Source organism: Vibrio sabulosilitoris, from assembly GCF_055391395.1.
Genome location: NZ_AP029600.1, coordinates 57,672 through 115,342, shown reverse-complemented (window position 1 = coordinate 115,342; position 57,671 = coordinate 57,672). Strand labels below are relative to the sequence as shown.

The 57,671-nt window shown below is 48.2% G+C and carries 51 protein-coding genes (1 of these 51 only partly in view); 28 read left to right on the top strand and 23 right to left on the bottom strand.

Annotated elements, in window-relative coordinates; genetic code table 11:
• The first annotated feature begins 52 nt into the window (after positions 1-52).
• Positions 53-1,543: a sodium/proline symporter PutP gene (gene putP / locus ACZ5R2_RS16485; protein ID WP_464903490.1), complete on the top strand. Its 1,491-nt coding sequence runs from the start codon at positions 53-55 to the stop codon at positions 1,541-1,543.
• Positions 1,544-1,773: 230 nt separating this feature from the next.
• Positions 1,774-1,941 carry a hypothetical protein gene (locus ACZ5R2_RS16480; protein ID WP_464903491.1) on the top strand — a complete coding sequence of 56 codons (168 nt, stop codon included), beginning with the start codon at positions 1,774-1,776 and terminating at the stop codon, positions 1,939-1,941.
• An 82-nt stretch (positions 1,942-2,023) separates the two neighbouring features.
• Here the strand turns inward: ACZ5R2_RS16480 and ACZ5R2_RS16475 are convergent, their stop codons facing one another.
• A complete protein-coding gene (locus ACZ5R2_RS16475; RefSeq protein WP_464903682.1) occupies positions 2,024-2,728 on the bottom strand; it encodes a DUF445 family protein in 705 nt (234 codons plus the stop codon).
• Between the two features lie 264 nt (positions 2,729-2,992).
• Between ACZ5R2_RS16475 and ACZ5R2_RS16470 the strand changes: the two genes are divergently transcribed.
• Entirely contained in the window at positions 2,993-4,246 is a 1,254-nt protein-coding gene (locus ACZ5R2_RS16470) for a tetratricopeptide repeat protein (RefSeq protein ID WP_464903492.1), read from the top strand.
• 19 nt (positions 4,247-4,265) lie between these two features.
• Here the strand turns inward: ACZ5R2_RS16470 and ACZ5R2_RS16465 are convergent, their stop codons facing one another.
• From ACZ5R2_RS16465 to ACZ5R2_RS16435, 7 genes are all read right to left on the bottom strand, one after another.
• Positions 4,266-5,180, bottom strand: coding sequence for an alpha/beta hydrolase (locus ACZ5R2_RS16465; protein WP_464903493.1), 915 nt, complete (start codon positions 5,178-5,180; stop codon positions 4,266-4,268).
• A 358-nt stretch (positions 5,181-5,538) separates the two neighbouring features.
• A complete protein-coding gene (locus tag ACZ5R2_RS16460; RefSeq protein WP_464903494.1) occupies positions 5,539-6,090 on the bottom strand; it encodes a DUF1349 domain-containing protein in 552 nt (183 codons plus the stop codon).
• A gap of 22 nt (positions 6,091-6,112) precedes the next feature.
• A complete protein-coding gene (locus tag ACZ5R2_RS16455; RefSeq protein WP_464903495.1) occupies positions 6,113-7,141 on the bottom strand; it encodes a B12-binding domain-containing radical SAM protein in 1,029 nt (342 codons plus the stop codon).
• Positions 7,142-7,299: 158 nt separating this feature from the next.
• Positions 7,300-8,382, bottom strand: coding sequence for an L-dopachrome tautomerase-related protein (locus ACZ5R2_RS16450; protein WP_464903496.1), 1,083 nt, complete (start codon positions 8,380-8,382; stop codon positions 7,300-7,302).
• A gap of 41 nt (positions 8,383-8,423) precedes the next feature.
• A complete protein-coding gene (locus tag ACZ5R2_RS16445) occupies positions 8,424-8,714 on the bottom strand; it encodes a putative quinol monooxygenase (protein WP_464903497.1) in 291 nt (96 codons plus the stop codon).
• A 580-nt stretch (positions 8,715-9,294) separates the two neighbouring features.
• Positions 9,295-10,056, bottom strand: a complete 762-nt coding sequence (locus ACZ5R2_RS16440) for a fumarylacetoacetate hydrolase family protein (protein ID WP_464903498.1) — start codon at positions 10,054-10,056, stop codon at positions 9,295-9,297.
• Between the two features lie 173 nt (positions 10,057-10,229).
• Positions 10,230-10,787 (bottom strand): YceB family lipoprotein, encoded by a 558-nt coding sequence (locus ACZ5R2_RS16435; RefSeq protein WP_464903499.1) that lies wholly within the window; start codon positions 10,785-10,787, stop codon positions 10,230-10,232.
• Between the two features lie 496 nt (positions 10,788-11,283).
• On the opposite strand from ACZ5R2_RS16435, the gene ACZ5R2_RS16430 reads away from it, so the two are divergent.
• Entirely contained in the window at positions 11,284-12,927 is a 1,644-nt protein-coding gene (locus ACZ5R2_RS16430) for an RCC1 domain-containing protein (RefSeq protein WP_464903500.1), read from the top strand.
• Positions 12,928-13,280: 353 nt separating this feature from the next.
• Complete coding sequence (locus tag ACZ5R2_RS16425) at positions 13,281-14,276, top strand: transposase (protein ID WP_464903501.1); 996 nt, start codon at positions 13,281-13,283, stop codon at positions 14,274-14,276.
• Between the two features lie 324 nt (positions 14,277-14,600).
• Here ACZ5R2_RS16425 and ACZ5R2_RS16420 read toward each other — a convergent pair whose 3' ends face one another.
• The 7 genes from ACZ5R2_RS16420 to ACZ5R2_RS16390 form a co-directional block, all read right to left on the bottom strand.
• On the bottom strand, positions 14,601-15,047 hold the full coding sequence (locus tag ACZ5R2_RS16420) for a copper chaperone PCu(A)C (RefSeq protein WP_464903502.1): 447 nt from the start codon (positions 15,045-15,047) through the stop codon (positions 14,601-14,603).
• A gap of 11 nt (positions 15,048-15,058) precedes the next feature.
• Positions 15,059-15,631 (bottom strand): SCO family protein, encoded by a 573-nt coding sequence (locus ACZ5R2_RS16415; protein WP_464903503.1) that lies wholly within the window; start codon positions 15,629-15,631, stop codon positions 15,059-15,061.
• Complete coding sequence (locus ACZ5R2_RS16410; protein WP_464903504.1) at positions 15,628-16,041, bottom strand: hypothetical protein; 414 nt, start codon at positions 16,039-16,041, stop codon at positions 15,628-15,630. Before ACZ5R2_RS16410 ends, ACZ5R2_RS16415 begins: the two co-directional genes overlap by 4 nt.
• A 12-nt stretch (positions 16,042-16,053) precedes the next feature.
• Positions 16,054-16,968 (bottom strand): polyprenyl-phosphate transporter, encoded by a 915-nt coding sequence (locus ACZ5R2_RS16405; RefSeq protein WP_464903505.1) that lies wholly within the window; start codon positions 16,966-16,968, stop codon positions 16,054-16,056.
• Between the two features lie 123 nt (positions 16,969-17,091).
• Entirely contained in the window at positions 17,092-17,799 is a 708-nt protein-coding gene (locus tag ACZ5R2_RS16400; protein WP_464903506.1) for a PilZ domain-containing protein, read from the bottom strand.
• Between the two features lie 270 nt (positions 17,800-18,069).
• A complete protein-coding gene (locus ACZ5R2_RS16395; protein ID WP_464903507.1) occupies positions 18,070-19,200 on the bottom strand; it encodes an HlyD family secretion protein in 1,131 nt (376 codons plus the stop codon).
• A 2-nt stretch (positions 19,201-19,202) separates the two neighbouring features.
• Positions 19,203-19,583, bottom strand: a complete 381-nt coding sequence (locus ACZ5R2_RS16390; RefSeq protein WP_464903508.1) for a DUF3302 domain-containing protein — start codon at positions 19,581-19,583, stop codon at positions 19,203-19,205.
• Positions 19,584-19,858: 275 nt separating this feature from the next.
• On the opposite strand from ACZ5R2_RS16390, the gene ACZ5R2_RS16385 reads away from it, so the two are divergent.
• From ACZ5R2_RS16385 to ACZ5R2_RS16370, 4 genes are read left to right on the top strand one after another with little or no spacing between them, the layout of a single operon-like run.
• Positions 19,859-20,812, top strand: a complete 954-nt coding sequence (locus tag ACZ5R2_RS16385) for a YbgA family protein (RefSeq protein WP_464903509.1) — start codon at positions 19,859-19,861, stop codon at positions 20,810-20,812.
• Positions 20,802-21,605: a MerR family transcriptional regulator gene (locus ACZ5R2_RS16380; protein WP_464903510.1), complete on the top strand. Its 804-nt coding sequence runs from the start codon at positions 20,802-20,804 to the stop codon at positions 21,603-21,605. The genes ACZ5R2_RS16385 and ACZ5R2_RS16380 overlap by 11 nt, the downstream gene beginning before the upstream one ends.
• A 10-nt stretch (positions 21,606-21,615) precedes the next feature.
• Positions 21,616-23,025 (top strand): deoxyribodipyrimidine photo-lyase, encoded by a 1,410-nt coding sequence (gene phrB, locus ACZ5R2_RS16375; protein WP_464903511.1) that lies wholly within the window; start codon positions 21,616-21,618, stop codon positions 23,023-23,025.
• Positions 23,022-23,924 (top strand): L,D-transpeptidase family protein, encoded by a 903-nt coding sequence (locus ACZ5R2_RS16370; protein WP_464903512.1) that lies wholly within the window; start codon positions 23,022-23,024, stop codon positions 23,922-23,924. The genes phrB and ACZ5R2_RS16370 overlap by 4 nt, the downstream gene beginning before the upstream one ends.
• Positions 23,925-24,023: 99 nt before the next feature.
• Here ACZ5R2_RS16370 and ACZ5R2_RS16365 read toward each other — a convergent pair whose 3' ends face one another.
• The gene (locus tag ACZ5R2_RS16365) at positions 24,024-24,284 is read right to left on the bottom strand and encodes an Lpp/OprI family alanine-zipper lipoprotein (RefSeq protein WP_438456777.1); all 261 of its coding nucleotides are present in this window, start codon (positions 24,282-24,284) and stop codon (positions 24,024-24,026) included.
• Positions 24,285-24,670: 386 nt separating this feature from the next.
• Here ACZ5R2_RS16365 and ACZ5R2_RS16360 point away from each other — a divergent pair, with 386 nt between their 5' ends.
• From ACZ5R2_RS16360 to ACZ5R2_RS16335, 6 genes are all read left to right on the top strand, one after another.
• Positions 24,671-26,005, top strand: a complete 1,335-nt coding sequence (locus ACZ5R2_RS16360; RefSeq protein ID WP_464903513.1) for a DEAD/DEAH box helicase — start codon at positions 24,671-24,673, stop codon at positions 26,003-26,005.
• Positions 26,006-26,601: 596 nt separating this feature from the next.
• On the top strand, positions 26,602-27,423 hold the full coding sequence (locus ACZ5R2_RS16355; RefSeq protein ID WP_464903514.1) for a phosphate ABC transporter substrate-binding protein: 822 nt from the start codon (positions 26,602-26,604) through the stop codon (positions 27,421-27,423).
• A 100-nt stretch (positions 27,424-27,523) separates the two neighbouring features.
• Positions 27,524-28,456 carry a phosphate ABC transporter permease subunit PstC gene (gene pstC, locus ACZ5R2_RS16350; protein ID WP_464903515.1) on the top strand — a complete coding sequence of 311 codons (933 nt, stop codon included), beginning with the start codon at positions 27,524-27,526 and terminating at the stop codon, positions 28,454-28,456.
• Between the two features lie 5 nt (positions 28,457-28,461).
• Positions 28,462-29,325 (top strand): phosphate ABC transporter permease PstA, encoded by an 864-nt coding sequence (gene pstA, locus ACZ5R2_RS16345; protein ID WP_464903516.1) that lies wholly within the window; start codon positions 28,462-28,464, stop codon positions 29,323-29,325.
• Between the two features lie 65 nt (positions 29,326-29,390).
• The gene (gene pstB, locus ACZ5R2_RS16340) at positions 29,391-30,140 is read left to right on the top strand and encodes a phosphate ABC transporter ATP-binding protein PstB (RefSeq protein ID WP_438456782.1); all 750 of its coding nucleotides are present in this window, start codon (positions 29,391-29,393) and stop codon (positions 30,138-30,140) included.
• A 204-nt stretch (positions 30,141-30,344) separates the two neighbouring features.
• Positions 30,345-31,382: an IS110 family RNA-guided transposase gene (locus ACZ5R2_RS16335; protein ID WP_464900814.1), complete on the top strand. Its 1,038-nt coding sequence runs from the start codon at positions 30,345-30,347 to the stop codon at positions 31,380-31,382.
• A 750-nt stretch (positions 31,383-32,132) separates the two neighbouring features.
• Here the strand turns inward: ACZ5R2_RS16335 and ACZ5R2_RS16330 are convergent.
• On the bottom strand, positions 32,133-33,503 hold the full coding sequence (locus ACZ5R2_RS16330) for a YjiH family protein (protein ID WP_464903517.1): 1,371 nt from the start codon (positions 33,501-33,503) through the stop codon (positions 32,133-32,135).
• Between the two features lie 243 nt (positions 33,504-33,746).
• Here ACZ5R2_RS16330 and ACZ5R2_RS16325 point away from each other — a divergent pair, with 243 nt between their 5' ends.
• The 4 genes from ACZ5R2_RS16325 (at position 33,747) to ACZ5R2_RS16310 (ending at position 37,721) form a co-directional block, all read left to right on the top strand.
• The gene (locus ACZ5R2_RS16325) at positions 33,747-34,367 is read left to right on the top strand and encodes a hypothetical protein (RefSeq protein WP_464919460.1); all 621 of its coding nucleotides are present in this window, start codon (positions 33,747-33,749) and stop codon (positions 34,365-34,367) included.
• A gap of 155 nt (positions 34,368-34,522) precedes the next feature.
• Complete coding sequence (locus ACZ5R2_RS16320) at positions 34,523-35,827, top strand: peptidoglycan DD-metalloendopeptidase family protein (protein ID WP_464903519.1); 1,305 nt, start codon at positions 34,523-34,525, stop codon at positions 35,825-35,827.
• 298 nt (positions 35,828-36,125) lie between these two features.
• Positions 36,126-36,689 (top strand): hypothetical protein, encoded by a 564-nt coding sequence (locus tag ACZ5R2_RS16315; RefSeq protein ID WP_464903520.1) that lies wholly within the window; start codon positions 36,126-36,128, stop codon positions 36,687-36,689.
• Between the two features lie 123 nt (positions 36,690-36,812).
• Positions 36,813-37,721 (top strand): aldo/keto reductase, encoded by a 909-nt coding sequence (locus ACZ5R2_RS16310; RefSeq protein WP_464903521.1) that lies wholly within the window; start codon positions 36,813-36,815, stop codon positions 37,719-37,721.
• A gap of 58 nt (positions 37,722-37,779) precedes the next feature.
• On the opposite strand, the gene ACZ5R2_RS16305 is transcribed toward ACZ5R2_RS16310, so the two are convergent.
• Complete coding sequence (locus ACZ5R2_RS16305; RefSeq protein WP_464903522.1) at positions 37,780-39,312, bottom strand: DUF3612 domain-containing protein; 1,533 nt, start codon at positions 39,310-39,312, stop codon at positions 37,780-37,782.
• Between the two features lie 162 nt (positions 39,313-39,474).
• Here ACZ5R2_RS16305 and ACZ5R2_RS16300 point away from each other — a divergent pair, with 162 nt between their 5' ends.
• Positions 39,475-40,047 (top strand): aldolase/citrate lyase/malate synthase family protein, encoded by a 573-nt coding sequence (locus tag ACZ5R2_RS16300; protein ID WP_464903523.1) that lies wholly within the window; start codon positions 39,475-39,477, stop codon positions 40,045-40,047.
• Between the two features lie 187 nt (positions 40,048-40,234).
• On the opposite strand, the gene malK is transcribed toward ACZ5R2_RS16300, so the two are convergent.
• The gene (gene malK / locus ACZ5R2_RS16295; protein WP_438457578.1) at positions 40,235-41,368 is read right to left on the bottom strand and encodes a maltose/maltodextrin ABC transporter ATP-binding protein MalK; all 1,134 of its coding nucleotides are present in this window, start codon (positions 41,366-41,368) and stop codon (positions 40,235-40,237) included.
• Between the two features lie 820 nt (positions 41,369-42,188).
• Here malK and malE point away from each other — a divergent pair.
• From malE to ACZ5R2_RS16275, 4 genes are all read left to right on the top strand, one after another.
• Complete coding sequence (gene malE / locus ACZ5R2_RS16290) at positions 42,189-43,370, top strand: maltose/maltodextrin ABC transporter substrate-binding protein MalE (protein WP_464903524.1); 1,182 nt, start codon at positions 42,189-42,191, stop codon at positions 43,368-43,370.
• A gap of 80 nt (positions 43,371-43,450) precedes the next feature.
• Positions 43,451-45,025 carry a maltose ABC transporter permease MalF gene (malF, locus tag ACZ5R2_RS16285; protein ID WP_464903525.1) on the top strand — a complete coding sequence of 525 codons (1,575 nt, stop codon included), beginning with the start codon at positions 43,451-43,453 and terminating at the stop codon, positions 45,023-45,025.
• A gap of 11 nt (positions 45,026-45,036) precedes the next feature.
• Positions 45,037-45,927: a maltose ABC transporter permease MalG gene (malG, locus tag ACZ5R2_RS16280; protein ID WP_464903526.1), complete on the top strand. Its 891-nt coding sequence runs from the start codon at positions 45,037-45,039 to the stop codon at positions 45,925-45,927.
• Between the two features lie 498 nt (positions 45,928-46,425).
• Complete coding sequence (locus ACZ5R2_RS16275) at positions 46,426-47,424, top strand: LacI family DNA-binding transcriptional regulator (RefSeq protein WP_464903527.1); 999 nt, start codon at positions 46,426-46,428, stop codon at positions 47,422-47,424.
• A gap of 6 nt (positions 47,425-47,430) precedes the next feature.
• Here the strand turns inward: ACZ5R2_RS16275 and ACZ5R2_RS16270 are convergent, their stop codons facing one another.
• Together ACZ5R2_RS16270 and ACZ5R2_RS16265 are read right to left on the bottom strand one after the other, a co-directional pair.
• Complete coding sequence (locus tag ACZ5R2_RS16270) at positions 47,431-48,897, bottom strand: glycoside hydrolase family 32 protein (protein WP_464903528.1); 1,467 nt, start codon at positions 48,895-48,897, stop codon at positions 47,431-47,433.
• 56 nt (positions 48,898-48,953) lie between these two features.
• Positions 48,954-50,219, bottom strand: coding sequence for an oligosaccharide MFS transporter (locus ACZ5R2_RS16265; RefSeq protein ID WP_464903529.1), 1,266 nt, complete (start codon positions 50,217-50,219; stop codon positions 48,954-48,956).
• A 434-nt stretch (positions 50,220-50,653) separates the two neighbouring features.
• Between ACZ5R2_RS16265 and ACZ5R2_RS16260 the strand changes: the two genes are divergently transcribed.
• Together ACZ5R2_RS16260 and ACZ5R2_RS16255 are read left to right on the top strand one after the other, a co-directional pair.
• Positions 50,654-51,634: a LacI family DNA-binding transcriptional regulator gene (locus ACZ5R2_RS16260; RefSeq protein ID WP_464903530.1), complete on the top strand. Its 981-nt coding sequence runs from the start codon at positions 50,654-50,656 to the stop codon at positions 51,632-51,634.
• Between the two features lie 129 nt (positions 51,635-51,763).
• Positions 51,764-53,398, top strand: coding sequence for a glycoside hydrolase family 32 protein (locus ACZ5R2_RS16255; RefSeq protein WP_464903531.1), 1,635 nt, complete (start codon positions 51,764-51,766; stop codon positions 53,396-53,398).
• A gap of 244 nt (positions 53,399-53,642) precedes the next feature.
• On the opposite strand, the gene ACZ5R2_RS16250 is transcribed toward ACZ5R2_RS16255, so the two are convergent.
• Together ACZ5R2_RS16250 and ACZ5R2_RS16245 are read right to left on the bottom strand one after the other, a co-directional pair.
• Positions 53,643-54,770, bottom strand: coding sequence for a linear amide C-N hydrolase (locus tag ACZ5R2_RS16250; RefSeq protein ID WP_464903532.1), 1,128 nt, complete (start codon positions 54,768-54,770; stop codon positions 53,643-53,645).
• 230 nt (positions 54,771-55,000) lie between these two features.
• Complete coding sequence (locus ACZ5R2_RS16245) at positions 55,001-55,918, bottom strand: aminoimidazole riboside kinase (RefSeq protein ID WP_464903533.1); 918 nt, start codon at positions 55,916-55,918, stop codon at positions 55,001-55,003.
• A 273-nt stretch (positions 55,919-56,191) separates the two neighbouring features.
• Between ACZ5R2_RS16245 and ACZ5R2_RS16240 the strand changes: the two genes are divergently transcribed.
• Complete coding sequence (locus tag ACZ5R2_RS16240) at positions 56,192-57,193, top strand: LacI family DNA-binding transcriptional regulator (RefSeq protein ID WP_464903534.1); 1,002 nt, start codon at positions 56,192-56,194, stop codon at positions 57,191-57,193.
• A 2-nt stretch (positions 57,194-57,195) separates the two neighbouring features.
• Positions 57,196-57,671 carry the 5' portion of a GntR family transcriptional regulator gene (locus ACZ5R2_RS16235; protein ID WP_464903535.1) on the top strand. It continues 250 nt past the right edge of the window, so the window shows 476 of its 726 coding nt (coding positions 1-476); it begins with the start codon at positions 57,196-57,198; the stop codon falls past the right edge of the window.

The window sequence follows — 57,671 nt, the reverse complement described above, 5'->3', positions numbered from 1 at the left end:
TAGCAATCGTATAGCTGCATTGCGCGGGGTTATGCATCACAAGGAGAGACAAATGGTAGGAAGTTGGGCGGTAACCACGACGTTTGTGGCGTACCTCGTTGTTATGTTGGGCATTGGTGCAGTGGCGTATATGCGCACCAAAAATTCGACCGATTACTTTCTGGGCGGACGCTCACTTGGGCCTTGGCCTGCAGCCCTTTCGGCAGGTGCATCGGATATGAGTGGCTGGTTGCTACTTGGTTTGCCAGGCTATGCCTATGCGGCGGGATTAGAGGCGACTTGGCTTGCTGGCGGTTTATTAATCGGAACCTGGGCAAACTGGCTGATCTGCGCCAAACGACTGCGCACCTACAGTATTGCCACCGATTCGCTCACGATTCCTGAATACCTATCGCGACGTTTTCTCGATAATAGCAAGATGATCCAGACCATATCGGCGTTCTTTATTTTGTTGTTCTTCCTTTTCTACACCAGTTCTGGCTTGGTTGCTGGCGGTAAGCTGTTTGAGACAGTATTTGGGCTTGATTACACCTGGGCTGTGGTCATCGGTACCGTTTGTGTCGTGTCCTACACCTTGTTTGGTGGTTTTCTTGCGGTGTCATGGACGGATTTGATCCAAGGGCTTTTGATGGCGGCTGCTTTGATGATCGTACCGGTGGTTGCGCTTGACGGTGGTCTTGGTCAGCTTGGCTCTGAGTTAAATTCTATCAACCCTGAACTACTGACGCTGTGGCGCGGTGTGGACGGCTCGCCACTATCGATGATTGCAATAGTATCGTTGGCAGCATGGGGGTTGGGTTATTTTGGTCAGCCACATATTTTGGCGCGTTTTAAGGCAACGCGCAGTAACAAAGACCTAACCACAGCCCGTCGTATTGCGGTGATTTGGACTGGTATTTCAATGGCGGGAGCACTGCTGGTGGGCTTTGTTGGCTTAGTTTATGTCACTAACAACAGCTCGGTAACGCTTGATGACAGTGAGAAGGTGTTCATGCTGCTTGTGAACGCCATTTTCCATCCGGTTATCGCCGGGATCTTGCTGGCGGCTATTCTAGCAGCGATCATGAGTACTGCAGACTCGCAGTTGTTGGTTTCATCATCGGCGATGGCAGAGGACATCTATAAGCAATGGATTAATCCTTCGGCAAGCTCAGAGCAGATTGTGATGATTGGCCGAGCGGCGGTGGTTGGGATCTCAGTATGTGCCTTGCTGCTGGCTCTGACACCTGATAGCACAGTCCTTGGGTTAGTGTCTTATGCGTGGGCTGGCTTTGGTGCTGCGTTCGGCCCAGTCATGATCCTTAGCCTGTATTGGTCGCGAATGAACCGTCAAGGTGCTCTGGCTGGTATTGTGGTTGGCGGCGCAACGGTTGTGATCTGGAAACAGCTGTCAGGTGGTTGGTTTGACTTATATGAAATCGTACCGGGAATGCTATTTGCCGCTATAGCGATTATTTTTGTGAGTTTGCTAACATCGAAGCCAAGTGAAACCGTACTCTCGCAGCACGTAAAATTTACAAAACTCTTACGTGATATCGATTAAGCTCTAACTGTTAGTTGATTAAAATGAGATTTCCGGATTATTTTCTGAATCTGTATCACGAAATGACAAATATGCAGTTATTGAGTGGAACTTTATTAAGCAGAATAATGTCCATGAGATATTACTAACCCGACATTGTTTTGAGGATGAAAACCATGCCAAATGCCTACTGCACCTGTTGTCGTAAAATGACTGCTCACAAAGTGGTGATGCGAAGTTCGGAACAGGATTTGAGCAAAATTGCTCTTTGTGCTCGTTTTGTGCAGGCGGTGTTCACTGGTGACCATTATATGAAAATGGAGCAAGTGTCCTCTTGTCGAGTGTGTAACAACGAGTTCAATCCCGCGCTGGTTTCCAGTGCGACCACGACCAGTGCCAACGGCCTGTCACACGCCTAACTGCGCAGGTAAGTCTCAAAAAAAGCGATGCTATGGACAGCATCGCTTTTTTCGTTTTTTGGCTCCAGGTTTGGCTGTTTGGTTAGATAAATGTCGCAGACAGTAAGCCAATCAAACCACCGAATACGCCGCCCCACACAACAAGCCAGCCAAGGTGTTCTTTGATCATCCGTTGTACCAGCTCTTTAACGAGTTGGGGGGTTAATTCATCCAAGCGCTGGCTAATAATTCGTTCAATGTTGCTCTTAATGTCATCGAGCATCGCTTTCGATTCAAGTTGCTCTTTGATGGCTGACTTGATCGTGTCGCTTTGACCAATCTCTGCTACCGATTGCCTCATACGCTCAACAAACGGCTGTTTTAAGGGTTGCAAGGCTTCAGTGCCACCAAACATGGCTAGCATCCCACCAAAGGAAGACTGCTCAATCACGTTGACTAAACTGTCAAAGGTGGGGTTAAAGTCAATTTTTTCGATGATCGGCGCCAAATCGATGGCCGTGGCACTGTTCATTTCGTCGTTTAAGAAGCGATCGATGTTCTCATCAGTAAAGAACTGCTCCATCATCATGGAGTGGATGGCGGCTTTAAACTGTTCAAATCGCGCAGGAATGACGCCCGAGCCATACAGCCCAGGAACTTTTTCAAACAACATATGAATCGCCAGCGAGTTGGTGATTGCACCAGAAAAAGCAAACACGCCAGCAATCAGCAGCCAGTTGCTCTGGGACAGGTAGCCGAACACAATTAAGCTTATGGTCACCACATTGGTAAGTAGGTTCTTATTCATCATCGTTTAGTGAAATTCAGTCAGTCTAGGGCCGAATTGTAAAAGATATTTCTAAGTAATCTCAAGGCGCAGTTTTAGCCTCAACCCAGCTTAAGATGAACTTGCGGTGTAGAAGTCGACAATTGGTGCAGAAAAGACGTGATTTAGGTCTTGGATTGCAATAAGGTGTGGTGAGGAAGAATTGAACGATTGTGAAGCCTTAAGGTTGCGCAATCAAGTGTCGTTAAGGAAAGGGCGACGCGTGGGTGTGAGTTGAGAGAAACGATGGGTTTTATTGCTGCTGCAGTAGGGTTGGCAGGCATTACGCTGATATCAGTGTTTTTGTGGTTGCTGTCTTTATCAATACGAAAAAAACGATTGGAGTTTGAAAAGCGCGAGCAGGATCGCTTGTATCGTCGTGCTTTGGCGCGTGCGCGTGAGCAGGAACATCAAGAACGCCTTGAGAAAGCCGAATCGGGTCATGTGCCGACCATCTTATTTCTCGCCAAAGAAGCAGAGCGTCGCAACACGCGATCGGCCCTGTATTGGTACGAGAAAGCAGCGGAACTCGACAATATTTATGGTATGCAGGGCATCATCAAGATCAGTCATTTGCATATTGAAGACCTCGTCTTGCGCGAAAAGGCCAAGTTTTGGGGTAAGTGTGCTCAAGCGGTTGGTGGTAATCTTGTCGCGAAATATGAGACGGGACTGGCGTTGATCTATGGTCAAGGTGTCGTGAAGGATGTCGATAAGGGGCTTGAGCATATTATTTCTGCGGGCGAGCGCGAGCATATTGAGTCGGCGTTGTTCCTCGGTCAATGGTATCAGTCGAAAGATAACCCATCGCCCAATTACAAAAAATCACTGCACTGGAATAAGGTCGCGGCCAGTCTGGGTGACAGCCAAGGTATGATTCGATTGGGTCACAACTACCGACATGGCATCGGTGTCGAAGCGGACTATCTTCAGAGTAGCTATTGGTATGAACGCGCAGCAGAGCAAGGAAGCCCCGAGGGTATGTCACGCGCCGGTGAGATTTGGATTGAGCGTAAGCCCAATGGTAACGCTATCGCTTATACTTGGCTGTTCATGGCGGCGCATTTTGGTTGGCAAGCGGCGCGACCATTACGTGATAAGGTTGCCAACAATATTGGTGTCGATTCAGTGGTGGGATTGCAATCACTGGCCAAGCCGCTGATCCGTAAAATTACCGATGGTAAAGTGGCACGCCATAGCCTGATCAAGGCATTCAATCGCATTTATAAACGCAAGGTGCCATTGCCAAGTAATGCTCAAACCGATGCGGTCGAGTCAGGACAGGTTGAGGGGCATCCGGTGGGGGTAATGCAACAGGCGGCTGGCCAGGCTGATAATGACTCAATGTTGATGAGCCACTCGTCATCCAGTGAGGCTAACTCGAACGACAGCACTAGCTCGAGCGAGGGTAATCGTTACCAAATTGACTCCGATGCCGATACTGGCGTTGGGTTCGACTACAGCCAGACACAGATGGATCTCTCTTTTACCAAGTCATAGCCCGTTTTTTGATTAACTTCTAGAGCGTTTGAGTGTCGCTGCCCGAGAGCGCGCTCTTGAGCCACTGATTACAAATCTCAACCCATTGGTCGACATTTTCCAGCGGCAACATGTGCCCAGCATTCTCGACCTCAATGTAGTCAAAGGGCTGCGCAGCTTGGTTTATTAGCTCGCGGATATAACTAGGTCTGACAATCGTATCCAAGTCCCCCACCACCACGACGGCAGGAATGTCAAGCGGTGTCGTGTATGCGCCGCTGGGCTGATTGTAGACGCTATCTAGGGTTCGAACCGTATACTCCCATACCATGAGGTCATCTTGCAGAGCAAACCGGCCCATTGGGTAGCTATCAAGCAGCGATTGCAAATCAATAAAGGTGCGAAAGTTGACTTTAGCGTTTGGCATCCACATTGCGGTAATCGAGAGGTTTGCCCAGCCGACTGAGTGGAACAGGTCCGGCGCCAACTCAGACATCAAAAGGGTATGACAAAATAGCGCGCGGATACGTTTGTCAGCCTCACACAGCGCCAGGGCTAAGCGTGAGCCGATTGAGCAGCCCAATACGGCGATGGCACTGTTATAACGCTGCTCGAGATAATCCACCACCTGCTGTAAATCACCCACCACCTCTGCGACGGAATAGTCACCTCGCTCCCCCCCGGAATAACCATGCCCTCGTAAATCAACACTAACGACGTTAAAGCCTCGTTGGGCAAGCTTAGCCAAGGATTCTGTATACAGCTCACTGTAAGTGCCAATCCCTGGAATAAACACAACACACGGCGCGCTAGGCGCAGAATGGTAGAGCTCAGCGTGAAGGGGCAGGGAGCCAAGTTGAAGCAACTCTCGTTGTGCCAGGTAAGGCGTGAGCCCTAACTCAGCGTATACCCTTTCTCTTGGAGAGAGGGGCTGGGCATGATTTGGGGTGGACATAACGTCATGATCCTCGGCCCTTGGTGATTAGGCAAAATAGGTGAATTGAAACTCCATTGTACTGAGCAACACTGTTCTAGGTATAGTCAGTCTAACCAATCTCACAGAAGTTGCACAAACTATACGTGTGGGGCGTCCATGAAGCGAGACGAGGAGGATTAAACACATATGCAGTTGTCTTAGGGAAGAAACTGCGCTTTGCGAGTTTGTCAGCCATCGGAACAAAACTCACTATCGATGCAAGTTAACCTGTGAGTCATGGATGATCGTACTTGTTGAGACCCCTATGCCTAGGGACTTATTGCAAGGGTTTAATCGCCACTTTCCTGGTAGCAAAAAACGGACACCCCATTGGTGCCTAGTAGGTAAAATCTGAGAAATGTGCCACGTTATCCGCGCGGCCTGAGCCGCCAAAAGTATAGTGCATCACGCCTTGGGGCTTACCTGCTAAGCTCTGGGTTTCCCCTAGAGTTTGCCAGTCTGCCTGCTGTTCATGATTTAAAGTAGCGAAGTGCACGCTGACTTCATTCCCTTGCTTGGCAATACTTAATCTAACCGCCGATTCATGAAAGTCGGTAAAGGCCTGGATGGAAGGTTGGCCTGCAGCCTCGACGACAAACACCAAAGACAGCCGGCCGTTAAACATTTCTTTGCTTATCTTAATGTAGTTGTTGTCATCCCAGTACAGCGCGAGCCTAGCCTGCTCGTAAGGGCGCTGAGGGGTGAGCATGACGGTGACTTGCGCCTTGATGTCATTCTCTTTTACGGGCAGCAGAAACAGGTTATTGACCGGTGCATTACCATAACCCCAGATATTGCCTTGTGAGACTTGTACGCTCAGCGTTTGCTCATCAAGTTGCCAGTGGGCAGCCTGCTCATTAAGTAGCTGCCAATGCATGAGATCGATCATGATTAGTGGTTCCTCAAAAGCCTTAGATCATTCGTTGACGCAGTTGATAGAACACCTGCTCTAGCTGCAGAGTATTTTGGTTGGCAAGTTTGGTCAGCTCACGCTCAATAGCGTCAACATAGAGTTGGTTGCTCATATCATCGAGCTTGCCATAATAGTGAATCCGTCGGCCCAAGATAAAGTTGTGCTGCTCACTTGGCGGCATTGACAAGAAGCGCTCAGTGGTCGCTAAAAAGCGGCCCTTATCTTGTGGTAGCTGGCCGTTTAACTCGGTTAACAGGTTAATCGAGTGGTAGTTGCCATAGTGGCTGTCGATACCGTTTAGCTGGCTAATCAGCGCTTGTTGCTCGGCGACCATTTCAACCTCGCTTAGTGGCGTAAACGTGCCTTGCTGAACCATCTCATCGAGCTCGGTACCGGGCTTAACGGCTAGTGTCAGCACCCGGATTTCCTCAGGGTTGATCTGGTTAAGTAGCGCTGCGGTTTCACTGACATGCTGCTCAGACAGCTCCTTGCCACCCAGCCCCATAATAATAAAGGTCATCATCTTCATACCGGCCTGCTTGGCGTAATCGGCTGATTTGAGGATCGATTTAGGAGTGATGCCCTTTTTCATCTTTTTGAGCACCTCAATTGCGCCAGACTCCATGCCACAGTAAAGCATGTTTAGGCCTGCATCGCAGATGGCCTTCATCTCTTCGGGCGACTTTTTGCTCATGGTTTGGGCACGGCCGTAAGAGCTGATCTGGGTAAGCTCGGGAAAGGCTTGTTTTAGAGTACGTAGCACCTCCAGCAGATCGGCGGTGTCCATGGCAAATGAGTCACCATCTTGCAAAAAGCAGTGGGTGAACACGCGGTCTTTGTAAAAGGCTTTAGCCGCCCAGATATCGCTCACGATATCCTCAACCGGGCGAATCGAGAAGTCCATTCCCTCAAACAAGGTGCAGAAGCTGCATTTATTCCATGGACAGCCTTGGGTGGTGCGGATCAGCAAGCTGTCGGCTTCTGAAGGTGGGCGAATCGGTCCTTGTTGAAACTGAAGCTGGTTCATAGCAGTACCTGTGGTGGAATTAAATAAAAAACTTTTGCCTAGCTGTCTGAGCTTTAGGCGTGGGCAGGGCAGAATAGTGATCTTTTTAAGCGCCTCTAGCCGATCAATGGTTGTGACGAGCGTCTGGCTCGCCGCGACCATTGGGCTTGGTAAAGGGACTAGTCAATCTTGATGCGTAGTACATGGAAGGGCTTGCTGGCACCTTCGTCGCCCTGATTAAGCGCTGGATTCAAGTGCAGCGAATTTTGGGTAATGTACAGATAGCCACCTTGGATAGAAAAGCCATCAGCCCACGACAGCAGCTTGTCGTCTTGAGCAATGACTTTGTAGCCATCACTGTTGGCCATGCCAAGTGCGTTCTTTTCAACGTCGCCGACATAGATATCGCCCTTATCAGAGATGATCATGCCGTCGCTAGGGCGCTTTTCACTATAGAACTCAATGCTGTCAGCCAGTGCGGGATCTGCCATAGTCGAATCGGCCAGTGCTTGAGCTGGAATACGGTAGATAGCGCTGCCATTGACGGTGCCAAAATACACCCACTGATTCGCGGCGTCGATGGTGATCGGGTTAAGGCCCAGGTACAGCGCGTCTGAACTGCCATCGTCGCGTTTAGCAGCCATTAGAGAGCCATCGATCTCCACATCATGAAACGGCGAGAGCAATGCAGTGTGTGATTGCAGTACTCGGCGTGCGTTGCCGGTCTCCAGATCCACCACAACAAAGGCTGGCGCGGGCTCGCCAAACAGGTTGCCCAGACTGGTGTCGGCGATATACATCTGGTTACGCTTAGTATCTAAGGCAAAATCTTGTAAAAACGAGTTAGCCACCATCACATCGGCACTGATCTCAAGGCGCTTGTGCAGTTTCTCGTTAACACTATCCCAAGCGATGATTTGTGCAGGCGCACCCTCACCGCCCATATCGAGGATCCACACTACACCATCATCGGTGCTGTCGATACCAATTACCGACGACAAGCCAACCTCTCCTAATTCCGGGCCGCTGGCCCATTCTTGGCTAGGATAAGGGCGAGTTGAACCATCTTGCAGTAGCTCCACCACTCGGTATTCCGGCCCATCTAGTGGTTGCATCGATAGGAAGGTGCGTCCCTGTTCGGTCACAGTCAGGTTACCGGGACGCGTGCCGTTTAGCTCTGCCACAACTTCGAGGTCGGCTGCCAACACGTTGCTGGCTACTAGTGCGCTAGTCAGCGCTAGTAGGGTTTTGAACTTGTTCATGGTGATCCTCTCTTGTTAATCTCTATTTAACCAAGATGTACTTAAGCAACCTGAGTCATTTCGTTTAGGGTAAAGACGTCCACTGCGCCTTCGGTAGCCGCCATGTAGTCGGCCAAGTGCTGGTTAGCCATGTGGGTTTGCCACAGCTCGCGTGAGGTCCAGTTCTCGTAGAACATAAAGTGAGCAGGGTTCTCGTTGTCTTGATGTAGGTCGTAGTTAATGCAACCTTCTTCGGCGCGGGTGATATCAATAAGCTTGAGTAGCTCCGCTTTAACTAGTTCAATTTGGTCGGCCTTAGCAATGATGTTGGCAACGATAGTAAGCTTTGACATGTTGTGTTCCTCTTTTGGTACGTTTGCTTATGCGTTGGCTCGCTGATGCAAGCCGTTTAAGTTGAGGTAATTGTAGCCAGCAATTATCTATGCTTGAACAGGGTTAAATTCCAATTACTATCAATTTATTTTTGATAAAAGTTATGAGGTATTGTGCTACGGGTCATGAATAGCAAGTCAGTTTTTGCTGTACTTCGTTGTTTTGACTGAATCTATGACTTTTAATGCCTGTTATATAAAGCAAATAGAGGTTTTAAAGGGAGAGCGGTCGTGGCTAACTAGACATTTGTTGCGCAGAGTTAAAGTCAGTTGATGATGGTCTGTTAGTCGACTAAATCTGGTAAGTCCGATGCGAAGATGGAGTGGTGAGTAGGTGTGTTGGATGCAGTGATTAGCTAAATGGACAAAGGCTCTTTCGTGGTTGCTTTCACCACGTAATTCTGTCGTACCTTAATTTCCAAGCAGCTTTGTTTTCAGACTTTACTGTTCGACGAAGCAGCAAGGCGATCTCGCTTCCCCCAAAAAGGGGAAAACAGCAGAAGGGGGGCTTCTGCTGTTGAACTTGATACGAGAGGTATGATTACTTCTCTTTAAATGTCACTTGGTACTCGCCAATGCCTTCGTAGCTGATCGTCGTCAGTTTATCGAACGCAACCTCAACGATACCGCAGTAAGAGCCAGTGATGATCGCTTCGCCTGCTTGGAAGTCCATACCACGACGAGTCATGTAGTTGATTAGCCAGTAGATTGGGTTTTGTGGCAGTGTATTAGGGTGCTGGCCATCGAAATCTTGTACTTGATCTTCTTGAGCCACGCTCACCTTGATGTTCGCTGCAGCAAAAGCTTTGTCACGTGCGATTTCAGGACCGATAAATAGGCCTTGGTTTACTAGGCAGTCAGCCAGTTTGTCATAGAACTCCGCACCACTATCATCTGCATAACGTGCCTGCATAAGCTCAAGAGCCATATGACAAGAGCCGATAGCAGCGTTGATTTCTTCTTCGCTGTAGCCAGCTGGGTTAGCTGGTAGTGTTTTGTTAAGCACAAAAGCAATCTCAGGCTCGATTTGCACTGCATTGTTGTCGGCGAACAACTCACAGGTTTCACCTTTCTGAACACTGCCAGCAAAAATTGGTGCAACGACAAACTTATCCTCAGCCAACGGCAGTAGACATTTCCAGCCACCCACTTTATCACTGTGTAGATCGATCATTGAAGATTGGATCTCGAGTGCATCTTCGATGGTGTTTGGGCGCTGCTCTTCGCTCAGGCGTGGTGCTTTGATGCCGGCAACGCGGCGACTTAGCAGCTCAGAGGCTGCCTGCTTAAATGTGCTAGTCATATTGTAATACCCTTTACTTGCTTAGCTGGATGATATCGAAAAGTTCTTAGTCTGAATAGATCAGCGAGTAAATGGTTTGCACTGGGTCAAAAATAGTTGAAATTGTTAGAGACATTTTGCCAATTTCTTAGGTAAGGCGGTTTCAATAGATAGGTTACAAGTGGTTATTTGTGTTAGTTAAACAGCTCGATAACTAGCTTGTTATTTTTGATCACTAGGTTGGGTCTGGCGGATTTGACTAGGGCCTCTTTGGTTGTCTTGCTATCTAGCTTGTACACGGGTTGGGTTGATAATGCCTGGCCGAGCATCGCGACTGCTGGCTTAAGCAGTGTTGCTATCTCTGGGGTGAGTCTTTGGCTTTTATCGTTAAAATGCTCAAGGCGTAGAGATTTTAAAAAGATCTCACCAGTGTCCTTGTCATATTCTGGCACGGCACTGAACTCGAGATCGAGGTCAAGGCTCATCCCCTGCAAACTGAGCATTTGAATATCCGCATTGGTATTGGCTGCAATCGATACCCGTTCGTCATCCACGCGGCCAATTTTGACCGCTAGATCATCAACAGAGACTTGGGCATACATTACATTAGCCACACCAAGTGATTGGTTGAAGTTTAAGTTGTCCTCAAGGTAGTCGGTCATCTCTTGCTCGCTAATACTGTAACTGGCACAGCTTGTCACAAGTAAGCAGCCCAATAATGCTAGCCAGTTTTTTCCAGTCACCTTGATCATACGCAGTCCTAAATTGATGGTTAAGGCTGTCCACTCGCGCAGACAAGCAGTTATTGAGTAAACCTTAGCTCATTGTAAGAATAGCAAGTCAGCGCCAAGCAAAAGTCTGTTTAATTTCCTAGGGTTGAGAAAAACACAGTTTCGGGGCACGGGTTATACTTCGTTGCGAGTTATGAGGAGTTTATCGCGCGCTTCAAATGTATCGTTTTCCTCTGGGCTATGTTTGTCCCAGAGTCTCACCTGTGTTGGAAAAAATAAAGTTTGTTTTTTAATGGTTAAATCAGTTAAGAAAGAATAGATATGCCAAGAGACTTCTGCCCCAAAAATAGCCTAAAGATTAGGTACAGTTGGATACTTCCGTTCCAGTTAGCACCAGCAACATTATAGTCACAGAGAGGCCAATTGAATCTGATTCCCCACCTTGATAAAATTCGCCGAAATTAAACCCATCGCTCCATTTCTAATCCTTAGGATTTGGAGCCTTAAAACCTTATCTATGAAAAAATTATTTTTGAGCACGTTAGTAGCGACGTTGATCACAGGATGTAATCAAGCTAGCGATAACTCAGATACGGATTCTGGAACTGGCATACCTCCTTTTGAACTGCCTAAGATAACGGCACTTTCGATTGATGGCGATTATAAAGTTGGTGAAGAGCTTAGCGCTCTAGTTGAGTGTGATTCCTGTGATTCTTACTCGGTCTCTTGGTACCTCGATGGCAAACTAAGAAGTATTAATCCAAGCTTTGAACTTAAAGCTACTGATATGTATAAGGCCGTCAACCTAGAAGTCGTGGGTGGCAATAGCGCAGGTCAAGATAGCGCTAGAGCTCTAGCATACCCTGAATGGGTGGCCAGCGTCAGTGGTTCTCGGAATGGTTTTATGGCACTAACCAACATGGGCAAGCTTGTTGTGTGGGGTAACTTTAGCAAAACTCTGCCAGAGGTCTTGTCTGAGGGAACTCACAGTGCATTTTCAATTATAGTTTCGCAAGCGGCTATTCATGGCGAAAATAAAGTTCTAGTGACATGGCCAAGCTATACGGTCGGGCCGACTGAGACCTTAACGGGTATCGAAGCTGTTTTTTCGACACGCAATGCGTTTGCGGCCTTAAGTGACAAAGGAAGGGTTTCGACGTGGGGTTCAGAGGTTACAGGTGGTGACAGTAGTGAGGTGGAGCATCTACTGCAAAATGGCGTTATTAATGTGTTCTCAAATGACAATGCCTTTGCAGCGCTTCGTGAGGAAGGAAGAGTCGTAACTTGGGGGTGGGATATTCTAGGAGGAGATAGCAGCGCTGTCGAAGAAGACCTTGGTAGTGGTGTAGAACATATCGTTGGTAATGAGTATGCCTTTGCTGCTATTAAACAGGATGGCAGAGTTGTGACTTGGGGGCACCCTGACTCTGGTGGTGATAGTGCCGATGTTTCCGCCGAATTGAGCAGAGATGTGCTATCCATCGTGCCTTCAAATGGCGCTTTCGCGGCCCTAAAACAGGACGGTAGCGTAGTAACATGGGGCAAGGAATACCTATGTATCGATGATCCTGATAATAGTGTCTCTTTTGATGAGGTGAAGCATTTGCTTTCGTCCGATGTAGTTGACACCCAATCGCATCTTATCAGTAATGCGTTTGCAGCTCTAAAAGATGATGGTCAAGTAATAACTTGGGGTTGTGCATACAGTGGTGGTAACAGCTCTAGCGTTGAAGAACATTTAGAAACAGGGGTCGTATCGATTGCTACTACTGCGCATACATTTGCCGCATTGAAGGATGACGGTAGTGTTGTCACGTGGGGGCTTGCTGATGCGGGTGGCGATAGCAGCTCTGTAGCCGATGAGCTTGGCTCAGGTGTAACTGAGATAGTTTCGTCAAGTCGTGCTTATGCCGCACTTAAGGCTGACGGAAGTGTGGTTACTTGGGGTGACAGTAAATTTGGTGGAGATAGCAGTCTAGTAGCCGAGCAGCTACAAAGCGATGTTATTGAGATCATCCCAGCTACTAAATCGTTTACCGCGATAAAGTCAGACAACAAAGTGGTGACATGGGGTGACGAAACTTATGGTGGAGACAGCAGTGAAGTGGCTGACCTTCTTAAGCCTAGCCTTAAAGTGATGGAAGCTTCTTTGACTCAATAGGCCTCTAAGTTATAAAGACAACGCCCTCGGCTACTTTTGTAACCAAGGGCGTTCTTGTATTTAGGAAATAAGAAATAACATATATAGCAACATATATAACAAGACACCCATATCATTGGTTATTATATAACAAGACACCCATATCATTGGTTATTATATAACAAGACACCCATATCATTGGTTATTATATAACAAGACACCCATATCATTTGTTATTATATAACAAGACACCCATATCATTTGTTATTATATAACAAGACACCCATAGATATATAACAAGACACCCATATCATTGGTGGATTGATCGATCCTCTCCTACACTGAAATAGTGCTCAACTATTAGGAGAATCACGATGCCCAAAGCTCGCTCTGAACAAGTTAGTCTAGATGATACGGCCTATTACCACTGTGTTTCACGCTGTGTGCGCAGGGCCTACTTGTGTGGTGTTGATGAGATTACTGGTAAGAGTTATGAACATCGGCGGGGTTGGGTTGAAGGGCGTTTGCTCAAGTTGGCACGTGTGTTCGCCATTGATGTTTGTTCGTATGCGGTGATGAGTAATCATACCCACGTGGTGCTGCATGTTAATCAGGTGACGGCTCTGGGCTGGAGTGCGCGTGAGGTCTTGGAGCGTTGGCATCAATTGCACAAAGGAACACTGCTAACAGCTCGCTATCTCAGTGGAGAGCAGCTCGATGAAACGTCATTGAAAGCGGTTATAGATATTGTTGAGGTGTATCGCCAGCGTCTGTATGACATTAGCTGGTTTATGCGTAACCTCAATGAGACCATAGCCCGTCAAGCCAATAGAGAAGAGGGGTGCACTGGACGATTTTGGGAAGGGCGCTTTAAGTCGCAAGCGCTACTTGACGAAGCTGCTTTAGTTGCCTGTATGGCTTATGTCGACTTAAACCCGGTCCGCGCCCAGATAGCGCCAACCCCTGAAGAATCCGATTATACAAGTATCAAGGCTAGGGTGGATACTCTCCAGGATTCTGACGGCTGCAACCCGCACCAACCTGAAGCCTTATTTCCTTTTGTTGGTGACCCTAGGCAGGAGATGCCAGAGGGGCTGCCGTTCCGACTTAAAGATTACCTATTACTGGTTGATTTCAGTGGTCGTGCCATACGTGAAGACAAGCGTGGGGCCATAGCTGAGTACCATCCGCCGATTTTGTCCAGACTAGGAATCGATGAAGCGATTTGGGAAACACTGATTGTTTCGCTTGAAAAAGAGTTCACCGGACCTATCGGTGGTGAAAAGTCTCTGCGTCAATATCAGCGACATCACGGCTTGCAGAGGATGAAAGGCGTTAGAGTCGCCAGGCGATGTTTTAAAGCGGCTTAACTTTACATTTATCAAGCTCGATTTTCCGCTGATGAGTGCAGTGGTGAAGAACTTTTTGTACGAGACTGCCCAATAACCAGAAATGCGCTTCTGATGATAGATTTTGTCTGATATTTGACTCTTTTTCTGTTCTGTATCCGGTATCACTGTTGATTCAATAGGACGGTAATCTTCTTTAGCTTTAATATGGATGTCTTAATAACTATATCCTGGGGGGGTGAGCGAGCTACAACTCGTTTAGATGAGCGAGGCGCTGTCCGCGCGCTCAAAACCGCCCTCGCTCTTCGAAGAGCTTTGCCCATCTCCGAACTTCGTCCCTCGATTTTAGTGGTGGTGCTTCATCGCTGGCAGGACTTTTTTGACGGGGGCAGTGAAGCTTTGATGGTGACCATCAGCGAAGGTGAACTCTAGGTTGATAGACTCACCTTCCACCAGCGGTTGTGAGAGGTCAAACAGCATAATGTGTAAGCCGCCGGGCTTTAAAGCAAGGTGCTGATTCGGCGGGATGACCAGCTGGTCGATTTGACGCATTTTCATCACATCTCCCTCGGTTTCAACGGTGTGTAGTTCAACACTGCCAGCTGCAGGTGTGGTTGCTGAAACAATTGTTACTGGCATGTCGGCGTGGTTGTGCAAATGGGCAAACACAGCGCTGGTGGTGATATTTGGTGGAGTGGCCCGCACGTAAGGCTCATTGATCATCAGCTCTGTCTCTGCATGCGCAGCAAGGGCGCAGATAGTCAAGCCGAACATCGTTATCAGTTTATGCATTAATCCTTTCCTCACTGTGTGATGGTTGTTTTTATCGCGGCCAGCACTGGTGCGGGTGACAGAGCATGAGGGACCTTAGTGAGGAGTTGGCCACGGGCATTAATCAGATAGAAGTAGGAGTTGTGATCTAGGGTGTACTCTAGCTCTGAGCCCTCAAGCTGTGATTTTTGGAAGATAACTCCGAACTGGTTGGCCAGCTTTTGTGTCGTGTCCAAGCTGCCGCTCAGCCCTTCTAATCTAGGGTGGAAGTATTGTGCGTATTGATGCGCAAGCGCAGCATCATCGCGATCAGGGTCAAGGGAGATGAAAATGGGGCGAAGTTGGTCGAGCTCGTGCTCTTCGAGTTGGTTAAGGGCTCCTGCCAGCATGGCAAGAGAAGTGGGGCAGACATCAGGGCAGCGAGTAAAGCCAAAGTAGACGATGCGAATTCTCGGGTCATCTGGGGAGAAGAGTTCAACGCTTTCGCTGCTTTTACCTGCAAGTTGATAAGCGTGTGACGTGGGCGTTGAGCTATGGTTTAACCAGAGCTGAGTGGTAATGCCAGCAACCAGCGCCACAGGGAGTATCCATATCCATTTTTTCATCGGGTCATCCTTATTCCAATCGCGATAGTGTCATTACCATCGGTAATTTCGCCTCGCCAAGTCATGGCGTGCGTTGAGCATACGGGCAAGACGATATCGGTCTGGTAGAGATTATTGTCAACCTTGACTAATTGGCCGCGTACCTCACCCATCTCCATCTCAATTCCACGCAATTTGATACTCAGTTCAGAAGCGTCACTGGGCCAAATCACGCTAAGTTTAGTCGCGGACAGAGGTTGCACCTTGTCTGAATCTAATACGACACGTTTGTCATCAAAGGTGCAAGCTCGTGTTGAAGCAAAGCAGGCGGGGGCTGTGGGTGTTGAATACCAAGCACTCACCGCTGGAATGAGATAAAAGCCCGCGATCGCGGTGAGTAAAAGGATAATGAGCGAAATCCCTGCTCGCATTACAACTCCTGTTTAGTGGTTATCGGCAACCTTCTCCAAAAGCAACACCAAGCCAATCGCGAAGAGGGCGGCAATGATTGCATAGGTCAATTGAGCCGGTTGATTGGCCACGGCCTCAAATGAAAGTGGAGAGAGGTTGATTTGCTCTAGTGGTACCTGCTCACCGCTAGAGTTTGTGCGCCAACTGATGGTTTCTTTCCAAGGCCATATCTTAGGCAGAGTCCCAATCATTAAGCCAGTAAGAAAGGTCAAAGTGAGGTCTCGGTAACGATTTAGCAGCCACGATAGAAGATGGGAGAAACACAGCAGTCCAGACACACAGCCGGCAAGAAAAAGGCCGAGTAGGGCAAAGTCGGCCCCTTTTACCGCCGCAAGGATCGGTGTGTACATACCGAGCAGCAACAGAATAAAGCTACCGGAGATACCAGGTAGGATCATGGCACAGATAGCGATGGTGCCGCAGAGGAAAAAGTTGAATGTGGTCGGTTCAAGATCCAGTGGCTTGAGGACGGTAATCAGGTAGGCAAAGCCAACGCCAATCAGTAGAAACGCCACCGCTTTGGCATCACGCTGCTTTACCTGATGGAGAATATGGTAAACGGAAACCAGGATCAGACCGAAAAAGAATGACCAAAGTGGGATTGGGTGAGTGACCATCAGCCAAGAGATCAGCTTAGCCAAGGTTGCAATACTGGTGAGTACCCCGGCAAACAGTGCCACCAAGAACGTCCCATTGATGCTTTGCCAGGCACCTTTAAGCCCTTGTTGTTTGAGCGTAGTCAGTAAGCTTGGATTGATACTACGAATACTGCCCAGCAGCTTATCGTAGATGCCAGTGATAAATGCGATGGTGCCGCCTGAAACGCCTGGGACGACATCGGCTGCACCCATTGCCATACCCTTAAAGAAAGTAATTAAATAATTCATATTGTTATAGTGAGAAAGATGATGGGCTTAGTATATACCTAACTGACCTTGAGATGCAGGCCTCGAGTGAATATACAGACTCATCTCGAGGCCAAATGCCAAGGGAAGACAAAATGATGTGCTTTATTCCTCAATCAATTCAGACAGACTGGCTTTTAGACTGGTGAGGATCAACCGAGCACTCGCTCGCCCTTTCTGATCAAACTCAAGGCCATAGCGGGCATCCGATTGTGAGTTGGATAGATTGCAGATACGACCATATAGAGGGGCGAGCTGACCATAGTCTTCTTGTGTCGCCAACAGTGAAATCTCGATCGTTTCGCCAATTTGAAAAGGTTGTGATTGAGGCTCGGTGACAAAACGACAGCCACCGATGGATAAGTCTTGCACCTCACACTGAGTTTTGAGGGTCTTAGATCGCGCCTCACCCTGTAGATTGAGTTGATAACGGGGCTCTTTGCGTGATTGTTTTACCACCATTTTGTTGCGTGGTTTGAGTGCGATATAGGCCAGTGGACGATCAACCACATACTTAATCTGAGCACGGAAATGAACCTCAGCACCTTCTCCTTGTGGCGAAAAAGTACGGCCATTGACCCAAAACTGCTCTTGGAAATAGGTTTTTAACTCCTCGACAGAGAGTTGCGGAGGTTCAATCAGGAGCGTGGTGTCTGAGTAGGTGCCGATCAATCGAGCACTGACACGAAATGTGGTCCCTACGGGCGTAGTCACATGCAGCGTTATCTCACAGCCATGCTCAAGTATGGCAAGGGCATCAGCACTGTCCAGTTTGATGATTTTATCGGCAGAGTGTTTGGTGATTAGCCCCATGCCGTTATCTCTTGGTCACATTCTTGTCGTTTAGATTCATCCATAAATCTCATTGGGGCCTAATGGCGAGGCTGTTACTGAATAATTACTCAAATTTATATTAAGTATGTTCCTGATTGCATAAAACAGGGAGGGAGCACTTTCGATGGTTGTTTAGTCGATAAATGTTAACTTGATCACATAGGTGGGACAGTTGACGCAAAGCGCCCGCCGAATTGGGGCGGGCAGACAACAAGGCGATGCAGTATTTAGACGTCTAATATGTGATAACTAGTGGTCCAAATAGAGGTAGTTTTGCCAACTTTTCATTCTAATCAATACTTTACGCATGACAGAAACATGGGTGAATTTATCTGAGTAGACCGCAACCTCGACGGCGGTTCCCAATGGCAGCGAAAAATCACTTAAATCGTCAGTGATTTTTAACGTCACCAATACCCGGCCACTGGTTTTTAGGGCACTGGTCTCAAGCAATCTTCCTTGCGCCTGCACTTGGCTTTCACCAATAGCAGGCAAGACCTGCACTACCTCGCCTTTGAATACTCGGCCAGGAATGGCGCGAAACAAAAACTCAGCCTCAAAGCCGGGCTTGAGACGCTGCAACGAGTTTTGTCGAAAGGCTGCGGTGTAGAGAATGTCCTCAGTATGTACAAAGGTCAGCACCGGTGCCAGTGGTAGCGGGACCGCCATAACACCAGGGCGGAGGATGACTTGAGTGGCATAGCCATCCGTTGGGGCAACGGCGATAGTTTGCTCAAGATCAAACTCTGCTTGCCTTAGCTCGGCAAGCAATGAGGCTACCTGGGTGTTTTCACCACCGATTTCTGAATCTAATGCCAACTGCGCTTGTTGTTGGTTGGCTTGCGCAACTTCAAGTGAGGCTTGAGCGGCTTTAAAGGCTTGGCGACGGGTATCGAGTTGTTGTTCAGTGAAAGCGCCCTTGTCGAAACCGCGTTGATAACGCTGAAACTCTCGCTGAGCTTTGTCGCGCTCGGCGAGTGCTTGTTCGACCGAGGCTTTGGTTTCAACCAGATTGGACTCGAGTACTAGTGCACCTTGGCTAGCCTCCTTAATTTGGGCCCTGACTCTGGCGACCTCTGCCTGATAAGGCTCTGGATCAATACGAAACAGCACATCACCCTGCCTCAAAGGCTGATTGGGCGTTACTGGCACCTCAATAACGCGGCCGCGCACACCTGACACCATAGGTGTCGTCGTAAAAGTTTGATTGCCAATTTGAGTAAACGGGTGATTGTAGTTCATCAGCAGGATCAAAGTGCCGACCAATATGACTCCGCCAAGCACCGCGGTTGGCACCGTCCATTTGTTGAGTGGGATATTGAATACTTTAAAGATTGCTATACACAGCGCCGCGTAGGTCATGATAAGCAGTAAATCCATGGTTACTCCTTGGCGTCAGGTGCTGATGGGAGAGGGGATGAGGATGTTGTCTGGCGCTTGAGTTGATCCACTTCGGCCTGTAGGCTCTCAATTCGGTCGATAAGGGTATCGACTCGATGATGAATATCGTGTTGCTCGGCCTCCAATTTGGCAAAGCCCCAACCACGCTCTTTGCGCCACAGCGTCGCCCAGATCCACAAAAACGGCCAGATAGCATGCAAAGTAAACAGGCTAACCCAACCAGCATAATGAATCGCATCTTGGTGGGGATGCTCACGCTCTTTAGCGATCTCATAAGGGATATCATGAATAACAATAATGCCGTAAAAAATCACCAAGGCGACAAAGACAAGTAACCCCAGCGCAAAATAATCAAGAAACATCCGTATTTCCAATTAATAGTGAGTTCGATTAAGTATTTGACAGGAAAGTGGTTATTTCAACGTAACCAAAAGTTATTTTTTAACGGTCAATCGACAATACTTTGATTCATAAAGTGGAGACTCCCAACGCGCCGTAAACTCCTCGCCTCTCGCAGGGCAACGCCCGATCTCGCCTCCCGCTTCTGTGTTTTTAGTTGTACAAGCAAAAAAACTGTACAAATAACAAATGACCAACAATACTTGTACAAAATGATAGCTTGTACATGAGGTGCAGCATGTTGGCGACAAAAGCAAAAGTGGGTATCAGTTCTTGTGTCCTTGGTGAAAAGGTAAGATTTGACTCTGGTCACAAAATCAGCAACTTTGTGACCAAAGAGCTATCCTCCTATCTCGAATTCATTTCGGTTTGTCCCGAAGTCGGCATTGGGCTCTCAGTACCAAGGCCTACGATCCGCCTGATTTCAAACGATGAGCGCATCGCCTTAGTGGAAACCAAAGACGAGACAAAAGACTACACCGACTTGATGATCGATTTCTCTAATGCTCAAGTTGACCGCCTCAACCAGGAGTCTTTGTGTGGTTATATCGTCTGCGCGAAATCCCCCACTTGCGGGATGGAGCGTGTCAAGGTGTATAAGAACAAACGTGCTGACAAAGAGGGCGTGGGTATGTACACCGAGATCTTGATGCGGAGAATGCCTTGGCTGCCAATAGAAGAAGACGGGCGCCTTAACGACCCAGTATTGCGCGAAAACTTTATCTCACGCATCTACAGCCTGCAGGATTTGTATCACTCAATGGGGGATGAGGTCACCCGTGGCAAGATCGTCGCTTTTCACTCGCGTTACAAACTGACGCTCATGGCGCACCACCCTGACTCCTATCGTTCGTTAGGGCAATTGGTGGCAAACATCAAAGACTACTCGACACAGGAGTTTTTCACCAAGTATCGACTGGAGTTTATGAATGCGATGAAAAACCGCGCCAGTCGCAAGAATAACACCAATGTTTTAATGCATATCCAGGGCTACTTCAAACGCAGTCTGGATAAACCGCAAAAAGCGGAGCTGGCCAAGGTCATTGATGACTACCGAACGGGGCTGCTGCCTCTTCTGGCGCCGCTGACGCTGATTAAGCATTATTTAAGTACCTACCCTGATGACTACCTTGCCAATCAGAAGTACCTAGAACCTTACCCACAGGAGTTACGGCTACGCTATGGCTTATGAAGAAAAAAAGGCTTTTGACGACAAAAAGTACGCCATAAGGGAGGTGTCAGAACTGACTGGCGTCAAGCCCGTCACTCTACGTGCCTGGCAGAGGCGCTACAGCCTGATCCAGCCAGAGCGAACAGAGAAAGGGCATCGCCTTTACACCGACCGCCATCTCGAGATCATAAGAGAAATTCAGGGCTGGCTGGCTAAAGGAGTGGCAATAGGTAAGGTTAAAGAACTGTTGGGTAATCCTGACATTGCACCTGATCCTAACCAGCCCCCTCAAGCTATTGAGCAGGTAGAAGCGGTGCTGTCTGCTCTTGCACAACTAAAAAGTGGCAAAGTTGACGCCATTATTACCTCGGTTTTTAAGGAATACCCCTTGCAACATGTTGAGAGCCTGTTGATCGAACCTGTGATGGAGGCATTGATTCGGGTCAAAGGCAGCAGTCGCACCCTGCAGCGTGCTCTGTTCCAGAGTGTGATGCTCAATCGTTTAAGCTCTATCATCGAGTCTGAAAACAAGGCCGCGCACCGCGGCCACACACTGGTGGTTAATCTGGACGTTGCGGGTAATACTTTTGCTTGGCTTTACTGCTTGAAGGTCGCTGAGCGAGGTCAGCGTGTGACCATGCTCGATGGCGTTGAGGATGTCACGGGACTTATCGATGTGAAATGGCCGTTTGATAGCGTTGCTCTGTTTTCAAACCGAGCGTTGACCGAGAACCTGAAAGATGGCGTACAACGTCTTAAGAGCCAATGGGGAGAGCAGCTACACTGCTCACCAATGATTGAACATTTGACATAGGAAAACTGGGATGCACTTAGTGTGGCTTCGGCGAGACTTGCGCGTAGACGACAATCCTGCGCTCTCCGGTGCTTTGGCAAGTGGTGAAGCCGTGATGGCGGTGTACGTTGCGACACCTGTGCAGTGGCAGCGACATGGCCTCTCTCATCGTCAAGCAGACTTGATTTGGCGCCGCCTGTTTGAACTGCAACAAGACTTAGCACAACTTAATGTGCCACTACTCTACGTTGAAGAAACGGATTTCCGAACCGCGGTGGCGCGCATCGCTTCATTGTGTCGCGCTCATGACGTGACTGGTGTCCATGCAAATCGCGAGTATGAGTTGAATGAGGTCGAGCGTGACCAAGCCCTCCAATCTGCCTTGCTTGAAGCCAATGTTGATGTGACCCTTTATCACGACCGCTGCCTAATGGTGCCAGGGAGCGTGATCAATAAACAAGGGCACTATTTCAAAGTCTTTACCCCGTTTAAAAAAGCCCTTCTATCGCAATGGCAGCCCGCGCAAATCGTCAAGAATAAACCGGCTAGCCATATTGCGGTGACCAAGGCTGACTGGCCCCTGCTCGACCGTCAAACTTCATCGTTTAGCTATCCACGTCAAGCCAGTGATGACTGGGGGGTGACTACCTCAGCAATCCGTGCGCGATTGCGTGAATTCTGTCAGCACAGGGTTGAGGATTATCACCAAGAGCGTGACTTTCCTTCTCTGGACTCTACCAGTCGCCTATCACCCTACCTAGCGATAGGCGCACTCTCAGTCAGGCAGTGCGTTGCTCGCATGGCTGTCAATGGGCAACACCAAGAGCAGGGGGGAGAGGTGTGGCTTAGCGAGCTTATCTGGCGAGATTTTTATCAACACCTAGTCTACTTCGAGCCACGTCTCTGCCAGCATCAAGACTTTATTGCTTGGGGAGCCAACGTCAAGTGGAGAGAGTCTGAGCAACACCTACTGGCATGGCAACTGGGGAGAACTGGCTACCCGATTGTCGATGCCGCGATGCGCCAGCTAAACCAAACGGGGTGGATGCATAATCGATTGAGGATGGTGGTGGCGAGCTTTTTAACCAAAGATTTGCATATTGATTGGCGCAAGGGCGAGCACTACTTTATGACGCAATTGATTGATGGTGATTTTGCTTCCAACAATGGCGGCTGGCAATGGTGTGCCTCCACCGGTTGCGATGGTCAGCCCTACTTTCGTATCTTTAACCCCACTAGCCAGGGAGAAAGATTTGACCCTGGGGGTGATTTTGTCTGTCACTGGATACCTGAGCTAAAACAAGTGCCTACACGATATGTCCACACACCTTGGCTGTGGAGTGGATTCGGTGGCCTTGATTATCCGTCGCCAATAGTTGATCACAAAGCAGAAAGAGAGATAACCTTAGCGGCGTATAAACAAGCAAAGGATGTCGAATGAAGCTACGTAACTGCTTGTCTCTGTGCTGGCTGGTCAGCACATCTGCGCTGTCTGCAGCCTACAGTCTGCCTCCGGAAGGAAGCAGTCTTGTTGGTCGTACTCAGTATCATGTTGTAGAGCAGGGCGAGACACTAGCGAACATTGCCAAACATTATGATGTGGGCTTTCTGTCTTTAACTGCCGCAAACAAAGGTGTGGACCCTTTCTTACCACAGGCTGAGCATGTCCTGACCATACCGAGTGAGATCATTTTGCCACAAGTGGAGCGGACCGGGATTGTGATTAACCTGGCCGAGCTGCGTTTGTACTATTTTGAGCCAGAGGAAGAGATTGTACACATCTTTCCCGTCGGTATAGGTCGAGTAGGCCGTGATACTCCAGAGATGACCACGCGTATCAGTCAAATGCGAGAGGCACCAACCTGGACACCGCCACAATCTGTACGAAGAGACTATCTTGCCAAGGGAATAGAGCTGCCGGCGGTTGTCCAAGCAGGTCCTGACAATCCACTAGGCGAGTACGCGATGCGACTTGCTTATGGCAACGGTGAGTATCTGATCCACGGTACCAATAAAGAGTTTGGTATCGGGCTGAGGGTGAGTGCAGGATGTATCCGTATGGAGCCGAAAGATATCGAGTGGCTATTTCACCAAGTCGAGCGTGGCACACAGGTTAGGATCATCAATGAGCCAATCAAAATGACTCTGGAGCCTGATCGCAGCGTGTTTATTGAAGCGCACGAGCCTTTGACGCGCAGTGATGGCTCTAAAAAGACACTCGAATTACCGATTGAATTGCAGTGGTGGCTGGAGGAATATGAGCTCTCTGCAAGCAAGGCAAACTCGGTGTTGCGGGCGCAGAACGGCGTCCCTATTGAGGTAGTTGCTCCCCAGCTTTAGACTGCTCAAGTATTAAGCGGCCCTTATCGTTGGGATCTAGTGACAATAAAAAAGAGCCGTTATGAGGCTCTTTTTTTGAGTTTGAAGGATGACAACCGCTTACTTAGTGTATGACTGCGCGATGTTATCGATGCGCTCGTTAGCTCGCGCCGCTTCTCTTTGAGCAGACATTGCTGCATCAGCAACTTTCTGCATATCAGCATTTTGCATAGCCTTCATTGAAGATACTTCTTGGCTTAGTTGGCTAACTTGTGCGTTTAGTTCGTTTAGTTGAGCAGTGGTTTCCTCATCTGGACCTGATGCACAGCCCGCTAGTAGAAGTACAGAAGACGCCGCAGCTGCGATTAACATTTTGTTCATCATGAACTCCTTGCATGGATTTTGGTATCAAATAACGCCCTATACATTCTTTTCATATAGTGACATAGCAAGTGTAGACAGTTTCCTACGTAACACAAAGGTCAGAAAAGTTAAAAAAAACCAAGAATTTAAGAGTTGCGTCAATAAATTGACCAAGTTCTCACATTTGATAAGAATTTTGGCTATTACAGTCGATCTTTTGCCCTAGTGTTGCTACCCAAGTGAAAAAGTTAATGACTATTAGATAGTTAAGTAGTGAAGATCATATACTCAAGCAACCTCAAGCTGCATTTTCACTGGAAGAGACTACAATCGAACTAGATTTGGGTCAAAGTACGTTTTGATGTACTATGACGCGCTTTTTATTCTTTCCTTGGAGATAGCTTTTGCAGTTTAAAGATTTGGGCCTTGATAATCGCCTTTTAAAGACACTCAATCACTTTGATTTCCGTAAGCCAACGGAGATCCAACAGAAGGCAGTGCCGGTGGTGATTGCAGGTAAGGACTTGTTGGCGTCGTCAAAGACAGGGTCGGGTAAGACACTGGCTTTTGTGTTACCGATGTTACACAAATCACTCAAGACCAAAGCCTTCTCTGCGAAAGATCCTCGTGCCGTGATTTTGGCGCCGACGCGTGAGTTGGCCAAGCAGGTTTATGGCGAACTGCGTTCAATGCTCGCTGGTCTCTCTTATGAAGCAACCTTGATTCTCGGTGGTGAGAACTTCAATGATCAAGTTAAAGCTCTACGCCGCTATCCGAAGTTTATTGTAGCGACGCCAGGGCGTTTGGCTGACCACCTTGAACACCGCTCATTATTTCTCGATGGCCTAGATACGCTGATCCTCGATGAAGCGGACCGTATGTTGGATCTCGGCTTTGCTCCAGAGCTGCGCCGCATTCACAACGCCGCTAAGCATCGTCGCCGTCAAACGTTGATGTTCTCTGCAACGCTGGACCATGCTGAGGTCAATGATATTGCGGCAGAGATGCTCGATAATCCAAAGCGTATTGCGATTGGCGTATCAAATGAAGAACACAAGGACATTACTCAGCGCTTCTATCTTTGTGATCACCTCGACCATAAAGAAGCCATCTTAGAGCGTGTCTTGGAGGAGGCAGAGTATCGCCAAGTCATCATCTTTACTGCGACACGTGATGATACCGAGCGCCTAACCGTCAAGTTGAATGAAAAGAAACTCAAGGCTGTTGCTCTGAGCGGCAATCTGAATCAGACTCAGCGTAATACGATCATGAGTCAGTTTGAGCGTGCAGTGTTCAAGATCTTGGTGACCACCGATGTCGCGTCACGGGGTTTGGATATCGCCAATGTGACCCATGTGATTAACTTTGATATGCCAAAGCATACCGAAGAGTATGTGCATCGTGTTGGGCGTACTGGTCGTGCGGGTAATAAAGGTGATGCTATCTCTTTGGTGGGCCCTAAAGACTGGGCGAGTTTTAAACGGGTTGAGACTTACTTGCAACAGGACCTGAGTTTCTCTGAACTCGAAGGACTGAAGGGTAAGTTTAAAGGTATCAAGCCACGTAAGCCTGACTTCCGCAAGAAGAAAGCCGACCCTCGCAAGACTAAAGGCACTAATAAGCGTGTAGCGAAGAAGCAACCTGCCAAGCGGGATAAAGGTTTTTATCAGAACGTTGCAGTGGGTGACGCTGTTTTTGTACCGAAAAAGAAAGTTGCACCAAAAGTTGACGATGAGTAATCAACTTTAAGCATCAAAAAGGTGGCCCGTTGGCCACCTTTTTTGTATTTGCTGTCCTCTCTGCGAGGTGATCTTGACAAATCTCACGGCTAATAAGGGCAAAAAATAGCCGTTCACAATAAAAAAATTTCAGTTTTTCTTAGGTTTTTTGGCACCATGAGTGGTGGTTTTTTGTACTAATTTGAGCATTGAAATTGATGTAACGAGTTCAGTCTGATCTGTGTGTTAGTTCAAGCTAGCAACAACTCATTCGTAAAGTTTACAACGTGCACAGTGGCGTCCATTTGATGGCGTCAAGCCATAAAGCTGTTAAATTCTATCTATAACAATGACTTGAGTTGATTTTAAAGCGCTTGGTTAAGAGCCTTAGTTAAATGATTGGAAACATTCATTTAACATCATGGCTTCTATTTCGTGATTCTAGCCCCCTTTTAACAATACGAGATGGGCACAAGATCTCAAAATGACACATGGTCATCTATGTGTCACATGTCACCGAGACTTCAATTTACTGAAACATAACTGTCATATTCGCAGCCTAAAGTGTGCATCGTTCATGTAAACAACGGCAATGATGCCAACAAAGGAATTTTGTGATGAAAAAGACAGTAATCGGTGCAATCGCACTTCTAGGCGCAATGGCAGTGACTCCTGTTTCTGCTAAAGAAACCATCTCTGCAGTAGGTTCTAGCAGCGTAACTCCACTGATGGAAGTTTTCTCTGAAACATACATGAAGACGAACAACAACGTTTTCATCGAAGTACAAGGCCCTGGCTCTTCAGCTGGTGTTCGTGCTGCAAAAGCAGGCACTGCTGACCTAGGTATGTCTTCACGTGCTCTTAAAGAAGATGAAAAAGAGCCGTCTCTCGTTGAACTAACTGTTGCTCTAGACGGTATCGCTGTTGTCGTTAACCCAAACAACAACATCGAAGGCCTAACAGCTGAGCAAGTAACTGCAATCTACAAAGGCGAAGTCGCTAACTGGAAAGAAGTTGGTGGCGAAGACAAGCCAATCGTTGCGGTTACACGTGATACAGCATCTGGTACTCGTGGTGCATTCGAAGACATCATGGACCTTAAACAAAAAATCGGTGACGTAACCGTTACTGCTATCTCTCAGCGCGCTCAAGTTGCTAACGGCAACGGTGCTCTAAAAACTATGGTTGCTTCTAACCCATACGCTATCGGTTACATCTCTCTAGGTACAGTTGACGCAACAGTTAACGCACTACCTATCGACGGTGTTGAAGCGTCTGTAGACAACGTTAAGAACGGCTCTTACAAAGTTGCTCGTCCTTTCCTAGTTCTTTACAAAGAAGGCCAGCCTTCTGCTGAAGCGCAAAAATTCCTAGACTGGATGGTTGCATCTGAAGCGCAATCTCTAGCTGAGTCTAAAGGCTACATCTCTGCTCAATAATCAGCAGACTATACAGTAAAAATTAAGTTGCTCAGCCCGCATTTTGGGCTGAGCCTTTTCCATCTCTTTCGATAACTGTTTCGATTTTGAGAATTTTAATATGACCATCGCATCTAGTAGTGAAAAGCTTATGAACTCTGAAGCTAATGCTATCAACAAATCTGGTTTACGCGAGCAAAAGCGCGTTGACTGGAGAGAACGTATTTTCCACGGCCTGTTCTTAACCAGTGCTGTTATCGGTATCGTATCCCTAGCGATCATCGCGTACTTCATCGTGCGTGAGAGTATCCCAGCATTCCAACAAGTGGGTGTTGCGGGCATCGTTATGGGCCAACACTGGCTACCACCAGCACTTTACGGTGTTGCAACCATGATTGTTGCTTCACTGGTATCGACGCTAGGCGCTGTGATTGTTGGCGTGCCAATCGGCGTACTGACCGCCATCTTTATTGCAGAAATCGCACCAAAGCGTGTCGCTAACATTATCCGTCCAGCGGTTGAGCTACTGGCGGGTATCCCATCGGTGGTTTACGGCTTCTTCGGCCTGGTCATCATCGTGCCGCTGATTCAACAGATCTTTAATGTGCCTGCAGGTAACACCATCCTTGCCGGTATCATTGTTCTGGGTGTAATGATTCTACCAACCGTAATCACCGTTTCTGAGACGTCTATCCGCGCAGTGCCTCGTACTTACAAAGAAGGCTCACTGGCGCTTGGCGCTTCAAAAATCTATACCATCTTTAAGCTTCTTGTCCCAGCAGCGCGCTCAGGCATTATGACTGGCGTAATCTTGGGTATTGGTCGTGCACTGGGTGAAACCATGGCAATCATCATGGTAATGGGTAACGCGCCAGCGATGCCTGAGGGCCTACTTGACTCAGCACGTACGCTAACAGCAAACATCGCGATTGAGATGTCATACGCAAGTGGTGTGCACGCTAACGCACTTTATGCAACCGGTGTTGTACTTCTAGTGTTCATCATGATGTTGAATGCTGCTCTTCTATACCTAAACCGTGAGAAAGCGAGATAAGAACTATGGATCGCGTAAAACTAAAGCAGTCACGAGACTTTAAAGACAAGATTCTTAATGGCTTTGTATGGGCAGCAGCAGCAGCGACTGTGGGCTTCCTATTCTGGATTATCTGGTACATCCTTGCTAACGGTCTACAACACGTAGATTGGGCATTTATTACCGGTGACTACACGCGTACTGGTGACAGTCAGGGTATCTTCCCAATGATTGTCTCGACGATTTACATGGTTATCGCCTCGATTGCGGTGGCTGCGCCTCTGGGCATTATGACGGCAATCTATCTCACTGAGTACGCTAAAGTGGGCAGCCGTTTGGTAAAAGTGATCCGTTTCTGTACGGAATCACTGGCGGGTATTCCGTCGATCATCTTCGGTCTATTCGGTATGACCTTCTTTGTCACGATTCTTGGCTTTGGCTTCTCGATCCTATCGGGTGCACTGACGTTAAGTATCTTGATCCTGCCGGTTATCATCCGTACTACCGAAGAAGCATTGATGGCAGTACCACAAACCTACCGTGAGGGCTCATACGGCCTTGGCGCTTCAAAAATTTACACTATCTGGCGTTTGATCTTGCCAAGCGCAATGCCAGGTATCTTAACCTCGGTCATTCTAAGTATTGGTCGTGTCATCGGTGAATCTGCTCCTGTATTCCTTACAGCGGGTATGGTTGCGCGTATTCCTGACTCACTATTCGATTCAGGTCGTACGCTAACGGTTCACCTATTTAAGTTGACTACTGAGCTGTTCTCTATTGAAGAGTGGAACCAAGCTTACGGTACGGCCACAGTGCTTATCGTTGTAGTACTTCTGATCAACATGATTACTAAGCTGATTGCGAGCCGCTTCAATACGGCAACTTACTAATTACGCATATTACTAATTACGCATAGCAATCTAGACACGAATTTAAGATTTAAGAGATTAAGACAATGAACAAGTTTGATATTGAAAACCTAGACCTATTCTACGGCGACAACCAAGCACTAAAAGCGATCAACCTACCGATCCCAACTAAGCAAGTAACGGCGCTTATCGGCCCTTCAGGCTGTGGTAAATCAACGCTACTGCGCTGCTTGAACCGCATGAATGACCTGATTGAGGGCGTTAAGATCACCGGTAAGCTTGAGATGGATGGCACAGACATCTACGGCAACATCGATGTCGCTGACCTGCGTATCAAGGTTGGCATGGTATTCCAGAAACCAAACCCGTTCCCAATGAGCATCTACGAGAACGTAGCGTACGGTCTACGTGCTCAAGGTATCAAAGACAAGAAACACATCGATGAAGTGGTTGAGCGTTCACTACGTGGCGCAGCGCTTTGGGATGAGGTGAAAGACCGTCTTAAGTCTCACGCCTTTGGCCTTTCTGGTGGTCAGCAGCAGCGTCTATGTATTGCACGTACGATTGCGATGGAACCGGACGTCATCCTAATGGATGAACCAACCTCTGCGCTTGACCCAATCGCAACCCACAAAATCGAAGAGCTGATGGAAGAGCTTAAGAAAAACTACACGATCGTTATCGTAACTCACTCAATGCAGCAGGCGCGTCGTATCTCTGACCGCACCGCATTCTTCCTAATGGGTGAGCTTGTTGAGCATAACGACACCGCAGTTATCTTTAGTAACCCAAGCGATGATCGCACTCAGGGTTACGTAAACGGTGACTTCGGCTAATCGCATTTACTGGCATATAACACTATAACTATAAGCGATGGTAACTTTGCCCCTCTTGATGAGGGGCTTTTTTATACCTAAAACAAAGGTTTCGAGGTGCGGGGACGGGCGTTGCCCTTCGAGGGGAGATAATTGGACTCCCCCAACCCCGAAAGGTTGACTAACATTTGAGTTGTAAAGCCTAAATGTTAAAAGGAGTCCAATATGAAACGTATAGTATCTGGTGTTGATTTAGCAAAGAGTGAAATCCAAGTTTGTGTTACGCAACACAGCAAAGTGCGTTCCAATAAGGCAATGACACCTCAGGATTTTAACCACTGGCTTATAACGTCTAAACCGATGACCATCGTTTTCGAAGCGTGTGGCACCTCTAACTACTGGAAGCAACAAGCTATAGCGTGCGGGCATGATGCCAGACTCATTTCAGCTAAGCTGGTTGCCAGTATTCGACAAAACCAAAAGACCGATAAGAATGATGCATTAGCTATCGTTCAGGCTTCGCAAGTTACTGATATTCAGTTTATTAATGGCAAATCTAAAGAGCAACAAGAGAAGCAAAGCCTTATTCGCCTACGAGACCTTGCAGTGAAACACAAGGTCGCCAGTCTCAATCAACTCTCTTCTCTATTACTCGAGTTCAATATCCGTATTTCGCCGAGTAAAGGGGGAATAAACGGTGTTGTTGCATCGGCTCTAGAAGATGCAGAGAATGGTTTTTCTAGTGAATTTAGGGTGGCACTTAATACGGCCTGGCAACAGTATTTAACCCATGTTGAAAACGTCGACCAATATGATAGCTGTATAGAAAAAGCTGCACATAGGCAGAAGGAATGCAAAAAGCTTATGGCGATAGAGGGTGTAGGCCCTTTGAATGCGATTAATCTATATATTTCTCTTGGTTGTGGCGAGATGGGTTTTTTCAAAACAGGGCGTGATGCAGCAGCTTGTATTGGCTTGACCCCAATACAGCACTCTTCTGGTGGTAAGACCAAACTGGGCTCCATAGGTAAGTATGTCAAAAATAAAATGGTTAGGAGCTACTTGGTGAGTGGAGCGATGTCGGTGATAAATCAAGTAATGCGCCGCGAAGCCAGAACCAAAAAAGAACAGTGGATCCAACAGTTGGTTGAGCGACGAGGAAAGCGCTGTGCTGCTGTGGCTTTAGCAAATAAAACAGTCAGAACAGCGTTCTCTATGCTAACCAAAAATACCGAATACAAAGCCGAGCCTTTAGAGGCTTAAAGCGTTAAACAACAGTAATGCTCAATAAAAGATGAAAATCAGCTCGTAGAGTCAGTATCTCGCTAGGAGCATTAAGCTCGCGAGGAGAGTTGACCACGAGTTCGCGTAAATATCACAGAGCCAGAGATAGCTTCTCAATCAGAGCTCGTACATAAGCACGCATTTATTCTTTATTTGTTAATTACTGCTGTTGACAAGGGGGAGTCCACATAAGCGAGGTGTTTCTCGCGCGCATGTAGTTTGGGGGGATGTTTGGGCTCAAGCAGCCTCCTGCGGGTTTTGGGGGAATAAAACCAAGGAGCGAGGCTTGAGTACGGGCGTTGCCCTACGAGGAGTGAGACTTTTTTGGGCGTTTGTAGTCTGAGGCATTATTTTGACTCAAGTGGCACGAATAAGACACAGGGGCGGGGTTCGAGTACGGGCGATGCCCTGCGAGGAGCGAGGTGTTTCTTGCTTGCTGGTAGTTTTGGGACAGTGTCTGGGTTCAATTGGCCGCGAGTAAAGCTAAGGGGCGGGGGCGAGGCGAGGATGGGTGTTGCTTTTCGAGGAGCGAGACGTTTCTTGGGGGCAGGCGGTGTTTTTATGCGCTGGTAATGGGAGAATTTACAGAGAGTGTTCTGGGGGTTTACGAGGTATGATTAATTTCAGGTTTTGGGAATACACTCGCTCCTAGAAACGAAGTGTCCTCGAACTCCGCACCTAAAATTAAGCCCAGCAACTGCTGGGCTTAATTTGGTTCGTGTTACTCAGTTAGAAAATGAGATGCGCGACACCGGCAATCACAGGTAGGGTGACTAGTGTGCGCAGGATAAAGATAATAAACAGCTCGCCAATGTTGACTGGGATTTTGCTGCCTAGTAGTAGGGCGCCGACTTCTGACATGTAGATCAGCTGAGTGACTGACATGGCTGCGATAACGAAGCGGGTCATTTCGCTATCGATAGAAGCAGCTAGGATTGCTGGGATAAACATATCTGCAAAGCCCACGACGATGGTTTGAGACGCTTGTACGGCCTCTGGTACGCCTAATAGCTCTAGGAAAGGAATAAAAGGCTGACCTAGGAATGAGAAGACTGAGGTGTATTCTGCAATGACTAGGGCAATGGTACCTAGGCCCATGACAACGGGCAATACGCCAAACACCATGTCAACTGCGTTCTTGATCCCTTCGCTAGCAACCGATTTGGCTGATTTCACTTGGCTTGCTTTGAACATAGCAAGCTTAAGGCCCCACGACCACGTAGTTTGGCCTTCAGGGATGACATTGTCATCTTTGTTTGGCGCACTGCCATCAATGTATAGGTCTTGCTTACGGCTCAATGGTGGTAAGCGTGGCACGATGATTGCCGCCACTAGGCCTGCTAGGCAAACTGCGCCGTAAAATGGCAGGAAAAGATACTCAAGCTCAACTTGTGCAATCACAACCAGGCTGAATGTAATCGATACGGCTGAGAAGGTGGTACCGACAATCGCTGCTTCGCGTTGAGTGTAGAACTTCTGCTCATACTGCTTGCTGGTCATTAGGATGCCCACGCTACCATCACCAAGCCAAGAGGCAATGCAGTCTATCGCACTACGGCCCGGCAGGTTGAAGATTGGGCGCATCACCTTACTTAGCAGTGTACCGAAAAGCTCAAGCAGGCCAAAGTTCAGCAGAAACGGCAGTAGCAGACCGGCAAAGATAAACACTGAGAATAGCGTTGGCAGTAAGTCTTCCAACACCAAACTGCCAGTGTCTTCGTGCCAGATCGCCTCAGGTCCTATTTGCAGGTAGGTCATGACGACCGCGATACCACCAATTACACGCACTGCGAGCCACAGTGGCGAGGGTGAAAGCAGTCCATCGACGAATGCGTTGTTAGCAATGAAACGCGGCTTTACAAAGCGGTACAGGACCGAGGCCAGCGCCATAAAGGCAATGATGGCGGTGATCAATGGCACAATAATGTTGCCCATGGCGGCTTGCAGTGATTTAGCTAGCACGGCTACGGGGATGGTTAGGTCACCATTAAAGCTGATCGGTGCCATAAACAGGAATAGGCCGATCAGTGATGGGATCAAAAACACCCATAGGGTGGATTTTTTGTGTTTTTTCTCAAGTATAGATGCGTGATCTTGCATGGCGTGACTCGTGTTACCGCTAATTAATGGTGATTGCCTATCTGGGAATACTTATGCACTAAAATTCTGCTTTTAGTCATGGGCGCAGATAATATATGCAATCTAGGTGCACTGGCAATAGATATTCACGCTTTTTTGCTAACTATTCAGAGTAATATGTTGCAAAAAAGTGAAAGCGTCCGCTTTTCATTTATTTACTACTCAGGTAACGTATTTTATAACATTCGCTTATTGGAGACCGCGATGGGACGACGAATCTTCTCTATGCCAGTACTGTTGTTTATTCCACTTGCTTTGCTTGTGATAGTGAGTGTAGCCGCTGTTTATCGCTTTTCCCTTAGTGATGAGCAGATAGTCGCGCAGTTTATTCCTGCCCAAGAGGCTAATCCGGTCGTAAAAGCGGTCTTTGATCTCTCTTTACCGGGGGCACTGGTCATGCCGGTTCCCGAGACTAACGCCAACGTCGTCTTCAATCGCATTGACCTCGACACTGCATTAGCGCTTGGGGATTACGACTCTGGTCAGGAGCGAGGACAAGCTGGCTTGTTGTTTACGCCCATTGTCGCCATGGAGTTGGCACTTGGACGAGGCTTTATTGCCGTGGTGGTGGTGTCCAATCAAGGCAGCGGGCATTTTTACTACTTGGCTTCTTTTGGTGTCGATCAGCAACAAACTCGGCTTGTGGCTCTTGACAGCTATTTTCTCGGTGATCGCATTGTCCCAAAGGCGCTGTCGCTGGAAGGTCATTCATTAACGGTCAATTACCAGCAATACGCTCCCGGACAGGCACTGGCTGAGGATCCGCAAGAAAAGGCTGAAAAACAGTTGTTTGTCAGCATAAACGGCACATTTAGCGATAAATAGCCTCATTTCAATTGTGTGACATACGTTTTGATTCTCAATGTAACAATGACTTTTTATTGAAAAACAGATATTCTTACTGGGTTTTAGTCCTGAGGTTTCTTAACATAACAGTTACCAGGACATCGGGTAATTCCTAACTTTTTGACGATATTGATGTGTTTTTCAAAGATTTTACTAAACGTTTTGTGAGATTGAGCTATAAACAGAAGCTTGCTCTGTGTTCTTCACCAATCTTGCTCGCTGGTGTACTTGGATTTGTGCCAGAGTCAGGCCAGCCACAAGTGATAACCCTCAATGTTGAGCCTCTATCACTCTCAGCCCAAGCTGAGGCAGAGGTGATCGACGTACCCGACTACCCCGATTATGAGTATGTCATCCAAAAGGGTGACAACCTAAGCACCATCTTTAATAAACTTGGATTCGGTTATCAAGAGATGATGCGCGTTCAAGAGACAGACGTAAACTTCCTGTCTCTCGATACCCTGCGCCCAGGCAACACCTTACGCTTTTGGAGTGGTGAACAGCATCGTCTGAGTAAGATGATGCTCGAGTTCAACCCAGTTGATAAGGTGATTTTCACCAAACTCGACGATGGCAGCTTTGATTATGAGCGCCAAGAAGAGCCAGGTGAATGGCAAAACCGGGCCTATATTGGTGAGATCCATGGTAGTTTTTCGCAGTCAGTGAATGGCGCGGGAATGGGCAATACTGAGATTGAGAATGTGGTTGGCTTGCTTAAAGATAAGCTCAACTTCTCCCGCGATCTGCGTGCAGGTGATCGTTTTGAGATTGTGCAAGCGAGACAGTACTACCAAGGCAAGTTGACTGGTAATTCAGAAGTTCAGGCAGTGCGTATATTTAACCGTGGCCGCGAAATCACGGCTTACTTGCATAGCGATGGCCAATATTACGATAAGGATGGTGAAAGCCTGCAGCGTGCATTCCGTCGCAAACCAATGGATGGCAATTATCGCTTGAGTTCTAGCTTTAATCCGAATCGCAAACACCCTGTGACAGGGCGTGTATCGCCGCACAACGGCGCAGACTGGGCTACGCCGACTGGTACTCCGATCGTTTCGACGGGTGATGGCGTGGTGGCAATGACGCGTAATCACCCTTATGCTGGTAAATATGTGGTTATTCAGCACGGTACCACCTATAAGACGCGCTATTTGCACCTAAGCAAAATTTTGGTCAAGCAAGGGCAAGCTGTTAAGCGTGGTCAGCGCATTGGCCTAGCAGGGGCAACGGGCCGAGTGACCGGACCACATATTCACTATGAGTTGATTGTTCGTGGCCGCCCTGTGAACCCAGTGACTGCCGACATTCCAATGGCAACCTCAGTGCCAAAAAACGAAATGGCGAAATTCACTGCCAAGCGTGACGAGCTAAACAACTGGCTTCGTGAACAAGAAGTCCTCTTGGCCAGTCAAAACGAAGAAGATGCTAACGCAAGCTAACTTAGGCTTTTGTTTAAAATAGATAGTGAAAACGGCGCTGATGCTTCAGCGTCGTTTTTATTATGCAAGCTTGAGTTTCTCTGCGCTCCGAGGGGCGAGTACTCCCAGCGCGTGGTAAATTCCTCGTATCTCGGAGGGCTTTGCCCGTAATTGCAACTCGTCCCTGTGTTTACGTTCCGAGTAGCGAGTACGCTTCGCTTCGAGGTGCGAGCACTCCCAGCGCGCGGTAAATTCCTCGCATCTCGGAGGGCTTTGCCCGTACTCGTATCTCGCCCCTTTTTTCTAGGAGTAGATTTAGTTGAGATTTCTATCGAATTTTAAGCTTAGGGCAGGGGTTATAGGGTGTGGTTTGCTGTTCCCTTTAGCGGGGTTTGCGAGTCATCCGCTGTTTGCGCCGTTTACTAGCCTTGATACACCAATGATGGATGTTCAAGGTGTCTATCAAGATCAAGTCACCTTTGAGTGTGCGCTTCGAGAGGGCGAATGGCGATACTGTGCGGAATTTAACTATTATGACTTGCCTGTTTTTGCCCAGTTTTTTTCCGATGATGCACAAATCAACCGGGTGCAGCTAGAGCTGGTTAGCAGTGCTTTTTACTTAAGTCAGCTGCAGTTCAATTTGCGACGAGATGGATTTCAGCCACGTAGGGTGAGCTATGGCGAGCATGACTTTAATGTGCAAGAGGCGCTCAAGCACAGCACCTCTGAAGTGGTCGATCGCCAGTTGATTGAGTTGATTAATCAACGCCCAATCAATAGCGTCCTATCCATGCAGTGGGTCAAATCGAGCAATGAGTTGTTGATTGAAGCTAAAATTCAAGATGATGGCGTTGACCTTGTGCTAGAAATGACCCGGCAATAGCGTCAGAGATCAAGCACGAATACGCAAAATTATGACTTAGCTTATGGAGATCGGATGTTGCAGTCGCGTGCTAGTATCAGTTGGATATACTCAGCGTAACACTGACTATGGAGAGAAACACAGATGTTAAATCGAGTTCAGATTGCGCCACAAGGCCCAGAGTTTTCTGAGGTAGTGCAAGGTTATTGGCGTCTAACTGAGTGGGGTATGACTGCAAAGCAGCGACTAGATTTTATTAAGCAACACATAGCGCTCGGTGTGACGACCGTCGACCATGCCGATATTTATGGCAATTATGAGTGTGAGCAGTTATTCGGTGAAGCATTGGCGTTGGATAAAAGTATTCGTCGTCAAATTGAGATCGTCACCAAGTGTGATATCAACTTATGCAGCGATAAGTTCCCTGCTCGCAAAGTGAATCACTATGACACCAGTGCCGCGCACATCTACCAGTCGGTGAACAACTCACTGCAACGCTTGGGTGTCGATGACATCGATGTGTTGCTCATCCACAGGCCTGATGCGTTGATGGACGCGGATGAGGTGGCAGAAGCTTTCCAAGAGCTGCATAAAGTGGGCAAGGTTAAACACTTTGGTGTATCGAACTTTTCTACCCATCAATTTGACCTGCTGCAATCTCGTCTGGGCAAGTCGTTGGTGACGAATCAGGTTGAGATTAACCCACTTAATTTTGAGGTGGCGCACGATGGTACCCTCGATCAACTGCAGCGCCTGCGAATCAGACCGATGGCCTGGTCATGTCTGGCCGGTGGTCAGCTGTTCCACGCTCAAACCGAGCAGTCAAAGCGCGTAGTACAAGCACTGGAAGAGATCCGTGTTGAACTGGGTGCCGATAGTATCGACCAAGTGATCTATGCCTGGGTACGTCGCCTGCCATCGGGTCCTTTGACGATTGTGGGTTCGGGCAAGATTGATCGCGTTGAGGCGGCAGTGAAAGCTACTGAGCTCGAGCTTACACGCGAGCAGTGGTATCGCGTTTGGGTTGCTTCAAAAGGACATGGGGTGCCTTAGAGTGCGCTTCCTGTCAGCGCACACCTAGCGCTGGCATCCAATGACAAGCTGGAGTCGTCTAGGGTTGCTCGGTGATGGAAATAGGGTCACCGTAGCAACTTGGCTCACGCGGACATGCTGTGCCACGCGCACAAATCACTTGGGCGGGGACATTTGCACCGCGCTCAATCCAGTTAATATTGAGAATCTTGGCGATGGTGACCAGATCTTTGCGAATTGGCGCAGGGATCGTGGTGCTGCCTCCCGATTGGACGCAGGCAACTTTAAGCTGCTCAGCCATGCTCATCGCATCTCCTCCCTGCGCTTCAATTGCTGGATTTAGGTCGATACCAGCACACAAGACTCGATTGTTGCCTGCTAAATCCAGCATATTGGCGGATTCACAGCAGTAGATCCGTGGCTCGTTACCGACATTGAGTATCGAGATCTGCGCAGAGCTCCCCGCCTGTGGCTCTGAGAGTCGACGGAACACCGCCCAGTGCTGACAAGGGTCGTTCACTTGACGCATGTTGCCCCAAGGCAGGGGGATGCCATTACCGCGATATACGGCCTTGAGTTTATTTTGTCCGTACGCGTCGAAGTAGTGCCAGTGAGGGTAGGGGGAGACCACCGTCATGCGTCGCATTGCGACAGAGGGCGAGACGCCCGCCTTAATATGGGCACTGATTTCGTAGCCGTTACGATCGAGCAATTGACGAAACGGCACCTTCGGGCAGAGCAGTGCCCCCGCAAAAAAGCTCGACTCAAAGTCGCGCCACGCCTGCAAGATATCTTGTGAGTTAAGCTCGACATGATCACTTTGGTGAATATTATCCTCCCAAGTATTGGCTGAGCCAACCAGCAAGACATTTTTTAAGCTCTCGCGGTTATGCAGCACGCAGTGCCCAATATATACACTCAAGTCGTATTTAAGCCTGGTCGGAAATTGCTTAAGTATTTCATTAAGGTAGATAGTGCTAGGCGGCTCGAAAAATGAGCTGATCACCTGCTTAGCACTCACCCCCAGCTCATCCACCACATCTTGTGGCGTACGCTGCGTCCAGCGGATGGTTACGCCCAACGATTTAGCAATATCGATGAGATCCTCAACGCTAAGGTTGAGCCGCTTTAATCCCACTTCTTCTGCAGCGCGCTCTAGATCAGGAAAATGGTTTTGATGGCTCTCTTGGTGAGCACGGATCAGCAGATGAGCAAATTGACGACCGGTGATCCCGGCCTGAGAGAGCATCTCAGGGATAGCAATTTGCAAAATATCATTAGAAAACAGGAACCCAGGCTCAAGTGCCATCCCACTGATGCCACCTCTACGCCCCTTGTCGGGTGTGATGGCTTCCTGCTCTGGTTCATCATCAAGGAACCACACGGGCTCTTTTTGAAACACTTGGGCAATCACTGAGAGCATGTCGACACTCGGGACACGTTTACCGCGCTCTATCATAGATAGATAGGAGACCGAAGGGGCGTAATCGGGGTCGATACGGATGCAGCGGGCCGATAGGTCCTCCATGGTCAGGTGATTGCGCTTACGCAGGTTTCTGATCTTGGTCCCGAGAAAGTGTGACTGACGAACAAGGCTTTTTGACAGGCTCATTTTGTAAAATTCACAGTGTAAAATTTTTGTTGTGAAATTGTAGTTAATATTCGGCTAATCTTCCAAGTAAGCAGCAACACAAATTGATCTAGAACAATAAATGCTCAATGACAATGCCTGCGCTAACGAGACGAATTTTGAATGCGGTGTGAGGGGACGACCATGAACATGCTAACGATGAATAACTCATCCTATAAGAACTCTAAAAAACCATTTATCGCTCAAGCTGTCGTTGCCGTCGAGACCCTAGCGTCTGACGCAAGAGAGCAAAAGACCTGCCAAGGAAAGCAGATCTTAGACGAGCTATTTCCACTTGAAACCGGCTCTCACCAAGAGGTGACAGCCTACATGATTGACTATCGCCATCTAGTGGCCTATTTCAAGGACGGCACTCATACCGGCCTGCGCCATCCAAAGCACTTCGTTGCTTATAACGGAGAGAAAGAGACACCATGTTCAATTCTTCTGCGTGATGGTAAGGGCAGCCATGTTGAGGTGATGATAGGCTGTAACCGCGGCACAGGCTGTGTAGAGCTCACCACGATTGAAGACATCCAGATCGAGTGCAGTTCAACCTTATCACAGCAAAACTCGCCCTGTCATTTCGCCATGCGCCACTGGATAAGTCTTATCAAGAGCGACCGTAAGGACAAACCCGCCGCCCGCAGCGAAGACAAAGAGTTCACCGCCAAAGACGGCAACGACTACGTCCTAGAAACTTCCTATCAGCTTTGACGCCTTGCGGCTAAGGGGCGGGGAGCGAGGACGGGCATAGCCCTACGAGTGACGAGGGGTTTGACACACGCGATGAATTACTCGCACCTCGGAACGAAGTGTAACCCGCACCTCGAACCTGAAATAAAAAAACCAGCCGAGGCTGGTTTTTGCTTTGCTGAGCAATGTGTAGAAACTGTTGTTTCGCTTATGCACACTCTAGTGCGTCGAAGTCTACGCCGCGTTCTTTGTATAGGCGCTGACAGGCACGGCCGTCGTTGTGGAAAAGGTGACAGCGGTGAGCCGGGATACCGATGCTCAGAGAATCGCCCACTTCAACCTCTAGGGTATCTGGCTGGCGGTAGATAACGTCGGCATCTGAGCCTTTAAGATTGAGGTAGGCTTGAGTTTCGTTACCCAGCTTCTCAACAATCATGATCTCACCATCGATGGTAGCATCACCTTCGCCCGCTTTTAGCAAGTGCTCTGGACGCACGCCCATTGACATACGCTCGCCGCGAACCACAGTAGTACCATCAACTGGGATCCAGAAAGAAGTACCGTTCGACAATTGAACCTTCACGCGCTCTTTCTCGGTTTCCTCAATGAACACACTCATGAAGTTCATCTTAGGTGAGCCGATAAAGCCTGCAACGAAGCGGTTTTGTGGGTAGTGGTAAAGCTCAAGTGGACGACCGACTTGTGAAACATAACCGCCGTCCAGCACCACGATCTTATCCGCCATAGTCATCGCTTCAACCTGGTCGTGCGTTACATAGATCATGGTACAGCCAAGTTTACGCTGCAGCTTGGTGATCTCAGAGCGCATCTGTACGCGCAGCGCCGCATCAAGGTTAGATAAAGGCTCATCGAGTAGGAACACGTTTGGTTGAGAAACCAGTGTACGACCAATGGCAACACGTTGACGTTGACCACCAGAAAGTGCTTTTGGCTGACGCTCTAGAAGGTGGCTGAGTTGCAGGATGTCTGCTGCGTGCTCAACACGCTTGCTGATCTCGTCTTTGTCGGCTTTAGCCAGCTTAAGACCAAATGACATGTTGTCATAAAGGTTAAGGTGTGGGTAAAGGGCGTAAGACTGGAACACCATACCTACGCCACGCTTGGACGGCTCAACGTCGTTCATGCGCTCGTCGCCAATGTATAGGTCACCAGAGGTGATGTCTTCAAGACCAGCGATACAGCGTAGCAGCGTTGATTTACCACAGCCTGATGGACCAACGAAGACAACAAACTCGCCCTCTTTAATGTCCAAGTCAACATTCTTTGAAATCAGTACATCTCCGTACGCTTTACATACGTTTTTTAACGTGACATTCGCCATCTTAGCTCGTCCTCGATCAATATTTTTATCATAGTTACTGCCTATGCTGTCCTAGCCATCGGCAGTAATTGTAGGAATTTAGTAAGGTGTTATACCTAAATTACCTCGAAATCTAATTCATTTCACAATCCAATTCACTTCGAATCAAGCCACAGTGCAATGGGCGTCACCTAAAAAAGCGCAAACGATTTCATGATGGTCGTTGACTTGGATTTTACAAAGGTTTCCTGATTTATGAAGTTACTTAGGTATAAACAGTGGCAACACCTTAAGAAAAAAGGGTGACGAACACAAATGGGAAGCTCTGTGTTCCATCACCCGTCACGCCAAAGGGTTGAATTGCTTCCCCCGTATAGCAAAGACGTCTCCCCCGTAAGTACTAACTACTACGAACATCTTTGCTATAACAGCAATCCAACTCGGCAATGCAAGCCAGTTACAAGCAACTGGAAAGGGTTCTTACCATCCACTCTTGGATAGCTGTAGTTTCTCGATTTTAATCAAGCCTCACATCCTCCCAGTCAACTTTTTTGCAGGGGGAGTAGGAGGGGAGGAGGGATGAAAGGGATGAACCGTCAATAAGAGATCGAGGTCAAAAAATCTCCGCCATCTTTGGTGAATCTGGTCACAATTGATTTCTATTTTGTGATCCGGGTCGTCAACATCTGCAGATTTGGATCACGGATTTACGCCATACTAGCGAGGGCGTAGAAACTAGGATGATGAGGTTATTGCTGTTTTCTCTGATTATATATGAGGACTAGGCGAAACCTCTGAAAACGGTCGAGCCCTACAACAAAAGTATAAAAAGGATATAAAGATGAAAAATGCCCTAAGCACAGTAGCACTAGGTACCCTCGTCGCACTTGGCTCGTTTGGCGCACACGCTGCTATCGAAGAAGGACAACTAACCATCTGGATCAACGGTGACAAAGGTTACAACGGTCTAGCAGAAGTTGGTAAGAAGTTTGAAGAAGACACAGGTATCAAGGTGACAGTGGCTTACCCTGATGGCCTAGAAAACCGTTTTCCACAAGTAGCGGCGACTGGTGACGGTCCTGATATCGTGTTCTGGGCACACGACCGTTTTGGTGGCTACGCAGAAGCGGGCCTTCTAACAGAAGTTAAGCCTTCGAAAGAAATTAAAGACGGCATCGTTGATTTTGCATGGGATGCGGTACGTTTTGATGGCAAATTCATCGGCTACCCAGTCGCGGTTGAGTCTCTATCTCTTATCTACAACAAAGACCTAGTTCCAAACCCACCAAAGAACTGGGAAGAAGTTGAAGCATTGGACAAAGAGCTACAAAAAGATGGCAAGAAAGCCATCATGTGGAACCTAAAAGAACCGTACTTCACTTGGCCACTAATGGCAGCTGACGGTGGTTACGCATTTAAGTACACCTCTTCAGGCTACGACGTGACTGACGCAGGTGTTGCCAACGAAGGCGTAAAAGACGCAATGAACTTCGTTAAAGGTCTAGTTGATAAAGGCGTGATCTCGCCAGACATGGACTACTCAGTATCTGAGGCTGAGTTCAGCCAAGGTAACGTAGCGATGACAATCAATGGCCCATGGTCATGGGGTAACATCGAAACTGCAGGCATCAACTACGGCGTGACAACACTACCTAAGTTCCAAGGTCAGTCTTCTAAGCCATTCGTTGGTGTACTAACAGCAGGTATCAGCACTGCATCACCAAACAAAGACCTAGCGGTTGAGTTCATCGAGAACTACCTACTGACTAACGACGGTCTGCGCATGGTTGATAACGACAAGCCACTAGGTGCGGTTGCACTGAAATCGTTCCAGAAAGAGCTAGATGCTGATGCGAATATCGCAGCGACTATGGATAACGCGATGAACGGTGAAATCATGCCAAACATCCCACAAATGAACGCATTCTGGGGCAGCACTAAGAGCGCAATCATCAACATTGTTGATGGCCGTCAATCGGTTGACGCTGCACTGACTGATGCAGAAAAACAAATGACTAAGTAATTGCTTAACTTTTTTAGGAGGGGGTAACCCCTCCTTTATTTCTCTATTTTTTTATTTTTTATTCGCTAGCAGGTTTCTCTATGCAGTCAGTTCAAGGTACAGATGTGATGACATCTTCCGCACCGAGTATGCCGTCAAGTAAGAGTGTCTTTATTAAATGGTCTTTACTTGGCCTAGTCGGTTTGGTTAATGGTTACGCGACAATTTTGATGTATTCGCGTGGTGAGTTGGCTTTTGCTCTGCTAACCCTAATATTAACGGCACTTGCCCTGTTTATATTCGGTAGTAAGAAGGCATACGCCCACCGTTACATTTACCCAGGTATCGCGGGGATGATTCTGTTCATCCTATTCCCTCTTGCCTATACCGTTGGTCTTGCTTTTACCAACTTTAGCGCCAAGAACCAACTCTCTTTTGAACGCGCCCAGAGCGTACTTTTAGATCGCACTTTCCAAAGTGGCGACAGCTACTCATTCAACCTATACCACGTGGGTGAAGGGCATCAAATCATCATCAATAAGGATGATGAGCTTCTGGCAACACCGGTGTTCAAAGAGTCTGAGCTGGCTGACCAAGATTTTGAATTAACCCCAGTTTCTGCAGAGCAGGGCGACAAAGCGGTGATCAAAGACATCATCGCCCTGCGCTCCAAACTTTCTGCCATTGACCTTGTGTTCCCATCGGGTGATGCCATCCGTATGAGTGGCCTGCGCAAGTTTGCCGCGGTAGAGCCCCTCTATACATTACAAGAAGATGGCAAAGGTCTGATCAACAACAGCACAGGCGAATGGTTGCAGCCAAACATGGAGACTGGCTTCTATCAACCTGTGGATGAAAACGGAGAGTTTACCGGCAGTACAGTTGCACCCGGTTTTGTCGTTGGTATTGGTAGCCATAACTTTGAGCGTGTGTGGAAAGACGATGGCATCAGGCAGCCATTTATCAGCATCTTTATCTGGACAATCGTGTTCTCTGCCGTGAGTGTCGGCTTAACCGTGATCATCGGTTTGATTTTGGCCAGTGTGGTTCAATGGGAGGCGCTAAAAGGTCGTGCTATCTATCGAGTTCTACTGATCTTGCCTTACGCCGTGCCTGCGTTTATCTCGATCTTGATTTTTAAAGGTCTCTTCAACCAGAGCTTTGGTGAGGTCAACATGGTGCTCGAGGGCCTATTTGGTATCAGCCCATCATGGTTCTCAGACCCGTTCTTGGCGAAATTGATGATTATTGTCGTCAATACCTGGCTTGGTTTCCCTTACATGATGATCCTGTGTATGGGTCTATTGAAGGCGATCCCGGATGACCTGTATGAAGCGTCGGCGATTGATGGCTCAAACTTCATCTCGAACTTCACCAAGATCACTATGCCACTGATGCTCAAGCCGCTTACGCCGCTATTGATTGCAAGTTTCGCATTTAACTTCAACAACTTCGTATTGATTCAGCTATTGACTAATGGTGGTCCTAATATGATTGGCACCTCCGAGCCTGCGGGCCACACCGACCTTCTGGTTAACTTCACCTACCGAATCGCATTCGAGGGTGCAGGCGGTCAAGACTTCGGTCTAGCAAGTGCAGTCGCAACGCTCATCTTCCTATTGGTAGGCGCACTCGCACTGTTGAACCTACGTGTCACTAAAGTAGCTCAAGACTAAGGAGGCTCAAAATGGCAATGGTACAAGGAAAATCTTTAAAATACCGCGTCTGGGCAACTCACATCGCAATGTGGGTATTCCTATCGCTTATCATCTTCCCACTGCTGATGATCGTCGCGATCTCGTTCCGTGAGGGTAACTTCGCAACAGGTAGCTTGATCCCTGAGAATCCATCTCTTGAGCACTGGAAACTGGCTTTGGGCTTCTCGGTTGAGAAAGCGGATGGCACTATCGTGCCGCCGCCGTTCCCAGTACTAACCTGGCTGTGGAACTCAATCAAGGTTGCTGGTATCTCATCGATTCTGATTGTGTGTCTATCGACCACCTCAGCCTACGCGTTTGCTCGTATGAAGTTCAGGGGTAAGAACACCATCCTAAAAGCGATGATGATCTTCCAGATGTTCCCAGCAGTACTGGCACTTGTGGCATTCTACGCGTTGTTCGATAAATTGGGTCAATACATCCCATTCCTTGGCTTGAACACCCACGGTGGCCTTATCTTCGCCTACCTAGGTGGTATCGCGCTGCACGTATGGACCATTAAAGGTTACTTCGAGACGATTGACGGCTCTCTAGAAGAAGCGGCAGCACTCGATGGTGCGACGCCATGGCAGGCATTCAGACTGGTTCTTCTGCCTCTGTCGGTGCCAATTCTAGCGGTTGTGTTTATTCTGGCGTTCATCATGGTGGTGGGTGAAGTACCGGTAGCATCACTACTACTCTCTGATGTGAACTCTTACACGCTAGCGGTGGGTATGCAGCAATACCTCCACCCTCAGAACTACCTATGGGGTGACTTTGCAGCGGCAGCAGTGCTGTCAGCATTCCCAATCACAATCGTATTCCTACTGGCACAGCGCTGGTTGGTTGGTGGTCTAACCGCCGGTGGTGTTAAAGGATAATAACGAACAGGGTGGCCTTCGGGTCACCCTGTTGATTTGATTAACTCTTCTTGATAAATGTGGAGTAAGGTTAAGAAGAAACTTTGGTTTGGCCGCCGACATGTTAGTTAAATCAACACCTTTGCAGTTAAGCATAGCTGGCTGTCAACGTATTCCTTTACTAGTTGTAACGAGAGCTCGGATTCACATCCGGGCTTTTTTATGGTTAAAAAAAGCAGAGGCGGGAGGCGAGAGCGCTTTGCTGCGAGAGGCGAGGGGTGATCGTGAGAAAACCCTCATGCCATGCTTACCCGTTAGGCACACTTTAGTAATGGTAATGAAGAGAGTAAACACCAGTATGGAGGAGCGAATCGTCCTCAGCGCGCGCTGTAAATCCTCGCCTCTCGATTCTCGACTCTCGCCTCTGTAGTTAAGGTTGCGAAGGGATGTCTTTAGGCTGTAACCTTAACGACTGAAATCATTATGTTATGTAGTCTAAGGAACAATAATTTCAATACTATGGCTTCGATTAAAGACGTATCCAAGTTGGCTGGCGTATCGTGGATGACGGTGTCGCGAGCAATCAACACCCCCGATAGGGTCAAACCTGAGACACTCAAGCGTGTCAATGAGGCGATTAAGGCGTTGAATTACACCCCCGATCACTCGGCACAAAAAATGCGCGCGAAAGGGGTTATTGGCCATAAAGATACGACAATCGCCGTATTGGCGCTTGAGGTGGCGACTACACCTTTTTCGGTAGGCATCAACCACGCTGTAGAGCAGACGGCAAACGAGCAGGGGTGGAACTCGATGATTTTTAATACATTAGAATCGTCGCCATCTCAAGAAACCGTCGAGCGTGTGCTATCACATAAACCGGCAGGGGTGGTGTTTGCTACGATGGGGCTTAGGCAAGTTGTGGTGCCAGAGCGGCTTAAAGAGCTGCCATTGGTGCTGGCTAATTGCTACAGCCATGACCCTAGTATTCCCAGCTATGTCCCTGATGATGTTCAGGGGCAATATCGGGGCTTTCGTCACCTATTAAGCAAAGGCTACAAGAAGCCATTGTTTATCATGCTCAATCAGCAACAACCAGCGGTGGCCCTGCGTCAGCAAGGGATCAAAACGGCACTGAGTGAGCATCAGTTGACGATGGAGATGTTTCGCTGGCGCTTTATGGGTCTGCCGTGTGATTACCACGACACGATTGCCATTATTGATCAGGCGCTAGCTGATAACTATGACTTCGACTGCTTGGTGTGCGGCAATGATCGTGTCGCGCTCGTTGCCTATATGCACTTACATCGGATCGGTAAGGCTATTCCACAAGATGTGGCCATACTTGGCTATGACAATATGGAAGAGGTTGCAGAACTATTTGTCCCTGGGCTGACCACTATTGAGTTGCCACACCATGAGCTGGGCAAACAAGCGGCGCTGCATATTATTGAGCGCCGCCAACAACAAGGTTTGATTCACGTGCCTTGTCCGCTAATAGAGCGAGAATCGATATAACTCACGTTATCGCCAGATATCTTCTAGGCGCCAGATCGCTAAAGATTCCAGCTCGACCGAACCGTTTTCCGCAAACAACTTGAAGCCCAAGCTGGACTCAGCTGGATAGATGCGGCTGGTCATCACCTGTTCACCTTGGTTAAGAAAGGCCTCCACGGAAGAGCGGTCGAGGTAGAGATGGAACTCAACGCAGTTATTGCTGGTATCGATATCGACGCTCCGCATTCCAGTCACGGCTTCACCTGACAACGTGCGGTCGATAAACGCGCGTTTAGCCATGCGATCGTAACCAACGAGTGTACGCTCAAACGGTGCCTCACCCACACGTAGCATAAAGCCAAAGCGTTCAGCCGATGCACCAGCAAGGGAGAAACGCGCTTTGACTTCAAGCAGATCACCACGTATCTCGGTATCCAGGATTTGGCTGTCAATCTGAGTAATATGGGCAGTATCAAATTGCTCTTGACGCAGAGTGGTTAATTCCTGGATAGGCGTTTGCCAAATCTTACCTGTGTCATCTAAAGTCAATTTGCGTGGCAGGGTTAGAGCACCACACCAGCCACGCGCTTTCGTTGGCATCTCACTATGCCACATATCCATCCATGCAACGGCCACTCGACGACCATCCTGTGCGTCGAAAGTCTGGCAGGCATAGAAGTCATGGCCAAAGTCGAGCTCGACAAACTTGTCAAAGCTAAAACGGCAGGTCTGCTTATCTAAGTCACCGACCATATAACCATTTTGATGAAAGTTGAGGTTGTTATAACCATCGGCTTCCATGCCCATTGGCGAGCAAATCAAGACGCGTTTGTCACCTAAGCTAAAGAAGTCAGGGCACTCCCACATAAAGCCAATACCGTCAGTGGCCTCCGCCATCACACCACGATATTGCCAGTCGCGTAGGTCGTCAGACTGGTAATAGCCAATTTGCCCTTGCTCACCGTCTTTCATACCCACGACCATGTGCCAAATCCCATCTTCTTGCCACACCTTAGGGTCACGAAAGTGGACCATATCACTTTTTGGAGCATCGGCGATAACAACGCCTTGCTTCTCAAAGTGGATACCATCTTCGCTGGTCGCTAAGCACTGAACTTGCTTCATGTGATCATCATCACCCTCCTCAGCCAGCCAAGTATGTCCAGTGTAAAGCAGGGCCAGTGTGTCACCGACACTGAAAGCAGATCCAGAAAAACAGGTGCCTTCAGCCCCTGGTGCAAGCGCGATCGGCTGGTGTTGCCAACGGACCATATCTGTAGAAGTCACATGTCCCCAGTGCATTGGCCCCCAGTCAGAAGAGTAGGGGTGGTGCTGATAGAAGGCATGGTACAGACCGTTGTGAAAGCACAACCCATTGGGGTCGTTAATCCAACCAGCTGGAGCAGCGATGTGAAAACCAAGGCGGTGGTGACACTTCAGGTTGTGTGCTTTTTGCACCACAGTTTGGTTAGCTAGAGTGGTATCGTTTTTCATGTAAAACTCCAAATTTAAGTCAGACCTCCCCAAGCAAAGGGAGGCCAGTCAATGATTTATGCTGTTGCAACGGGTTGGGATTGAGTGTTCTTCTCTGCCTGGGAAGGCTCGTTAACCGACGGTGTTTTGTCGCTGATCAGGGTGAAGATTGAGATGGTCGCGAAGACACCCACCACAGCGCCAAGGATCAGGTAAGTTTGCTGGAAACCCATCACGTCGTACGATAGTCCCACTAGAGGTGAAAGCACGCTGGTAAACACTTGGATGACAAATTGGAAGCCGAACAGATACAGCGTTGATGCCAGTCGAGTGTCAAAGTTCTTACTGAAGTACTTAAAGACGGCGATCAGCAGGATAGGCAGCTCTACCGCGTGAAGCAGTTTCATTGCTGAGATGCCAACAGGCCCCACCACTAGGCCTGAGCCAATGATACGAGTGGCCATAATAAAGCCGGCAATTACGAGCGAGTTTTTCGCCCCAACGCGATTGACGAAGAAAGGAGCAAGGAACATACCACCTGCTTCAAGGAATACTTGTAGCGAGTTGAGGTAACCAAACATACGGTTGCCTTCTTCGACAGTCGAGAACTGTGATGAGAAGTAAATGGCAAATTGCTGGTCATACACCCCGTAGATACATGCACAACCAAAGATATACAGGGCAAAGGCGTGAAAGCGCGGCATTTTGACTAGAGCGAACAGGTCACCGACCTTGACTGGGTTGGTATCGACCTCTTGACTGCTCGTGTTGTGGTCAAACTTGACCAGCATAATCATGATAGCGGCAAGAATCGCGGATAGTGAGGCTAACCAGAAGTTGATATTTGGGTTGATATTTATAAAGGTGCCCGCAAAGAAAGTCGCAAACGCCCAACCAAGCGAGCCCCACATACGGGCTTTACCAAATTCATAATTAGATACCCGGCCAACGCGCTCGACATAAGTTTCAATTGCCCCGACACCGGCAAAAAATGCGGCGCCTAAATACACGGCACCTGCGGCTGCACCAAGGAGAATATTGGCTTGCAGGAGCGGCCCATAGATGAAGATGATAAACGGGCCTACGAAGACCAAAAGCGCGGCAATAAACCACATTAGGTGTTTTTTAAGCCCGAGTCGGTCTTGGATATAACCATAGAGTGGCTGCAAGCACAGTGCGCCAATCGCATTGAGTGAATAAATGATACCGGTGTTGGCACCGTCGAGTCCTAGGTGCTGACTAAGCCAGATAGGAAACAGTGAAAACCAGAATGACCAGGTGACAAAAAAGAAAAACAGCGTGGCGCTGAGGAGTATAAAGTTTCTGTTCTTACCAAAATGCATGGCAACCTCTCGTAGGGCGTGGTTATTTAGAATGTCCTTAATGTTAACGTTAACTTTTTTGGTTTAATGAGTTGGGCAAGCATCTATCACTGCTTAGTTGGTACATTTGTTAACGTTAACTTTACGTGTCGACAATTCTCAACAAAGTCAATTATTCGATCAATTGAAAATTGATGGTTATGTGAGCTCATCAGAGGATATTGGGTAAATATAGGTGATATTAGTCGATTCTGATCACGTTATGGGTAAGAGAATCCTGCATTAGAGATCAACGTTATGAATTCGTTGAGATTGTCGATTTAAATTGGGATCGTTTGCAATTATGATGACACTATAACGTCAGTTTTGAACGACTTTGAGCGAAATGATCTCTCGATGAGCTTTGTGATTTATCGGTTTATCCCTGAGTAACAATATGAATAAGGAACACCTTTATGACTAGCCTGCATGATGTCGCCAAAGTGGCCGGCGTCTCCAAGTCCACCGTTTCTCGTGTGGTGAACAACGAGTGCGGGGTCAAGCCAGCAACCCGAGCTAAGGTGATGCAAGCGGTAGAGCAGGTGGGTTACGTGGTCAATCAAGTTGCTAAGGATTTGCAATCACAAACCACCAATCTGGTTGGGGTGATAGTGCCCCGAGTTTCTTCTAACGCGATAGCTCAAGGGGTAGATGGTCTTAGCCGTCAACTGGAAGCCGCGGGCAAGCAAGTGTTACTGGCAAACTGTCAGCAGGACAAGGGCAAAGAGATAGATTATATCCACCTTTTTAACCAAAAGAGGGTGGCGGGCATTCTGCTTTATGCCAGTGAGCTGTCAGCCTTGCTGATAGAGGCAGTTCATCGCTCACGGGTGCCGGTGGTGGTGATTGGTCAAGATGGCTCTTTGCATGATATTCCTAGCATCGTCCATGATGATCTCAAAGTAGGCTTTGAAGCGGGTAGAAGGCTACTGGCTGCAGGGTGTGAGCGGGTTGGATTCATCGGTGTGACTCCCCCTGATCCCGCGGTGGACACGCTGCGCTGTAATGGACTTAAACAAGCGCTGAGCTTTCATCAAGCCAATGACCTACTCTTTCACAGTCAGGGCGAGTTTTCTATCGAATCGGGCTATCAACAGATGCAGCAGATATTGACAAGCTACCCTGAGGTTGATGGTGTGTTCTGTGCCACGGATAGAATTGCCGTTGGTGCGATTAAAGCGCTCGGTCATGCAGGCAACAATCAGGTAAAAGTGCTTGGTGTGGGTAATGAGGATATCGGTGCAATCAGCACGCCGAGCCTATCAACTTTTGATTATCGATTTGAACAGGCTGGCGAGAGTGCCGGACAAGTTCTATTGGATATGATTGCTGGTAAGCAGGTGACGATGAGCAAATTGGTACTGTCATCTGTCAGCGTTGAGCGCGAGAGCTGTTGATCCTCATATTGAAGTTGTGATCGCTTCGCGATCCTGAGCAGGAAATCATAGCTAAAGCCAGACACAACTTGAGACTTGGCGTGGTTTCGGTTAGTTTTGCAAACGTTCCCGAAATTAGGTTGAAGTTGTATGTCTTTGTCTTCATATATTGCCGCCTGTGGCGGTTTCACAAATATCTCACGAATATTGGCGCCGGATCAGCGATTGATCATTGAGGTCTTCGACGCTGATCTGTTTACGCCAACGGCCATGATTCAAAGTGTTGACTTGGTGCAAGAGTACCAGCAGTACACCTTTGCTCGTCCAGAGACTCTGTCACAACATGAGCTGCTGTCAGCCGGGGAGCAATTGGCGCTACAACAACACTCGCGCATTGAGCCACACCAGTCTCCGGTTGAGTGTGAATATCGCCCCAAATGGCATATCTCACCGCCACAAGGGCTACTCAACGATCCCAATGGCTTTGTCTATCATCAGGGGCAATACCATCTGTTTTACCAGTGGTATCCGTACACGTGCGAGCATAAAGACAAATATTGGGCACACCTAGTCAGTGATGATCTGATTGATTGGCACTGGCGTCCGGTCGCGCTTACCCCTTCACATGCCTTCGACAGTCATGGTGCCTTTTCGGGACATGCCGTTAGCCAAGGTAATGAGTTGATGCTGTTTTATACTGGTAATACACGCATAGGGCCCCAGCGCGACAGACACACGACCCAGTGCGTAGCCGTATCCAGTGATGGTATCGAGTTTCACAAACGCGGCCCTGTGGTATCTCAGTTGCCTGAGGGAGTCACAGCGCATATCCGTGACCCTAAGGTTGTTCATATTGATAATCAATGGCTGATGCTTCTCGGTGCGCAAACCGAACAGCTGCAAGGGCGCATCGCGGTGTATCGCTCAAACGATTTATCGGATTGGCACTTTGAGGGGCTTTTTGGCCAAGAGTTGGGTGAGTTCGGCTATATGTGGGAGTGCCCAGATTTGTTTGAGTTAGGCGGGGAAACCTTTGCCGTAGTGTGCCCACAGGGAGTCGCGTCATTTTCAGCTAAGAACACCATTCCTCATCACAATGGCATTGCCAAGGCGACGTGGTCATCCGAACAGGGTTTGTTGTTGAGAGAGTTTGTCCACCTTGATCATGGTTTTGATTTTTATGCACCACAGACTCTGCTTACCCCGCAAGGCAAACGCGTGATGTGCGCTTGGATGGGGGTGCCGGATGAGATTGACCAGCCGAGTGCTGATAATGGTTGGGTCCATCAGCTAACCTGTATGCGCGAGCTGAGCTACCGTGATGGTCAGCTAATCCAATGGCCATTGGCACAACTGGATAACTTGGCTGGTGAAACCGAGCATGTCACCTTGAGCGGGCAGACCTATGATCCACAGACCAAGTCATTTGACTTGCAGCTATCCCTCACCGAGGGCAGTGAGCTGCAACTGTTCGCGGATGGGCATTACCACTTATCATTGCGCTTTGACAATCAAGTCTTGATTCTTGATCGCAGCGCGACGCTCAATCGTGCCCAAGATACCCAGCGTGAACTGCCAGTTGAGGGGGACAAAGTAGAGCTACGGATCTTAGCTGACACCTCTTCGGCGGAGATCTTTGTTAACCAAGGCGCTGCGGTGTTGACTACGCGTGTGTTTACTCCAGAGCTTGCTAGGGCGATCCGGCTAATTGGTGAGCCACAGTCAGCGACGTTGAAAACACTGCGGCCTGCTCTGGCTCCTTTTCAAGTGAGTACAACAAAATAGTACTTATTTTAAAGGCGAGTATAAGAAAGTGATGGACGCTAGAGTCAATTAGCTCCATTACTTTCTATAAACCAATATCTTATACCTGCAATAATATTGGATGGTGGTAATGTTTTGATTCCATTCTTTGTTCCAGAGCCCCTCGGAACTACCGAAATCATCAAACTACTCAATGGCAAGAGCCCTTGAGTAGTTTGCAATGAGAGACATGGCTGACCAAGTTTGTGCTAAATGCGCACTGTATTTAGTTTACAGCCTTTGGCGTCACGTCTTTGATATCTTGCTCCTTCTCGCCAAATGAAATCCGCTGAATTTCATTCATTGAAGCGAAGTCAATCTTCGAAAGGTCCACTTTTTGTACTCGACGGTTGTGTTGAGTGTGGAAATACATCACGGTATTTTTTGTATCGTGTGCGGTGGTCCAAATAGTCGCGCTGCGTTCGTCGATCTTTCCATCACTAGCATCAGAGCCTTCGGCAGAGCCTAGAGGCAGATTAAAGTTATCAAGAATTCGGAATACTTCATATATCGTTTCAGGTCCATCGGATGTTGGTCTAGCTGTTTGCGAGAATGCAACCGCGCGAACAAAGCGAGAGGGCGGGGTATAATCTCCGGGGAGCCCGATCATGCCACTACCACCACCAAGAGGTGTAAAATCAAGATCGTCGATAGATTTACCTGGCAGAGCGACCGCAGAAAGATTTAGGTAATTCCGCAAGTTCGTCATGTGCCAGTCGTAGGTAGGTGAGTTGGTTATTACGCCCAGTGGTGCCTCAAAAATCACAGTCTCACCCTCGAGAAATTCAACGACGATAGCTTCACCAGATGGAGCAGTTATGATGGCATGCCCGGGAGGGGGAAAGCCAAAATCAGGATTTACTACTGCAACAACTTCGACTTCAGTGAGTGCTTCTCGTGCGCACTGAATGCTCTTACATTGCCCCAAGACGTATGGAATAAGGTCGACAAGTGTAATTGAATCAGTGGCCTTAGAGGGATCGTACTCTTTGTATTCAGCGAAGCCGGGGTGGTAAAACAGCCCCATGGTTAATCCTGACTCATTCATCGCATCCGCTAAGATATCACTTTCAAGCAGTTCAATACCGACAATGCCATACTTGGCTGTCCACTTGTGCCCTGTGTTCTTTCCTTCGGGAGTTGTACCAGCAAACTCATAGTTGCGTGGGGTGATCATTACTCGAGACTTCATTGAGAATTGCCCCCACTCCAGGGTGCGTCCATAAACTACCGAGCCATCGCGAGCAGTTAGTGTAATGCCAGTACAGGCGAACACGAACGATTGAAAACTCAAGGACATAATTACTAATATTGAGACAAGAGGCTTTCTCAACCATTTTTTATCGGCGCTCATTGAACACTCCTTGCATAAAGCGGTGTTAGGTTAATTTCTACACGTAAATAACTTTAGTAAAAGGGTTGTTTTTTGCAGTGTTTTGAGGCGGTTCTTGTGAGCTTAAGCAGGATCTTGCGGTAAATATGATTTCTTTTAAGTCTTTGATAAATAAAGATTAGGGCTAGGTAACTCTAGCCCCTATTGCATTAATCAGCCCTAATCTTAAATGAGGGGTTGCCGATTAAATTCTAGATGTAATCGAGCAGGGCTTGCTGATTGGGCAGTGCAGTCATCGCGCCTTTTTGGGTCGTTGCGAGCGCGCCGCAACCATTAGCCCAGTTGACTGCCGAGATAATAGTGTCCTTATTCTGCCAGTGAGATGACTGAGCCAGTTTGGCCAGCAGCCCACCAACAAAGGCATCACCCGCTCCGGTCGTGTCAACCGGTTTAACCGCTTGGCCTGAGATCAATTGCTGCTCGCCGTCAAAGATCACCAAAGCACCTTTTGCGCCCTGGGTGATCAGCACCAGCGTATTACTGTATGACTCTATCGCCTTTAAACCCGCTTCTAAGCTGTCAGTGTCTGTCAGATACAACAGCTCATCATCAGAGAACTTAACGACATCGGCAAGCGCTATCGCTTCACGCACCACAGGTTTAATCTCATTTGGGTCACACCAAACCTCTTCACGCAGGTTAGGGTCAAAGCTGACGAATCCGCCACTTTCACGAATCCGGCGCATAGCTTCAAGCGTGGTGCCGCGGCTTGGTTCATTAGCGAGCGCAATCGAGCACACATGCAGCCATTGGCCCTGAGTAAACGCAGGAATATCTTGCACTACAGTGAATTGATCGGCACTTGGCTTAACCATAAAGGTAAAACTGCGCTCACCATGCTCGTCAAGATCCACGACAACTGTTGAGGTGCGTTGTGCCTTGTCGAGTTGCATACCTGTGATATCCACTTGCTCGTTGGCAAGTGTTTGCTTTAGGAACTTACCCATAGGGTCATCCCCCACGCGGCCAAAGAAGCCAGCTTGGCCTTGAAGACGCGCGATTGCGACCGCCACGTTGGCAGGAGCGCCACCTGGACACTTGAGGTAGGTATCCTCGCCGTGTGGGATCAAGTCGACGACAGCGTCACCAGTAACCCAAATTTTGTTCATAGTGAATATCCTCGATTTTGAATGTTGATATTTTTTCGTATCATTGCTAAATCGGTTTAGCAAGTCAATAGCAAGCCAACGACTAGCTAGGTGGAGGCAAGTTTTTGTGATCCGATACACTGTTTGCCTAATTGTGATGAAATAATGAAGATAGGCTGGCTAAGATGGAAATTCGACACAAGATCAGTAAGATGGCAGTAACGGATAGACGCCTTGTCTCGCACTTAGCAAAGATTACTGGGTATATAGGGCAGGGAGAACGCTAGGGACTACATGAACAGAAAAAAGCTAAAACTTGCGGATATCGCCGAGCTTGCTGGGGTGTCGAAGTCGACGGTTAGTCTCGTGCTTAATGGCCACGCAAAAAAACATCGCATAACTGAAGACACGGTAGAAAAAGTAGAGCAGGTAGCACGTAAATATAATTACTCACCAAGTGTTTATGCCAGGGCTCTGAAGTCCAAACAGACCTTTACTGCGGGCTTGGTTATCCCGGACTTGGCGAACATGGGCTTTGCTGCCGTCGCTAAACAGCTGGAGTTATTGTGCAGAGACTCGGGTTATCAACTGCTGATTGCCTCATCAGAGGATGACCCCGCGATTGAGCAGCAAGTGGTGGAGAACCTGCTCGAGCGACAAGTCGACATTATCATGGTCGCCTCATCAATGCGCGACGAGCAATTCTATCGCCAGCTCAAGCAGCGCCTGCCAGTGATTCTGTTTGACCGGGTGATGGAGAGCAATGAGTTACTCACCATTAAAACCGATACGCTTGAGGCGACGAGCGATATCGTTGCCAACTTGGCTCAAGGATTGGATGAGTGTGTCTATTTTGGTGGGCAACTAGAGCTTTCCCCAAGTCGTGAGCGGCTGGAAGGGTATAAGCAAGGCCTTGAGCGCGCTGGGCTGCTTTATGATAACAACAAGGTTTTTCATCGTGATTATCAAGCCGATGCCGGCTATCAGATGATGTACCACTTTGTCGAGCAGCATGGTCGCACACCAAAGGCGTTATTTACCGCTTCATATACCCTGCTTGAAGGGGTGCTGCGCTATCTGGCGGAGCATGATTTACTGAGCAGTACGATTCGTCTTGCTACGTTTGATAACTATCCCATACTGGACTGTTTGCCACTTAAGGTGGACGCGATTGAGCAAGATAGTCAGCTTATCGCACAAAACTTATTTGATCAGGCAAGCTGTCTGCTGAGTGATCCGACACAGGCGAGCAAAGCGATTGTGCTGCCCGCAAAATTACATCGACGACGTAAATAATCATGGATAATGACTCACTAAACCATTCACAACCCCTTTACCTTCGTGTTGCGCAGCAGCTGCAAATTGCTGTAGATCGCGGCCTCTATCCCGCAGGTAGTAAATTACCTTCTGAGAGCCAGCTGGTGGACGAGCTCGGAGTAAGTCGTGTGACAGTACGTAAGGCCTTACAGCAGCTTAATGAGATGGGCTATACCTATGCGCTAAAAGGGAAAGGGACCTTCGTCAAGTCCACCAAGCTTCGCCATGATTTTCTCTCAATGTCGAGCTTTGCCCAAGAGGCCGCAGGCGCAGGCTTTGAGGCAAAAAATGTCGTTAAACAGTTCGATGTGATTGCCGCCGACACTGATTTGGCGCATCGATTGGCGATTAGCCCTGGAGATTTAGTCAACTTTGCTGCCCGTTTGCGCCTGCTCAATGGTGAAGTTGTCTCCTACGAGGAGTTCTATATTCCAAGGGTGCTACTGCCCAAGTTGGA

Bases quoted from the DNA above. Each gene is read 5' to 3' on its own strand.
- putP (WP_464903490.1), top strand. From the start codon at position 53: ATGGTAGGAAGTTGGGCGGTAACCACGACGTTTGTGGCGTACCTCGTT.
- ACZ5R2_RS16475 (WP_464903682.1), bottom strand. From the start codon at position 2,728: ATGAATAAGAACCTACTTACCAATGTGGTGACCATAAGCTTAATTGTG.
- ACZ5R2_RS16470 (WP_464903492.1), top strand. From the start codon at position 2,993: ATGGGTTTTATTGCTGCTGCAGTAGGGTTGGCAGGCATTACGCTGATA.
- ACZ5R2_RS16465 (WP_464903493.1), bottom strand. From the start codon at position 5,180: ATGTCCACCCCAAATCATGCCCAGCCCCTCTCTCCAAGAGAAAGGGTA.
- ACZ5R2_RS16460 (WP_464903494.1), bottom strand. From the start codon at position 6,090: ATGATCGATCTCATGCATTGGCAGCTACTTAATGAGCAGGCTGCCCAC.
- ACZ5R2_RS16455 (WP_464903495.1), bottom strand. From the start codon at position 7,141: ATGAACCAGCTTCAGTTTCAACAAGGACCGATTCGCCCACCTTCAGAA.
- ACZ5R2_RS16450 (WP_464903496.1), bottom strand. From the start codon at position 8,382: ATGAACAAGTTCAAAACCCTACTAGCGCTGACTAGCGCACTAGTAGCC.
- ACZ5R2_RS16445 (WP_464903497.1), bottom strand. From the start codon at position 8,714: ATGTCAAAGCTTACTATCGTTGCCAACATCATTGCTAAGGCCGACCAA.
- ACZ5R2_RS16440 (WP_464903498.1), bottom strand. From the start codon at position 10,056: ATGACTAGCACATTTAAGCAGGCAGCCTCTGAGCTGCTAAGTCGCCGC.
- ACZ5R2_RS16435 (WP_464903499.1), bottom strand. From the start codon at position 10,787: ATGATCAAGGTGACTGGAAAAAACTGGCTAGCATTATTGGGCTGCTTA.
- ACZ5R2_RS16430 (WP_464903500.1), top strand. From the start codon at position 11,284: ATGAAAAAATTATTTTTGAGCACGTTAGTAGCGACGTTGATCACAGGA.
- ACZ5R2_RS16425 (WP_464903501.1), top strand. From the start codon at position 13,281: ATGCCCAAAGCTCGCTCTGAACAAGTTAGTCTAGATGATACGGCCTAT.
- ACZ5R2_RS16420 (WP_464903502.1), bottom strand. From the start codon at position 15,047: ATGCATAAACTGATAACGATGTTCGGCTTGACTATCTGCGCCCTTGCT.
- ACZ5R2_RS16415 (WP_464903503.1), bottom strand. From the start codon at position 15,631: ATGAAAAAATGGATATGGATACTCCCTGTGGCGCTGGTTGCTGGCATT.
- ACZ5R2_RS16410 (WP_464903504.1), bottom strand. From the start codon at position 16,041: ATGCGAGCAGGGATTTCGCTCATTATCCTTTTACTCACCGCGATCGCG.
- ACZ5R2_RS16405 (WP_464903505.1), bottom strand. From the start codon at position 16,968: ATGAATTATTTAATTACTTTCTTTAAGGGTATGGCAATGGGTGCAGCC.
- ACZ5R2_RS16400 (WP_464903506.1), bottom strand. From the start codon at position 17,799: ATGGGGCTAATCACCAAACACTCTGCCGATAAAATCATCAAACTGGAC.
- ACZ5R2_RS16395 (WP_464903507.1), bottom strand. From the start codon at position 19,200: ATGGATTTACTGCTTATCATGACCTACGCGGCGCTGTGTATAGCAATC.
- ACZ5R2_RS16390 (WP_464903508.1), bottom strand. From the start codon at position 19,583: ATGTTTCTTGATTATTTTGCGCTGGGGTTACTTGTCTTTGTCGCCTTG.
- ACZ5R2_RS16385 (WP_464903509.1), top strand. From the start codon at position 19,859: ATGTTGGCGACAAAAGCAAAAGTGGGTATCAGTTCTTGTGTCCTTGGT.
- ACZ5R2_RS16380 (WP_464903510.1), top strand. From the start codon at position 20,802: ATGGCTTATGAAGAAAAAAAGGCTTTTGACGACAAAAAGTACGCCATA.
- phrB (WP_464903511.1), top strand. From the start codon at position 21,616: ATGCACTTAGTGTGGCTTCGGCGAGACTTGCGCGTAGACGACAATCCT.
- ACZ5R2_RS16370 (WP_464903512.1), top strand. From the start codon at position 23,022: ATGAAGCTACGTAACTGCTTGTCTCTGTGCTGGCTGGTCAGCACATCT.
- ACZ5R2_RS16365 (WP_438456777.1), bottom strand. From the start codon at position 24,284: ATGAACAAAATGTTAATCGCAGCTGCGGCGTCTTCTGTACTTCTACTA.
- ACZ5R2_RS16355 (WP_464903514.1), top strand. From the start codon at position 26,602: ATGAAAAAGACAGTAATCGGTGCAATCGCACTTCTAGGCGCAATGGCA.
- pstC (WP_464903515.1), top strand. From the start codon at position 27,524: ATGACCATCGCATCTAGTAGTGAAAAGCTTATGAACTCTGAAGCTAAT.
- pstA (WP_464903516.1), top strand. From the start codon at position 28,462: ATGGATCGCGTAAAACTAAAGCAGTCACGAGACTTTAAAGACAAGATT.
- pstB (WP_438456782.1), top strand. From the start codon at position 29,391: ATGAACAAGTTTGATATTGAAAACCTAGACCTATTCTACGGCGACAAC.
- ACZ5R2_RS16335 (WP_464900814.1), top strand. From the start codon at position 30,345: ATGAAACGTATAGTATCTGGTGTTGATTTAGCAAAGAGTGAAATCCAA.
- ACZ5R2_RS16330 (WP_464903517.1), bottom strand. From the start codon at position 33,503: ATGCAAGATCACGCATCTATACTTGAGAAAAAACACAAAAAATCCACC.
- ACZ5R2_RS16325 (WP_464919460.1), top strand. From the start codon at position 33,747: ATGGGACGACGAATCTTCTCTATGCCAGTACTGTTGTTTATTCCACTT.
- ACZ5R2_RS16310 (WP_464903521.1), top strand. From the start codon at position 36,813: ATGTTAAATCGAGTTCAGATTGCGCCACAAGGCCCAGAGTTTTCTGAG.
- ACZ5R2_RS16305 (WP_464903522.1), bottom strand. From the start codon at position 39,312: ATGAGCCTGTCAAAAAGCCTTGTTCGTCAGTCACACTTTCTCGGGACC.
- ACZ5R2_RS16300 (WP_464903523.1), top strand. From the start codon at position 39,475: ATGAACATGCTAACGATGAATAACTCATCCTATAAGAACTCTAAAAAA.
- malK (WP_438457578.1), bottom strand. From the start codon at position 41,368: ATGGCGAATGTCACGTTAAAAAACGTATGTAAAGCGTACGGAGATGTA.
- malE (WP_464903524.1), top strand. From the start codon at position 42,189: ATGAAAAATGCCCTAAGCACAGTAGCACTAGGTACCCTCGTCGCACTT.
- malF (WP_464903525.1), top strand. From the start codon at position 43,451: ATGCAGTCAGTTCAAGGTACAGATGTGATGACATCTTCCGCACCGAGT.
- malG (WP_464903526.1), top strand. From the start codon at position 45,037: ATGGCAATGGTACAAGGAAAATCTTTAAAATACCGCGTCTGGGCAACT.
- ACZ5R2_RS16275 (WP_464903527.1), top strand. From the start codon at position 46,426: ATGGCTTCGATTAAAGACGTATCCAAGTTGGCTGGCGTATCGTGGATG.
- ACZ5R2_RS16270 (WP_464903528.1), bottom strand. From the start codon at position 48,897: ATGAAAAACGATACCACTCTAGCTAACCAAACTGTGGTGCAAAAAGCA.
- ACZ5R2_RS16265 (WP_464903529.1), bottom strand. From the start codon at position 50,219: ATGCATTTTGGTAAGAACAGAAACTTTATACTCCTCAGCGCCACGCTG.
- ACZ5R2_RS16260 (WP_464903530.1), top strand. From the start codon at position 50,654: ATGACTAGCCTGCATGATGTCGCCAAAGTGGCCGGCGTCTCCAAGTCC.
- ACZ5R2_RS16255 (WP_464903531.1), top strand. From the start codon at position 51,764: ATGTCTTTGTCTTCATATATTGCCGCCTGTGGCGGTTTCACAAATATC.
- ACZ5R2_RS16250 (WP_464903532.1), bottom strand. From the start codon at position 54,770: ATGAGCGCCGATAAAAAATGGTTGAGAAAGCCTCTTGTCTCAATATTA.
- ACZ5R2_RS16245 (WP_464903533.1), bottom strand. From the start codon at position 55,918: ATGAACAAAATTTGGGTTACTGGTGACGCTGTCGTCGACTTGATCCCA.
- ACZ5R2_RS16240 (WP_464903534.1), top strand. From the start codon at position 56,192: ATGAACAGAAAAAAGCTAAAACTTGCGGATATCGCCGAGCTTGCTGGG.